A 57,671-nucleotide genomic window follows, 5' to 3' on the forward strand; every position below is an offset into this window, starting at 1 on the left:
TCCCGCCCCCGACGATCAACAGGATATGGCTCATCGCACGACTCGCGTCACGGTAATGCGTCGCCGGTCGCGCGCGGCGGCGACCAGTTCGCGGACCGCATCGGGGGCGAAGACGACGCCGAGGAAGATAAGCGGCGCGACCGCCAGCGCAAAGCTCGGCGCGCCGGTCAGGAGACCGAGCAGGACATAGGCGGCAAGCGTGATCCCCGCCCGCCGGGCCACCGGCTGCCGCCAATGCGCCCAGCCCAGCGCGGCCAGTACCGTCAGCGGCAGCGCGATCGCCATGGGCAGCACCCCGACTCCGCTCGCCGAGGCGATCGCCGCCAGCCACGCACCCGGCGACTGGAACGCGATGGGCGAGGCGATGGCGGGGTCGATCGGGCCGACCATCGCATTCAGCCTATGGGCATGAGCAGCGTAGAGGATCATCGCGACGGCGGTCGCCCCGATCCACCCCGTCGCCTCGCGCTCCGCCCCCGCGCGCCAGGCGAGAAACCCCATCAGCAGCGCATGGAGAAGCGCCACGGGGCTGAGGATCATCGCGGCCAGCCCCAGCGCGACGGCGGTGGGCATGGCGTCGGGCCGCCGCTGCACCAGCGACAGCGCGATGAGCAGCGCGGCCCAGACCTCGGGCACCGACACCATCGTCCGTTCGAGTGCCGGATAGAGTCCGGCGACGAGCAGGATGATCGCCAATGCGCGGGGGCCGCGCCCCTCGATCAGCGGCCAGCAGCGCCGCGCCCAGCCCGCGACGACCGCCAGGCCCAGCAGGACGAGCAGCAACTGACCGACCAGCGGCGGCATCAGCGCCAGCGTCACGGGTAGCGCGGGCAGCGGCACCGCCAGCAGCACGGGGCGCAACGGTCGCCCATTCTCGCGCAGGGCGTCGATCGCGGCCGAGTAGAAGTCCTGGCCATGCCGCACATGGTCGAGGATCGCCGCCGACACCGGTGTCAGGCGGTCGGCCACCGGATCGGCATCGCCGCCGGTCCAGAGCAGCCCCGCGATCAGCACCAGCAGCAGCGCCAGCATCCCGATCGCGACCGATGGCGTCATGCCCGACAACCGCCCCGGCTGGCTCAGCCAGAGCGGCCGCGAGATGCGGCGCGGGGGAACGGGGGGCGCGCTGCCCGGCATGCCTATCCCAGCATCCTACCGAAGCACGGCGATGGTGGCGGCGACCCCGGCGGCGGCCGACAGCATCGAGATCAGCGCATAACGCCAGCCGCCGCCGATCCGCACGACCTCGATCTGCTTGAGGGGCGGCGCAGGCGGCTCGCCACCCGGCGCGGGGTAGCGCGCCTCGATCCGGCGGACCAGTTCGGGCAGGCGGGCCAGCGTCTGCACGTCCTCGATCAGCCGGTCGGCGATCTTCGCCTCGGGACCCAGTTCGGTCCTGATCCATTCGCGCACGAAGGGCGCGGCCGAATCCCACAGGTTGATGTCGGGATCGAGGCTGGTCGCCACGCCCTCGACCATCACCATGGTCTTTTGCAGCAGCAGCAGATGCGGCTGCGTCACCATGTCGAAATCGCGGGTGATCGAGAACAGGCCGTCCAGCATCATGCCGATCGACATGTCCTTGACCGGCAGGCCCCGCATCGGCTCGCCGACCGCCCGCAGCGCGGTGGCGAACTCGGCGACATTATGGTGGGCGGGGACATAGCCCGCCTCGAAATGAATCTCGGCGACGCGCTTATAATTGCCGGTGATCAGGCCATAGAGGATCTCGGCCAGCCATACCCGCGCGCGCCGGTCGATCCGGCCCATGATGCCAAAGTCGATCGCGGCGATCTTGTTGCCGGGCAGGGCGAAGAGATTGCCCTGGTGCATGTCGGCGTGGAAGAAACCTTCCGCGATCGCCTGGCGCAGGAACGCGCGCACCAGGGTCTGCGCCAGATGCGGCAGATCGTAGCCCGCCTCGACCAGCGCCTGTCGGTTGGACAGCTTGATCCCGTCGATCCACTCGACCGTCAGCACCTTGGCGGTGGACCGTGCCCAGTCGATCTGCGGCACCATGAAGTCCGGCTCGGCGGTCATCGCCTCGGCGAGTTCGGAGGCCGAAGCCGCCTCGCGCCGGAAGTTCAGCTCGCGCAGTGTCCAGCGGCGGAAATTCTCGACGGTCAGGCGAGGGCGCAGGCGCGCGGCCTCGCCGCTCATCCCCTCGACCTGCGCGGCGGCCCATTGATAGGTGTCGATGGCGCGGGCAAAATCCTCCTCGACGCCGGGGCGCAGCACCTTGACCGCGACCGTCCGGCCATCGTTCGTCACCGCGCGGTGCACCTGCGCGATCGAGGCGGCCCCCACCGGCACCTCCTCGATCGAGGAGAAGAAGTGCGAGGGCGGACGACCCATGCTCGCCTCCATCGCGGCGCAGATCGTCGCGAAGGGGACGGGGGGCAACTGGTCCTGAAGCCGCAACAGGTCGTGCGCGGCATCGTCGCCGACCAGATCGGGCCGAGTCGCCAGCGTCTGGCCCAGCTTGATCGCCGCCGGGCCGATCGCCTGGAACGCATCGGCATAGGCAGGCTTGGCGGGCACGCGCGCGCCGAAGCGGGCGATACGCGCCAGCCGCCGCACGGGCGCGGGCGTATTGGGATCGCGCTCGATGCCCTTCAACGCGCCATGCCGTGCCAGCGTCCGCCCCCATTTGAGCAGACGCCAGAGATGCACCACCGGCTGGGTCACAGGGCGTTTCCGCCCATGCCTGCCGGCATCAAATCTTCCAGCCCGAATGGATCGCGACCAGGCCGCCCATGATCGGTTCGACCTTGGTCTCGACGAAACCGGCTTCGCGAATCATGCCTTCAAAGGTCGGCATGTCGGGGAAACGACGGATCGATTCGATCAGATAGCGATAGCTGTCCGCATCGCCCGCCAGCATCTGGCCCAGCTTGGGCACCAGCTTGTGCGAATAGGCGTCATACACTTCCGAGAAGCCCGGCCAGACGGTGGTCGAGAATTCCAGGCAGAAGAACCGCCCGCCGCGCCGCAGGACGCGGTGCGCTTCCTTCAGCGCGGCCGGGATGTCGGTGACGTTCCGAATGCCGAACGCGATCGTATAGGCGTCGAAGAACTTGTCGGGGAAGGTCAGCTGTTCGGCATTGGCCTCGGTCCAGACCAGTCCGTCCAGCCCGCGCTCGGCCGCGCGCTTCATGCCGACCTCCAGCATCGCCGGATTGATGTCGGCCACCGTGATGCTGGCGCCCGACTCGGCCAGCCGGAAGGCGATGTCGCCGGTGCCGCCCGCCATGTCGAGGATCTGGTCGCTGGCGCGGGGCTTCACCCGGCGCACGAAGCGGTCCTTCCACAGGCGGTGCATGCCGCCCGACATGGCGTCGTTCATCAGGTCATATTTGGCGGCGACATTCGTAAACACGCTGCCGACACGGGCGACCTTTTCGTCGCGGGGCACATCTTCATAGCCGAAGGAGACGGTATCGCTCATGGGGATGCCCTAGCCCGGCCTTGCTGGCGGGGCAAACGCTACCTAGCTGTTTGCCTAAGGAAACCCAGACAGAGAAAAGATGCCCGAACTTCCCGAGGTCGAAACCACGGTCCGCGGCCTGACCCCGGTGCTGGCGGACGCGCGGCTGATCCTGGTCGAGCCGCGCCGCCCCGACCTGCGCCATCCCTTTCCGGCCGACCTGCGTCAACGGATGACGGGGGCGACCGTCACGTCGCTCGGTCGTCGAGCGAAATACGGCCTGATCGATACCGATCGCGGCGATACCATGGTCTTCCACCTCGGCATGTCGGGGCGCTGGCGGATCGATCCGGGCGAGCCGCAGACGCATGACCATCTGCTGTTAGAGACGGCGGCGGGGCGGCGGCTGGCGCTGAACGATCCCCGGCGATTCGGTTTCGTCGATCTGTGGCCGACCGCCGACCTGGCGAGCTACCCGCCGTTCCTCGCCATGGGGCCGGAGCCGCTGGGGCCGGACTTCACCGCCGCCTATCTGGCCGAGGCGCTGGAAGGGCGGGCGGCGCCGATCAAGGCGATGCTGCTCGACCAGCGGATCGTGGCGGGCCTGGGCAATATCTATGTGTGCGAGGCGCTGCACATGGCGAGAATCACTCCGGGCCGGGCGGGCGGGCAGATATCGAAAGCGCGACTCGCGCGGCTGGTCGAGTCGATCCGCGACGTGCTGGAGGCCGCGATCCTGGCGGGCGGTTCGTCGCTTCGCGATTATGTGCGGCCGGACGGCGAACTGGGCTATTTCTCCAAGGAGTGGCGCGTCTATGGTCGCGAGGGCGAGGCGTGCGAATGCGGCACCATCGTCCGGCGGCGAACCGATTCGGGGCGCTCGACTTTCTGGTGTGCGACCTGCCAGCGTGGTTGACGCCAAGGCCGTCAGCCGGTAAGGGCGGCGGCTTCAAAGCTGGTGCGTCGCGCCGCTATCCCTTTTGATCGAGATTTAGAGGTTTTCATGGCGAACACGCCGCAGGCCAAAAAGCGTATCCGTCGCAACGAGCGTCGCGCCGTCATCAACGGCAACCGCGTCAGCCGCATCCGTACCTTCGTGAAGAAGGTCGAAGCCGCCCTGGCCGCCGGTGACAAGGAAACCGCGACGGTCGCTCTGGCCGCGGCGCAGCCGGAAATGGCCCGTGGCGTCGCCAAGGGCGTGCTGCACAAGAACACCGTCTCGCGCAAGTTCTCGCGCCTGACCAAGCGTATCGCCGCACTGGCCTAAGCCTCTCGGTTTCGCGACGAATGAAACCCGCCGGGGGCGGTCCCCCGGCGGGTTTTTTCGTGCGCTCGCCATCCATTCATTAACGCTTCGCGGAACGTGATCCGTGGGAACAATCCCGCGTTTCGCGCAACGCCAGCTTTGCCCGCGATTCGAGAGATTCGACTTTCGGGGCGATGACGCGCGCCTTGGTTAATATCCAACGATTTCAATTGCTTGTGAGATAGTTGGACGGGTTTCTGCGGGCTTTTGGCTGTCAATCCGGTTTATTTCAGATTTATGGCCGGACATGGTCTTGATCAGACCCCGTCATCCCTCATAATCGGTTTCCCAGCGGCGGTGCTTCGTGCCCCGCGTCATGGACATCGCGAAGTGACAGACCGGGTCGAATCCGTTTGATTCGCCGATGGGCTACGTGTCGCCAAGTGGAATAGGGGCTCGACCGCCCATCATGGGGGTCGGCAGAAGTGGAGTGCGCGGGTGACGAATTGGCAGGCAACGCGACCGACGACGGACCAGGCCCGTGCCTGGGCGCGCGTCCGCGCGAACCTGCGCGAATCGGCAGGCGCCCGGCTGTTCGACCAGTGGCTGAAGCCGATGGAGCTGATCGAGGGTGACGAGCCCGATACGGTCCGTCTGGCGCTCCCCTCGGCCTTTGCGACCAACTGGGTGCGCAGCCACTATGCCGACCGCCTGCACCTGGAATTCAAGGCGGTGCTGCCCGAGGTCCGCTCGGTCGTCATCGAAACGCGTGCGCCCAGCAAGGTCGCGCGGCTGACCAGCGTCGAGACCTTCGATGCCACGCCCGCTTCGCGTGCCGTGGCCGCAGCCCCGGTGCAGCCGGTCGAGGCGGACGAGCAGCCCTCGCTGTTCGGCGGGCCTGCGCCGACTCCGGCCCCTGCGCCGCGTCAGACGCGCGCCAAGGCGGCCGCTGCTGCCCCGGTGGCGGCCGCTCCGGCGCCTGCGCTGCGCGTTCCCGCCGACCGGCCGCCGCTCGACCCACGCCTGACCTTCGATCGGTTCGTGGTCGATTCGTCCAACCGGGTCGCCTTCAACGCCGCGCTGTCGCTGGCCGAGCCTGGCCCGCCGCGTTTCAGCCCGTTGTTCCTCCATGGCGGCACGGGGCAGGGCAAGACTCACCTGATGCACGCCATCGCCCATGCCTTTCTCGAATCGCATCCCGAAGCGGTCGTGCTGTGCATGTCGGCCGAGCGGTTCATGTTCGATTTCGTCGCCGCGATGCGCGCGCGCGACACGCACAGCTTCAAGTCGCGGCTGCGCTCCGCCGATCTGCTGCTGATCGACGATCTTCAGTTCATTGCGGGCAAGGATTCGACCCAGGAAGAATTCTTCCACACGGTCAACGAACTGGTCGGCGCGGGCAAGCGGCTGGTCATCTCGGCCGACCGCTCGCCCCAGTCGCTGGACGGCGTGGAGCCGCGCATCATCGGTCGTCTGGGGGCGGGGCTGGTCGCCGACATCAAGGCGCCCGACCTGACGCTGCGTCGGACGATCCTGAACCGCAAGGTCGCCGATCTTCCCGAAATCCAGGTGCCGACCGATGTGCTGGATCTGCTGGCGTCACGGATTCGCGGCAACATCCGCGAGTTGGAAGGCGCGCTGAATCGCGTGGTCGCCTATGCGCAGCTGACCGGCGACAAGATCGACATGGAGTTCGCCGTCGCCACGCTGGGCGAGGTGCTGCGGGGCGCGCAACGTCGAATCACCATCGATGAAATCCAGAAGCTGGTCAGCCGCCATTTCGAGCTGAAGCCGCTCGACCTGGTGTCGGCGCGCCGGGCGCGCGCGATTGCCCGCCCGCGCCAGATCGCCATGTACCTCGCCAAGCGCCTGACCACCCGCTCGCTACCCGAGATCGGCCGCAAGTTCGGCGGGCGCGATCACTCGACGGTGATCTATGCGGTGCGTAAGATCGAGGAACTGCGCGATACCGACCGCGATATCGACAATGCGGTCCGCGTGCTGATGAAGGAACTGGAGGGCTGAGGCCCTTCGAGCGGGTTGGGGGCGCGGGCTTCGACTTCGCTCAGCCTGAACGGGGTTTTGGATAGAACCCCATTCCCTCCCGCCGTTCAGCCTGAGCGTAGTCGAAGGCCAAGGGAATCTGCCCGCCCCAAGTCCGCCAGCATGCGCAGGAGCGGCGGTGTCCCATGATAGCGGATCACCCGATCCTCCACCTCCGCCAGCACCCGCAATATCCCCGGCCGCACCGCCCGTTGCCAGTGCCAGCAATAAAGCAGAAATTCTCGGTCCAGCCGCTCCGGGCATCCCGGTGCACTGTCGGGGCGCTGTTGCCCATGATAGCGGGCCACGCGCCGCAGGACGCGTGGGATCGTGATCCGGCGGGGTAGGTCGAGAAGGATGATCCGTTCGGCACGGGCGAGCCGGTCGGTGATTGCGGGGCCGTAATGCGCGCTGGAATAATTGCCGTCGATCACCCAGGCGGGCCGGGCAGCAAGGGCGGCCATGTCGGCGATGAAGTCTTCGCGCGGGCGAGCGACCCAGCCGGGGCCATGGAACAAAGCATCGGCGTGCCAGACGGGCAAATCCAACTGCTCGCCCAGCATCCGGGCCAGCGTCGACTTGCCGCTGCCCGGTGGCCCCATCACCATGATCCGGGTGGGGACCTTGGTGACGGGGCCGAGTGTCATCAGATCTGCAAACCCATGGTCCGCTGTACGTCGAGCAGCAGCGGGGCGGCCAGATCGCGCGCCTTTTCCGCACCGCGCTCCAGGATACGACCGACTTCGCCGCGATCATCGAGCAGCCGGGTCAGCCGCTCGCGGATCGGGCCCAGCGTGGCGACCGCCAGATCGGCCAGCTCGGGCTTGAACGCGCCGAAGCCCTGGCCCGCGAACTGCGCCAGCACGTCGGCCGGTTCGCGGTCGGCCATCGCGGCATAGATGGTGATCAGGTTGCGCGCCTCGGCGCGGCCCTCCAGCCCCTCCATCGTGTCTGGCAGGACGTCGGCATCGGTCTTGGCCTTGCGGAACTTCTCGGCGATCTGGTCATCGGTGTCGATCAGCTTGACCAGCGACATTTCCGACGGATTGGACTTGGACATTTTCGACGCGCCGTCACGAAGCGACATGATGCGCGGCGCGGCCTTGCTGATGAACGGTTCGGGCAGGGTGAACAGCTCGCGGCCATAGTCGTTGTTGAACTTGGTCGCGATGTCGCGCGCCAGCTCCAGATGCTGCTTTTGATCTTCGCCCACCGGAACGTGCGTGGCGTTGTAGAGCAGCACGTCGGCCGCCATCAGCACCGGATAGTCGTACAGCCCGACGCTGGCGCCCTCGCGATTCTTGCCCGCCTTGTCCTTGAACTGGGTCATGCGGTTCAGCCAGCCGACGCGCGCGACATTGTTCAGCAGCCAGCCGAGTTCGCTATGCTGGGGCACGCGGGTCTGGTTGAACAGGATCGAGCGTTCGGGGTCGATCCCCGCCGCGATCAGGGTCGCGGTCATCTCGATGGTGTTGGCCGCCATGTCGGCGGGCGCGATCCATTCGGTCAGGCCGTGCAGGTCGGCGATGAAGTACATCGTCTCGCCGCCCTGGGCTTGGATGTCGTCCTGCATCGCCACCCACTGCTTCACGGCACCCAGATAATTGCCGAGATGAAGGTTGCCCGTGGGCTTGATGCCGGAAACGACGCGCATGATGGTCCTCAACTGTTGCGGCGAACGAGCCGCTTGATGTCTCCGAGACGGAAGGCGCCCGTCGCGAAGGTGGCGACCGCATAGACCAGCATCCCCGTCGCGACCAGTATGATGAGCGCGCCCCAGCGCTCGAGGTTGGTGCCGGTCACATAGGGCTGGAACCGTTCGTTGAGCAGCGCCATCGCCCCGCCCATCAGGATCGCGGCGAGCAGCATCCGCCAGCTGCGGCGGCGCAGCTGTGCATCGGCCACGAAATGCCCGCGCCGCGCCAGCGTACGATAGAGCAGCACGACATTGACCGTGGACGCGATGGCGGTCGCCAGCGGCGGCCCCATATGGCCCAGCCACCAGATGAAGATCAGGTTCAGCACCAGATTGACCAGCATCGACCAGGTCGCATAGCGCACCGGCGTCCGGGTGTCGGTGCGGGCGTAATAGCCCGGCGTCAACACCTTCACGAGAATGTAGCTGGGCAGGCCGATCGAGAAGGCGGCGAGCGCCTGCGCGGTATAATAGCTGTTGGTCGCGGTAAACTTGCCATGCTCGAACAGCGCGGCGACGATCGGCTGGCCGCAGACGATCAGCGCGACCGTGGCGGGCAGGGTTAGCAGCAGCGCCAGCTCCATGCCCCGGTTCTGCGTCTCCATCGCCTCGACCTCCTTGCCCGCACCCAGCAGGCGCGAGACGGTGGGCAGGAGGACGGTGCCGAGGCCGATGCCGATCAGCCCGAGCGGCAGCTGGTTCAGCCGGTCGGCGGCATAGATATAGGATACCGACCCCTCAGGCAGGAAGCGGGCGGCCAGCGCGGTCGAGATGACGAGGTTGATCTGCACCGCGCCCGCACCGGCGGCGGCGGGCAGGATCAGCTTCATCAGCCGCTTCACGTCGTCATTGATGACCGGCCGCTTCAGCCGGAGCCGGACACCCGCGCGGCGGCACGCCCACCAGAGCCAGACGAACTGCAATATCCCTGCAACCGTGACCGCGATCGCCTGATTGCGGGCGGTCGCCATCGGTTCGTGGGTGTGGAAGAACAGGAGTGCTACGATCAGCGTCAGGTTGAGCAGGATCGGCGCGGCCGCATTCACCCAGAAGCGGTGCAGCGAATTGAGGATGCCGCCCAGCAGCGACACCAGGCTGATGAACAGCAGATAGGGAAAGGTCAGCCGATTGAGCAGGACGATATAGTCGAACTGCGCCGGCGTGCCCTTGCCGTAACCGAAGGTCTGGACCCAGGTGACGGGCCAGGCGGCCAGCTCGACCAGCGCGGTCATGACGATCAGCACCGGCAGCAGGACCGAGAGCGCATTTTCGGCAAAGGCCAGGCCATGCGCCAGGCCCGAGCCCTCCGCCGCCTTATCCCCTTCTGCCACCTTGCGGTTGAACATCGGGATGAAGGCGGCGGAAAAGGCTCCCTCGGCGAAGAGGGCGCGGAACATGTTGGGCAGGCGAAACGCGATCTGGAACGCGTCGGAGGCGAAGTTCGCGCCCACGAAGCGGAAGAACAGCGAGTCGCGAACCAGACCAAGCACGCGGCTGGCCAGAGTCAGCCCGCCGACCGAGCCCAGCGCCTTGGTCAGGTTCATCTGTCAGTCCGGATCAGGCGTGGCCGGTTTCCGGGGTGTTCGGCTGCGCACCCGCCTGGGCATCGGCCTGCTGCAGGTACAGCTGCGCGAAATCGATCGGCTCCAGCATCAGGGGCGGGAAGCCGCCGTCGCGCACCGCATCGGCCAGCACACGGCGGGCGAAGGGGAAGAGCAGGCGCGGCGCTTCACCCAGCATGAAGGGCTGGATCTGGTCGGCGGGCACGTTGCGGAAACCGAAGAGACCGGCATAGCTGAGGTCGACGATGAAGGCGGTCTTGCCCTCGGACTCGGCGCGAACCTCGATCTTCAGGGTCAGTTCGTGGACTTCCTCGCCGACCTGCGCCGCCGAGATGTTGAACTGCACGTCGATGCCGGGCGCGGTCTGCGCCTGATAGATGGCAGGCGCGTTCGGGTTCTCGAACGACAGATCCTTCACATATTGCGAGATCATACCGGCGGCGGGGCCGGCATCGTCGCCGTTCGGCGCTTCAAAGCCCTGCGGCAAACCCTGTTCGTCCATCGTCGCTACCTTCTTACGTGAGATCAAAGGGGGTAGGGTCTATACTCAATCAGGACAGGGATCGTGATCGCCCGCTGGAAGGCGCTGGCAAGGAGCGCGGCGCGGCAGGTAGCGGCGCTACCTGCAAGCAAGCGACGCCGACCAGCGCCTTCCAGCGGGCGACCGCCAAAGCGGCGGGCCGATTTTGGCCCAGGGCGACGTCGCTCGTCGGTCACGATGCGATTGCATCGCTCCGCTCCTCGCTTCTTGCCCTGAACCAAAATCGGCTCCGTCACGACCCCGTCCTGATTGAGTATAGACCCTTAAGGGACCGAAACGGCATGTTCACGCGTTCGGCCATATAGCCGTTGCGCGTAGCAGCGGGCCGGCACGGTTTCAACCTTGCCCACCTCGTCGGGAGGCCGGGTTTTCATTGTCGGCTCGTACGCCTATATCGGTCACGATAGTGAAAGGCGCCTGTGTTGTTATTCTACGTCGTTCTTCTCGCGATGGTCGCGCTCTTCCTCGCACTGCGGCTGTACAGCGTGCTGGGCAAGCGCACCGGCCATGAACAGCAGCCGCTGGCGCGCAGCGCCGATGACCGGCCGCTGCCCGTCACGCTGCCCCGCGCGACCGAGGCGGCGCAGGCCTCTGTGCCTGTCGCCAACCGCAACATCGATCCGCGCGCCGAACAAGGCCTGCGCGCGGTGATCGCGGGCGAGGCGGGCTTCGACGTGGCGCAGTTTCTGAACGGCGCACAGGCCGCCTATCGCATGACGCTGGAAGCCTTTTGGAAGGGTGACGAGGATGCGCTGGCCGATCTGGTCGAGCGCGACGTGCTGGCCGCCTTTGCCGAGGCGATCGAGCAGCGGCGCGAGGCGGGCCAGACCCTCGACAACCGCCTGATCCGGGTCGAGAGCGCGAAGATCGTCGATGCGCAGGTCGAGGGTCGCGAGGCGCGCATCACCGTCCGCTTGGACGCCGATATCGCCGCCGTCACGCGCGATGCCGAGGGCCATGTCATCGCCGGTTCGTTGAGCGATGCGGTCGAGACGCATGACGTCTGGACCTTCGCCCGGACGCTGAAGAGCGGCGATCCGAACTGGAAGCTCGTCGACACCGACGAAGCCTGATCCGGTCTGACGGGGGAATGATCGCGTTGAGGGGGTATCGCGTCGCGGCCGTGGTCGCGCTTTCGGTGAGCCTGTCGGCCTGTGCCGGGCGGATCGTCCCGCCGGGCACCTCGGCACACTATCCGTCGCGGGGGGAAGCGCAGCCCCAGCCCAAACCGCAACCCCGCCCCCGGCCCGGCGGTTCGTCCGTCCAGCCGAGCGGCCCCAGCGTCTCGCGCGTGGCCGATGGTCCGGTGCGGATCGTGGCCGCGACGCCGATGCCCGCTACCCCGGTCGTGGCGATTCCCGGCGCGGCCTCGGCGGCACAGGCGGGCATTCTGGCCGGACCGCCCGTCGCCGCCCTGCCGATCACCGAACCGCAGGCCGAGGCGGCGCGTGCGGCCTTCCTGCTGTCCTGTCCCGGCCTGATGCGCCGCACCGACGGTAGCGGCCTGACGCAAGGCGCCGACTGGCAAGCGGCCTGCCAGGCCGCCGCCAGCGTACCGCGCGGGGGCGCCCGCGATTTCTTCGCACGCTATTTCGAGGCGGTGCAGGTCGGCGATGGCCGTTCGCTGGCGACCGGCTATTACGAGCCCGAGATTGCGGGTTCGCGCGACCGGCGCTCGGGCTATGAGGTGCCGATCTATGCCCGGCCGCGCGACCTGATCGATGTCGATCTGGGTGCCTTCACGACCGACCTGAAGGGCAAGAAGATACGCGGCAAGGTGCAGGGCACCAACCTCGTCCCTTATGACGACCGGACCGCGATCGAGCAGGGATCGCTGGAGGGGCGTGCGCCGATTCTCGCCTGGGGGGCGGACCCGGTCGAGGTCTTTTTCCTTCAGATTCAGGGTTCGGGGCGGCTGAGGTTGCCCGATGGCGGCATCATGCGGATCGGCTATGATACGCAGAATGGCCGCGACTATACCGGCATCGGCGCGCTGATGAAGTCGCGCGGACTGCTGGGGCCGGGGCAGACCTCGATGCAGGGGATCGTCGCCTGGCTGCACGATCACCCCGAGGAAGGCCGCGCGATCATGCGCGAGAATAAGAGCTTCGTCTTCTTCCGCGAGTTGAACGGCGCGCCGCAGGGGGCGATGGGCTATGCGGTAACGGGGCAGGTCAGCGTGGCGGCGGACCCGAAGTTCGTGCCGCTGGGTGCGCCCGTCTTCCTGTCGATGGACCGGCAGGATGCGACCGGCCTGTGGGTGGCGCAGGACACGGGCGGCGCGATCAAGGGCTCCAACCGCTTCGACACCTTCTGGGGGGCTGGCGATACGGCACGAGCGGTTGCGGGTGGCATGTCGGCACGGGGCACGGCCTTCCTGCTGCTGCCGGTCGGAACGCTGGCACGCGCCGGGATTACGGCTCCTGTCGGGACGGTCGGTGCGATCCCTCAACCCTGACGAGGCGCATCTCTGGGCGCGGGTGATGGAGACCGTGCGCCCGTTGCGCGCCGCCGTCGTGCCCGCCCGGCCCGCGCCGCCCCCACCGACCATGGAGGCGGTGTTCCAGGAAACGCCCGGCGCGCCCAAGGTGCGGGTGAAGGGCCGCGTGCCGCCGTTGCGCCAGCCCGCAGCACCTCCGCCCGCGCCGAAGAAGGGGCCGGGTGAGACGCTGGATGGCGGCTGGGACAAGCGCCTGTCGCGGGGCAGCGTCATGCCCGACAGCTCGCTCGACCTGCATGGCCATACGCTGGCGTCGGCGCATGCGTTGCTCGACCAGGGGCTGGGCCGGGCGATCGCTCGGGGCGACCGGGTGCTGCTGCTGGTGACGGGCAAGCCGCCGCGTCCCGAAAGCGAGCGCCCCCATGCGCGCGGTGCGATCCGTGCGGCGATCAGCGACTGGCTGGGCGCCTCGCGCCATGCCGATTCGATCGCGGCGATCCGGGGTGCCCATCCGCGGCATGGCGGGCAGGGCGCGCTCTACATCGTGTTCAGGCGCCCGCGCGAGCGATGACCCCCGCATAGATGCGGGTCAGCGCGTAGAGGTCGTCGACCGCAACCGCTTCGTCGACCTTGTGCATCGTCGCGTTGAGCAGGCCGAATTCGACCGTCGGGCACAGCTTCGACAGGAAGCGCGCGTCCGAGGTGCCGCCGGTGGTCGACAGCTCCGGCTCGATTCCCGTCTCGGCGCGGATGGCGTCGGCGATCATCGCGGAAAAGGCACCCGGCTGGGTCAGGAACGCCTCGCCCGAAATGCGACCCGTGACCTGGGCGGCGGGGGCGTGGGTGCGCGCGATGGCGGTGATCCGCTCGACCAGCGCCGCGCCGTTCTGTTCGTCGTTGAAGCGGATCGACAGCCGCGCCTGCGCCGCACCCGGAATGACGTTGGTCGCGGGGTTGCCGACATGCAGGTCGGTAATCTCGATATTGGACGGCTGGAACCAGGCATTGCCGGTGTCGAGCGTCACCCCCTCGATTTCGGCCAGCATCGCGACCAGCGGGGTAATCGGATTGTCGGCCAGATGCGGATAGGCGACATGCCCCTGCCGCCCCGGAACGGTGATCCAGATGTTGACCGAGCCGCGCCGCCCGATCTTCATCATGTCGCCCAGCCTCTGCGCCGAGGTCGGCTCGCCGACCAGGCAGAGGTCGGGGGCCACCCCAAGTTCCGCCATCCGATCGATCAACGCGCGGGTGCCGTAGATAGCGGGGCCTTCCTCGTCGCCGGTGATGATCAGCGACAGCGGGATGGTCCGGTCGGCCGGGATCGCGGCGACGAAGGCGGCGACCGCGCCCTTCATATCGACCGCGCCGCGCCCGAAGAGCAGACCGTCGCGCACCTCGCCGGAAAAGGGCGAACCCTGCCAGCCGTCACCGGCGGGCACCACATCGACATGGCCTGCAAAGGCCAGATGCGTGCCCGTTCCGCCGCGCGTGGCCAGCAAATTCTCGACCGGACCGTCGGGTTCCTCGCCGATGGTAAAGCGATCCACGGCGAAGCCCAGCGGCACCAGCGCGGCCTCCAGCACGTCGAACACGGAGCCACGCGCGGGCGTGACGCTGTCGGCCCGGATCAGGGCCTGGGCGAGGGTGAGGGCGTCGGTCATGCCGCGCGGCATAGGCAGCGTGTGCGCGGACGGCAATGACGCGATTGACGACGCTTACGGAGCCGATGCGCCCCGACATCGTTCCAACCCCTGCGTAACAGGAGTGATGTGATGAACGACCCCGATCCCAACGGCCACAAGGCCGGAAAGCGCCTGCTGCTCTGGTTGCTGATCGCGCTGGGGATCGCCGGGGTGCTGCTGTACACCTTCACGTCGCGCGTGGCCGAACCGGCGGCCGACCAGCGGGCACCCTTGAACGAAGTTCCCCCGACCGCGCGGTAAGGCTGGCGGGGGAGGGGCAAGGGAGATCTTCACTCCACCGGTTGTTCGAACCGCTCGATCACCCATTCCTCTTCCTGCGCGCCTGCGATCCAGTCCTGCATGAAGGGGTGGCGCAGCACCGCGTCCATATAGGGCACGGCGAAGCGTGCGACGGGCAGTTGATAGGTGACGATCCGCGTCACCACCGGCGCGAACATGATGTCCGCCGCGCCGAACTGCCCGAACAGGAAATCGCCGTCGCCGCCGAAGCGCGCCCGCGCCTGCGCCCACAGCTCCATCATCCGCTTCAGGTCGACGATCACATCGTCATCGGGCATCCGGGCGGGATAGACCTGGCGGATGTTCATGCTGTGCTTGCGACGAAGCGCCACGAAGCTGGAATGCATCTCCGCCGCCATCGACCGTGCCATGGCGCGCGCCGCATCGTCGGCGGGCCAGAAGCGGTCGCGCCCGACCTTGTCGGCCAGGAAGTCGATGATCGCCAGGCTGTCCCACACGACCGCCTCGCCATCCCACAGGATCGGCACCTTGCCCGAGGACGGTGCGAATTCCGCCCCCTCGCGCCGCTTGTCCCAGTCCGCGTCGTAGAGCGGCACGACCACCTCCTCGAAGGGAAGTCCCGACTGCCGACAGGCGAGCCAGCCGCGCAGGGACCAGGAGGAATAGGCCTTGTTGCCGATGATGAGCTTCATGGACCAAGGGGTAACGGCCCCGCCGGATCGCCGCAACCGAACAAAAAAAGGCCCGCCCGGGGAACCGGACGGGCCTTTCGTTTCCGACGAACGCCGGATCAGAAGCGGGCGGTGGCCGCCACGCGGAAGAAGCGACCGATCAGCCCCGAGAAATAGGGCTGGGTGCCGCCCGCCACCGCCGTGGCGGGGAAGGGGGCCGTCGCGTTGAAGACATTGTCGACGATGAAGCGCAGGTTGAACTGGTCGTTCACCTTCACGCCCACCGTGGTGTTGAACACCACCCAGTCGGTCAGGCCGCTGATGTTGCGGGCATTGGCGGCTTCGTCGAGGTTGAACTTCACCTTGCCAGTATACTGACCCTGGAACAGGATGTTGAAGGTCTTGCCCTCATAGGTCAGGTTCGCCGTGCCCGAATGGCGCGGATAGCCGATCTCGCCCGCCGCATGGTTGATATCGCCGGTACCGACCTGGGTCTCCAGCTTGTCGCGGTAGAAATAGTTTACCGACAGGCCGACCGTGCCCGCATCCGCCAGACCCACGCGGCTGAGCGGCAGGCGATAGGCGATGGTCGATTGCAGACCCGCCATCTCATAGGAGGCGGCGTTGTAATAGCCCTGGCGGATCGTGGTCAGCTGGCCGTCGGCACCCCGGTCGAACAATCCGCAGAACTGGTTCGGATAGCTGGCCGAATCGTAACAGGCATTCAGGATGTCCACGCCATCGAGCGACGTGATCGCGTCCTTCAGCTTGATGTTTACCCAGTCGACCGCGACCGACAGGCCGGGAATGAAGGCGGGTTGCGCGATAGCGCCGACGGTCCAGCTGTTCGCCTTTTCGTTGCGCAGGTCGGGGTTGCCCGCGATCGTCACCGGGATGGTGAAGTTGCTGAAGTTCGAATCGAACGTCGCGGGGTTGATCCCGGCGGCCACGCAGTTGGCGCGGCGCACGGACGGGTTGGGGCCGCCGTCGACGAAGCGAGAATCGCACGGATCGTTACCGGAGTTGAACGCCCGCGAGGTCGGGTTGAACACCTCGGTGATGGCGGGCGAGCGGATCGAGCGGGTGAAGTTGCCCCGGAAGGTCAGCCCCTGGAAGAAGCCGACGCGGCCGCCCGCGGTCCAGGTCACGTCGCCGCCCGACAGCGAGTTGTCGACATAACGCGCCGCGCCGTCGAACTCGAGCGTCTTGAGCCAGCTCAGCTCGTTCTTGCTCGACACGAACGGGACCACGACTTCGCCGAACACCTCGTTGGTGTGGAACTTGCCCCGGATCGGGTCGATGGGGATGGTGCGGCCATATTGCACGCGGCTGCCGTCCGCCTGGGGTTCGCCGAAATAATAGGCGCCGGGATCGAACTGCGTCTTTTCCTCGCGATGCTCGTAACCCAGCGACAGCGACACGTCGTTGCCGAACAGCTGGAAGACGGGGCCGTTGATATTGGCGTTGAACACCAACTGCTCATTGGCCGAACGCGGCGTGGCGACCGTGAAGATGTAATCGCGCGCCGCCTGGCTGGCCTGGCCGACGCCGAAGATGTTGAGCGGGGCGCAAGCGCCGCCGCCGATCGACGGGATGGTCGCATTCACCACGCCCGGGCGGCAGGTGATGTTGCCCGAGGCGTCGCGCACCGCGTCGATGGCGTTGGCGAAATTCTGCTGGATCAGCTCGAAGTTGCGGCCATTGGTGATCGACTTGCCATAGACGGCCGAGGCCTCCCACTTGAAGTCGCGACCCAGCAGCGGCACCGTGCCGTCGAACCCGCCGACGAAGCGGTACGTCTCGACCGTGGCTTCGGCGCGGCCGGTGGTCAGGTCGGCCAGCGCGCGGCCGACATAGAATTGGTTCTGACCGGCGGGCAGATTGGCCGCGATGGTCGCGCGGTCGGTGGCCGACAGATAGGGATTGTCGAGGCTGAGCAGCAGGTTGCCATCGGCCGTCCCGGCATCGTCGAACAGCGCGGTATTGTAGTTGGGCTGATCGATCAGGTTCGTGCCCTTGCTGCGGACATACCATGCCTCGCCGAAGAAGCGGATGCGGTCGCTGAACTGATAGCTGGCCTGGGCGCTGGCGATATAGCGTTCGGAGGTCGTCAGCAGGTTCGACTGGAGCGGCAGGTTGTAGCCGTTGCCGCCGCTGCTGATATAACCCTGACGCATCGGCGTGCCGAGGTCGAGCGGCACCAGTGTGCCGTTCGCGCCGAACTGCAGCAGCTGGCCCGCCGCATTGCGGATGCCCGAGCGGCTGGCGAGGAAGTCGTCCGCGCTGAACGGCACGCCACCGATGGTGAAGGCGCTGTAGCGCTGGTTCGGGTAGAGGACGCGCTGGAACTCGCCCGCGGTGGCGGGCGTGCCGAAGAAATAACCGGCGGCGGTGATGTCGCGGTCGGCGGCGGTCAGGCCGGTGACGCGGTTATACTCGCCCGAGATGGTGATGTTGCCGCGACCATCGGCGAAGTTCTTGCCCGCCAGCAGGCTGAGGCGTTGATCGGGGGCATCGCCCTTTTGCGACACACCCGCTTGGCCCTGGAGCTGAAGCCCGTCGAAGTCGCGCTTCAGGATGATGTTGACGGTGCCCGCGATCGCGTCCGAACCATAGATCGGCGCGCCGCCGATGGCGACGGTCTCGACCCGCTCGACCAGGCTGGTCGGGATGTTGTTCAGGTCGACCTGCGTACCGGCCGATACGGGGCCGAAGATGCTGGCGGTGTTCGACGACACAAAGCGGCGGCCGTTGACCAGCACCAGCGTGCGCTGCGTACCGAGGCCGAAAAAGTCGACAAAGGTCTGGGCCGGGCCGAAGGACGACTGCGCGCCGACGCCGCTATTGCCCGGAGGACCGAAGGCCGGGATTTCGCTCAGCACCTGGCCGACATTGGTATAGCCGCGATTGGCGATCTGCGCCGCACCGACGACCTGGGTCGGTTGCAGCGTCTCGAACTCGGGCCGGGCAATGCGCGAGCCGGTGACGACGACGTCCTGGCCGCCCGCCGCGCTCTGGTCCGCTGCGGTGTCCTGCGCGGTGCTTTCCGGCGCGGTGGCGTTTTCCGGGGCCGTCGGCGGCAGGGTCTGGGCCGCGACCGGGGCCGCAAGGAGGGTGAGCAGCGCAACGGCGCTGACGTCGCGCAGCGCGCGCGAGCGGATATTCCGGGACATGATACGCTTTCCCCAATTTTATCTATTTGTATTCATGGGGCTATTCCTGAGCATGTCAGGACGTCAACAAAAGCGTCATATTTGCTGACATTTGCGCAGCGATGCGACCTTTATACAACAACATCAGTTAGTTGGCGGTAAATCTGCTGGGTACGACAAATGCGCGAGCGACACCTGTGTGTCTTCGCCGCAACCGCATTTGCAAGATGCCAGAACCCGCACGGATTGCGCCGGTTCCTCAACACTTTGGTGAAATTGGGAGACGCGTTTCCGCGCGAATCGAGGAAGGCGGGGACCCGGCGCATGACGCCCGAGTCCCCGCCGCAGCGGCTCAGCCGATGGCTTCGAGCACGGCGGCGCGCAGGTCGGCAATCCCCATGCCGCCCTCGCTGGATGTGGCGAGAATTTCGGGGTGCGCGGCGGCGCGCTTGCGGGCCTCGACCTCGGTGCGGGCGATGACGTCGGCGAGCTCGGTCGCCTTCACCTTGTCCGCCTTGGTCAGGACGATGCGATAGCTGACCGCCGCACGGTCGAGCATCTCCAGGATCTCACGATCCACTTCCTTGATGCCGTGGCGCGAGTCGATCAGCACCAGCGCACGCTTCAGGGCCTGCCGTCCGCGCAGGAAGTCGTTCACCAGGAAGCGCCACTGCTTGACCATGTCCTTGGGCGCCTTGGCAAAGCCATAGCCCGGCATGTCGACGAGGCGCAGCAGCGGGGGCGTGCCGACGTCGAAGAAGTTCAGCTCCTGCGTCCGCCCCGGGGTGTTCGACGTGCGCGCCAGCCCGCTGCGATTGGTCAGCGCGTTGAGCAGCGACGACTTGCCGACGTTCGAGCGCCCCGCGACCGCGACTTCCGGCACGATCGGATCGGGCAGGAATTTCAGCGCAGGCGCGGACTTCAGGAAGGTGACCGGCCCGGCGAACAGCTTGCGCGCCGACTCGACCAGCTCCTCCGAAAAGCCTTTCGGCTCGTCGGAGGGGGCAGGGGTGGGAAGCTCGCTCACTTGGCGACCGGCTGCTTCAGGCCCGGATGGCGGGCGTAGAGCAGGCGCTGCTGCAGGATCGAGATGCAGTTGGTCGTGATCCAGTAGACCTGAAGGCCGACCGCAAACGGCGCCATCACGAACATCAGCACCCAGGGCAGGATCGCGAAGACCTGCTTCTGCGCATCGTCCATCGGCTGCGGGTTCATCTTGAACTGGAAGTACATCGAGATGCCCAGCAGGATCGGCACGACGCCGATCGCGATGAAGTGCGGCGGGACGAAGGGCAGCAGGCCGAACAGGTTGACCGGGGTCAGCGGATCGGGCGCGGACAGGTCCTTGATCCAGGCGACGAACGGCTGGTGCCGCATTTCGATCGTCAGCATCAGCACCTTGTAGAGCGCATAGAAGATCGGAATCTGGATCAGCGTCGGCAGACAGCCCGCCAGCGGATTGACCTTCTCCTGCTTGTAAAGGGCCATGACCTCCTGCTGCATGCGGACCTTGTCGTCCTTAAACCGCTCTTGCAGCGCCTTCATCTTGGGCTGCACCGCCCGCATCGCCGCCATCGAGGCGAACTGACGCTGCGCGATCGGGAACATCAGTGCACGGATGGTGACGGTCAGCAGGATGATCGCGACGCCGAAATTGCCGACCAGGCGGAACAGCCAATCGAGATAATAGAAGATCGGCTTTTCGAGGACACGCAGATAGCCCCAGTCCAGCGCGTAATCGAGCTTCGTCGCGCCTTCCTTGTCGGTATAGCGGTCGAGCAGCGCCACTTCCTTGGCGCCTGCGAAGAAGCGCGTGGTCTGGGTCAGCTGCTTGCCCGGTGCCAGCGTCTGCGGCTGGAGCGTATAGTCGGCCTGATAGGTCTGGCCCGCGCCCGCACGGAACTGGCCGTCGAACGCCTTCGCCTGATCGGGGATCAGCGTCGCCAGCCAATATTTGTCGGTGAAGCCCAGCCAGCCGCCGGTTGTGGTGAAGCGGGTCGGGGCCTTGTCGAGGTCCTTCCAGTTCGGGCCATAATTGGCCGAGCCGTTGTTGACCGACATCGGGCCGACATGGATCGTCCAGGTATCGGGATCCGCCGAGATGCCACGATTGACATAGCCATAGGCCGCGACCGGCACGGCCGCATTGCCGCCATTGGCCACCGTCTGCTGGACGGTGAACATGTAATCCTTGTCGACCGACAGGGTGATCTGGAAGCGCTGGCCGGTGGCGTTGGCGGCGCTCAGCGTGACCGGCTGGCCGGGGCGCAGCACGGGGGCGCTAGCGGTCCAGACGGCATCGGCGGCGGGCGGGTTCAGCCCGTCGGTGCGCCAGCCGAAGCCCGCGAAATAGGCACCCTCGGCACCCGCCGGCGACAGCAGGCGGATCGGCGGCGAGTTCTTGTCGACCGTCTGCTTATAGTCGAGCAGGACGAGGTCATCGATCCGTGCGCCCTTCAGGTTGATCGAACCCTTCAGGCGCGGCGTGTCGATCGCCACGCGCGGGCTTTCGGCCAGCACGACCTTGCGGTCGCGAATCGCGGTCGGCGTCGTGGCGGTCGGGTTGGCCGTGCTGTTGGCCACGGGCACCTGCTTGCCGCCCTCGATCTTGGTCGCGGGCGGATTGCTCGGGAAGAACTTGCTCTGGATGAGCGGCCATCCGAACAGGATCAGCGCCGCGATCACCGCGAACACGACGAAATTCTTGCGGTCTTGGTTCACGTGGAAACCCCGTTAGTGTCAGGGGACCGGGTCGGGTCCGTGCCCGCCCCAGGGATGGCACCGCGCAATGCGCTTGAGCGCCAACCAGCCCCCTTTGACCGCGCCATAGCGGCCAATGGCCTGTATTGCATAGGCCGAACAGGAGGGTTGATAGCGACAAGTGGGCGGCAGGATCAGCGAAGGGCCGAGTTGCCAGCCCCGCGCGATCAGGATCAAGACCCGCGCGAACAGGGTCACGCGGGCTCTTGGGTCGGCGATGCGGGCTGGCGATGCGCGCCGCCGCGAGGGCTGCGCCCCTTGCCACGGCCATGATGCACGCGCGGTTCGCGGGGCTTGTCATGGCCGCCGGTATCGGGCGAGGCGGCGCGGGTCAGCGCCTTGGCCAGCTCGGCGGTGAGCGCCTGATAGTCGCGCTCGATCCCGCCTTGCCGTCCGATCAGGACATGGTCGGCGCCCGCTATGCCCTTTTCCGGCAACAGATCGCGCGCGAGCGCCCGCAACCGGCGTTTCATCCGGTTGCGAACGACCGCGTTTCCGATCTTCTTGGTGACGGTGAAGCCGACGCGAATCGCAGCGTCACCGTCATCCCGCGGGCGAACCTGCAGCACGAAGCCGGGCATCGCCACGCGTCGCCCGCCATTGGCCGCGAGGAAATCGCGGCGGCGGGTCAGCGTCGTGATTACGCCGACAGCTTCTTGCGGCCGCGTGCACGACGCGCGCGGATCACGGCACGGCCGCCCGGCGTGGCCATCCGCGAACGGAAGCCGTGACGGCGAGCGCGCACCAGATTGCTCGGCTGAAAGGTACGCTTCATCGTTCATTCCTTGGATACGTCTGAATAAAAACGGCCGCCACGAGGACGGCCTTGGTGGCAAGCCGCTTACGCAAAGCGGGCTTTCAAGTCAATCCGCTGTGCGCACCTGCCATGCACCTATGCCCCTTGCGGTCGGCCAGCATCCTTTGCAGGAAGCATAAGCGGGCAGGGGAGCGCCCGTACAGGGGGATTTGCATGGCGACGATCGTGTCCACGGTGGCCTATCTGGGGCTGGAGGCGCGTGCCGTCGAGGTGCAGGTGCAACTGATCGCCGGGCTGCCCGCCTTCAATCTGGTCGGGCTGGCCGACAAGGCGGTGGGGGAGAGCAGGGAGCGGGTGCGCGCCGCGATCGCCGCCATGGGCCTCGCTTTGCCGCCCAAGCGGATCGCCGTGAACCTGTCGCCCGCCGACCTGCCCAAGGAAGGGTCGCATTTCGACCTGCCCATCGCGCTCGCGCTGCTGGCGGCGATGGGGGTGGTCGATGCCGAGTTGCTTGCCGATCATGTCGTCGTCGGCGAACTGGCGCTGGACGGCCGGATCGGCCCGTCGCCGGGCGTGCTGCTGGCGGCGATCCATGCCGGATCGGTCGAAAAGGGGCTGATCTGTCCCGCCGCGCAAGGGGCGGAGGCGAGCTGGGCGGGCGGTGGCGCGGTGATCGGGGCACCCGACCTGCTCTCGCTGATCAACCATCTGAAAGGTCATTCCGTCCTGCCGACCGCCGAAGGCGGACTGGTGGAGGAGGGCGTGTCCGGCCCTGACCTGTCGCAGGTGAAGGGGCAGGAAAACGCCCGCCGCGCGCTGGAGATCGCGGCGGCTGGCGGCCATAATTTGCTGATGAGCGGTCCGCCGGGGTCGGGCAAGTCGCTGATGGCCGCCTGCCTGCCGGGCATCCTGCCGCCGCTCGATGCGGCCGAGGCGCTGGAAGTCTCGATGGTCCAGTCGGTGGCCGGGACGCTGGCCGAGGGGCGTCTGACCCGCACGCGACCTTTTCGTGCGCCGCATCATTCGGCCTCGATGGCCGCGCTGACCGGTGGCGGGTTGAAGGCCAGGCCGGGCGAGGTGAGCCTTGCGCATCTGGGCGTCCTCTTCCTCGACGAACTGCCCGAATTCTAGCGTGCCGTGCTCGATTCGCTGCGCCAGCCGCTGGAGACCGGCACGGTCAGCATCGCGCGGGCCAATGCGCATGTGACCTTTCCGGCGCGGGTGCAGCTGATCGCGGCGATGAACCCGTGCCGCTGCGGCCATCTCGGTGACGCCGCGCTGGCCTGCGCCCGCGCGCCGCGCTGTGCGGCGGATTATCAGGCCAAGATTTCCGGGCCGCTGCTCGACCGGATCGATCTGTCCGTCGAGGTCCAGCCGGTTCGCGCCGTCGACCTGTTCGCTCCCGCTGCCGCCGAATCATCCGCGACGGTCGCCGCGCGGGTGGCGGCGGCACGCGCGCGCCAGACCGAACGCTACCGCGATGCCGCCGTGACGATCCGGACCAATGCCGAAGCGGACGGGCCATGGCTGGAACGCTTTGCGACCCCGGACGATGCAGGCCGCGCCCTGCTGGTCGAGGCGGCTGAACGAATGCGCCTGACCGCACGCGGCTATACCCGCGTCCTGCGCGTCGCCCGCACCATTGCCGATCTGGCGGGGGCGGAGCCGGTCGGGCGTATCCATGTTGCCGAAGCGCTAAGCTATCGCCAGCGGCCGCCGGTGAATTGATGGCGGGCAAGGCCGCGCGCTGGATCGCCGCTATATTGCTGATGGCCTTCGGGCCACCGCTGACGTGGTTGGCCATCCTCTGGTCCGATCCCGTAGGGTCTGGAATTGGCGCGCCCGCGTTCCTCTATGCTCTTGCGGCGTTGGCATCCGTACCTGGGCTGATCGGCCTTTGGATGCTGCCTTGGCGTACCCGAACCAAGGCCCTGATCCTACCGCTTTACCTGACCGCGATTGTCCTGGTCCTGCTCTACACGCTCGTGCTCTTCGTATGCGTGGCGCTTCATGATTGCCCCTGATCCCGACAATCGGCGCTTGCACCGCGCATCACCCTCGTCTAGCAGCGCCTCTTCGCTGCCCCTGTGGCGAAATTGGTAGACGCATTCGACTCAAAATCGAACGCCGCAAGGCATGCTGGTTCGAGTCCGGCCAGGGGCACCATCTTACCGAGCGTAAGATGTCGATATTGCGATGAGCTTATATGTTCGACTGGCAAGCGAACCATCTTTCGCTCCCTCACTGACCCAGACCGCTTCGGAAAGCGGCGAATGACGGTGATCGTCAGATCGCTAACGGCCATTCGTGATCTACGGTCGCTTGATATTCCACGACGGCGTTAAAGGGCATTCGGCAAGTAGACGTTGATTTGCTGCCTGATCCTGGTCGGATCGACGACCTCATGGCTCGTTGCGAAGAGCTGTTGGCACATTGACGCGGCGAAATAGATGGGCGGGGCCAAGCAGGCCCTTTGCGACCTTTTGTTCGATAGCACATTCGCACCCCTAGCAGTTTAATCCGAAGCCAGTCGAACAGAGACGGGCTCCTTCGAGCCTGTGCATGTTATCCTGAAGCAGCAACGCAGCATGTGGATAGTCGTTTGAAAACACAGCCATAATGCCAGGCCATCGGACGAGCGATGAGCAACATTGACAATTCGCCATCTGTTCTGTATATGTTCCGAGAAAGGGTGGGGCGATATTGCAGAGGCGTCTAAGAATAGGGAGGCACGTGCTTTTTCATGGTGGCTGCGAACGGGTAGGCTGCCGCAAGCGCTGGGGCCTGACGGTCTTGAGCTCAAATTCAACCCTTGGCACGATTCGGCGAACGGCCGGTTTACCTCTGCGGGGGCAGGGCGCCAGGGAGCCGCAGGTGCTGGCGATGCGATTCCCGAGGCAGGTGGTCGCGCCTTGGGCCGAACGGGACGCACGGCTCTGGGCGCTGGGAGAGAAAGCGGCAAGTCGCAGCGTATAGCCCTGCCAAAGGTGGGACTGTCGCCGCAAGGATCGGCGACGGGAGAAGCCAAGAAGCCTGAACGGCCTGGTCTATCGAGTGCGAAAACGAAACCTGTCGGAAGCGCGCGATCCCGTGGGCATCCGAATCCCGTTGCCGAGTTTGTCGGTGGCGTCGGTGAAGGGCTTTACGACGTCGGGAGGGGAGCGGTCGCGGATATCCGGGCCGTACTGACGACGAACCCGGTGGTGACCGTTCGCGACGCTGCCAGCGGCATTGCGAATAGGATCGATGCCGCGATCGCTGCGGAGGATATTCCTGCTCGGGTCCAGGTTTCGCGGGCGGCCGCCGCCGTCTCCCATGCCACTGCACGGGATATTGGCCGTGCCTCAGCGACGGTTGCGGGAAATGTCGCACTTGCGGCGGCGCCTGGTGCCGGACTCTCGAAGGTTGCGGCGGTCCGCCGACTTCGCATGATGAGGCCGCGTCCGACATTCGACCCTCCGCAGATCGGCTGGGTGAAAGAAACGATCAAGTCGGACAAGCCGTGGAAATCATATAACGACTCTGCTGCTGGCGCGCGATCCGGTCATGCGCCGACATTGACGCGAACCATGTCAGACGGGTCGAGGCGGCCCGTAAAATTCGATGGCGTCCAAGGCGATTACGTGATTGATCGCAAGTGGAGCGTAAGAAACATGGCGAATGCACGGGCGCAGGTCCTGCGGCAGTCGGAGGTATTGGCGCAAAATCGTCTGATCGGGCTTTGGGAGGTTCCGACGCCGGTTCAGAAGGTCAAGGCGCTCAAATTGCTCCGAAGGATGAACGTTACCAACATTCATGTAAAGGTCGTCAAGCCATGATCGCTGAGCAAGTCGCGCATATCATAGCGGAATATGTCCTTTTCGTCGAACTCACTTCCGAAGACGATCTTGATCCGTATATCGGGGAGAAGATGATGGGAATGCTCGGATGGCAACTCGAGAACATGGACAAAGGCTTTCTCCGCGAGTTGGTCGATGCATTTGCTGTCATTGCCGAAGGATATGGCGAGGAAGCGCGGCAGTTGGTGCGCGACATACCCTATGGCTTCTACCTCGAAGAGGCGCTGGCGGCGGACGATCCGGAGCGGTTGGCAGAACTCGATGCCCTGCGCGAAGCGAGGAATTGAGGCACGGGATCAAGGAATGAAATACGGGCGACGAGGCGCGCACGCATCTGATATAGCCTCGGCCGTGCGGAGCCGACGACGGCAATCAAGGAAGACGGTTCGGCAATCCGGGAGCCTGTCTTCGTTTGAAGGGGCCCGCCAAATCCCGGTATGATCAGAGAATAGTCTCAGATATCGTTGCGCAACTTGCGTCGATTTATGTCGGACTATAACCCGGTTATAGCAGGACGCCGGGCGAACTCATGATCCGGCAGTGGAGCGGGGGTTTCATCATGCGCCAATTGCACCGATCGCGCAGCCTGTATTTGTTGCGGGCCATGGTGCTCGTCGGTGCGGTGGCACTGGGCAGCAAGGCGCTGATCTCGGCGCCGCGCGAGACGGCTCTGTCGGGCGATGTCGTCCCGGCGCATGATCCGGTGCTGATCCGCGAAGGCGATCGTTATTACGTCTATTCGACGGGGCAACGTGACCGGCGGCCATTGGTGGCGCGGACTTCGCGCGATTTGCGGCATTGGACCCCGTTGCCGTCGCCTTTGCCCGATCTGCCGGACTGGGCCAGGACAGCGGTGCCCGGCGCGCGGGAGATGTGGGCCCCCGACATCGCGCGGGTCGGCGGTCGATATCGGCTATATTACTCGGTTTCCCGCTTCGGCACGCAGCATTCGGCGATCGGGTTGGCGACGGCCACGACGTTGGACCCGGACGCGCCCGGCTATGGCTGGCGGGACGAGGGGCTGGTCATCGCCTCGCGCGAGGGTGATCCGTATAATGCGATCGACCCGGCATTTGTGCGTGATCGCCAGGGCGGCGAATGGCTGAGTTTTGGAAGTTTCTGGGGCGGAATCCAACTGATCCGGCTCGATCCGCGAAGCGGCAAGCCTGTTATGGGCGCCAAGCCTCAGATGATCGCGCGGCGCGACATGGACGACAAGACCAATGCGATCGAAGCCCCCTTCATCATCGATCATGGCGGCTGGTATTGGCTGATCGTGTCGTTCGACTTTTGTTGTCGGGGTACCAAGAGCAGTTATCATCTGCGCATCGGGCGCGCGCGGTCGATCCAGGGTCCCTATCTGGACCGTTCGGGCCGGGCGATGCGCGAAGGTGGCGGGACGGTGCTTCTCCAGGCCGATGCGGCGGGACACGATCGCTTTCGGGGACCGGGGCATGCGGGTGTGATGCGGGATCGCGATGGGCACCATTATCTGGTGCACCATGCCTATGACGCGGCCGCCGGGGGCGTGGCGACATTGCGGATCGCCCGGCTTCGCTGGAACGCGGCGGGATGGCCGGTCGTGGAGAAAGGGGCGTCCTGACCATGTCGTTGATTCGCCGGGTGACGATCCCATGCCCGATTTTGATACAATAGGTCGCGGTCGTTTCCGGCGGCCGGACCGCCATGCGCGATGAGGGCCGGTACGCCGACCTAAAGACGGACAAGTGAGGCGTCGTCCGACGGGTACTCGGGCAGGTTCCTACCCCACTGAATTATCACCGAAATAATCCATTGAAAGCGCTAACATCCTCAAAGGCTTGCCACAATGGGTGTGGCCGGAAATCCACTATCTGAAGTGCGTATAAAATTTTTGTAACCTTCGGCTTGACGCGGTTTGGCGTTAGTCAGACAAATCATCCCGTCACCGGCACCGAAAATTCGGGCCAATATGAGGGGAAGTCTGATGAAGCGTCACGTCCTTTTGCTGTCCGTCACGCCATGGGCGTTGCTGGCGGCGCCCGCCATGGCCCAGACGTCGACCGACGCGCAGACGACCCAAGCCGCCGATCCGAACGCCCCGGTCGAGACGCAGACCGCCGTCGGCATTCGTCAGGACGTCGCCGAAGTGCCGGACCGCAGCCCGGTCCAGTCCTCGACCACCGGCTTGACCGACGCACCGACCGATCCGCGCGACATCGTCGTCACCGGCTACCGCGCCAGCCTGGGCTCGGCGCAGGCGATCAAGCGCAATTCGGACGCGATCCTCGACGCGATCGTCGCGCAGGACATCGGCAAGTTGCCCGACAATACGGCGGCCGAGTCGCTGGCGCGCGTGACCGGCATTCAGGTCAGCCGCTACAGCGACGAAGTAACGCAGGTGCTGGTCCGCGGTCTGCCCGACGTGGCGACGACCTTTAACGGCCGCGACATCTTCACCGCAGAGAACCGCCGCGCCGCGCTTCAGGACTTCCCCGCCGGTGCGTTGGCCGGTCTGGAGGTGTACAAGTCGGGCACTGCGGACCTGCTGGAACCGGGCCTGGCGGGCCTGATCAACGTACGTTCGCGCCGGCCCTTCGATTTCGAAAAGGGCTTCACGGTCGCGGGCGGCATTCGCGGCACCTATAACGACCAGTCGAAAAAGTTCGACCCGCTGGGCAACCTGCTCATCAGCCAGCGCGCCGACACCGCGATCGGCGAGATCGGCTGGTTGGTCAACGCCGCCTATACCCAGGCGCAGTATCGCAACGCGGTCCGCTGGGCCGATGGCTATGTCACCAATCCCAGTTCGACTTCGACGATCAGCCCGTCCTCGGTCGGCCGTGGCTGGGCGATCCCGGTCAATGTCGGCGTTTACAACGACAGCGGCAAGCGCTGGCGCCCGGCGGTCAATGCCAATGTCCAGTGGCGCCCGGCGCACAACCTCGAAATCTACTATGACTTCCTCTATCAGAGCTATCGCGGCGAAACCGCCAATGACTGGCTGCGCGTGCCGCTGGTCGATGGCAGCCCCAGCTTCACCAATGTGGTGCTGCGCGAAGGCGAACCGCGTCAGGTCGAGAGCCTGACCAAGGTCGGCGGCATCCGTCCCGAGGCCTATCGCAGCACGAACAAGGCCTATACCGACACCTATCAGGTTGCGGTCGGCGGCAAGTGGGACCTGGGACCTGCGCATTTCTCGACCGATCTGGCCTATACGACGTCGCAATATGGCAGCAACGAGTGGAGCTTCGACTCGGCCTTCGCCAATTCACCGACAACGGATGTCCGCTTCTTCGTCGATGGCGGTTCTTCCTTCAGCCTGCCGGGCTTCGATGCCTCCAATCCCGCCAATTATATCTGGCGCGGCTATTTCGAAAGCATCTACCGCGTGCAGGGCAAGGGTTGGCAGTGGCGTGGCGACCTGGACTTCGACACCAACCTGTCGCTGTTCCCCAAGCTGCAGATCGGTGTCCGCTGGACCGATCGTGACGCTTCGCTCAAGCGCGGCAATCGCTATGCCTATACCGAATGGCTCGGCATTCCGCTGGCCCAAACCCCGACCGGAAGCCTGGCGCTGACCCAGAACGCCTTCCGCGGCAATCAGGGCTTCACCAGCTGGCTGATGCCGTCGCGCGAAGGCATTGCGGGCAATGCAGCGCAGCTCCGCCAGTTTTCAATCGACGCGCTGCAGCGGATCATCGCGGGCAATCCGACCGATCAGGGCTATCGCGATGCGCTGAACCGCTGGCAGTCGCCGACGGTGCAGCTCGATCCGTTCGCGGAATTCTATGCCACCGAACAGACCTATGCCTTTTATGGCCAGACCAAATATGAATTCGATATCGGCTCGGTCCGCTTCGACGGCCTGATCGGCACGCGCGTCGTCAATACGGTCGGTCGCTATACCGGTCTGTCGAACGTGACGTTCAACGGCGTGACCCGCGCCGAAGTGCGTAGCGTCAAGGCGAACTATGTCGACATTCTGCCGAACGTCAGCTTGCGCGTGCGGCCCAGCGATAAGCTGCAGGTCCGGTTGGGCTTTACGATCACCCGGACCAAGCCTGAATTCGGCCAGCTGAACCCGGCCATCTACATCACGCAGAATACGGCGACCCCGGTTTCCAACCCGGTGCTCGATACGCGTTTCGCGCCAGGGCTTCAAGGCCGCCCGGATGCCTATGGTAACGGCGGCAACCCCGATCTTCAGCCGCTGACGTCGAAAAACTACGATGCGACGGTAGAATATTATTTCTCGCCGACCGCCTCGATCACCGGCGCGGTGTTCTACCGCGATCTGAAGGGCTTCATCAGCAACTACGTCAACCGGACCCTCGACCCGGTTTACGGCCTGCTGGAAATCAACCGCCCCGAAAATGCCGGGCGCGGCAAGATCAAGGGCTTCGAGCTGGGGGCGCAGACCTTCCTCGATTTCCTCCCTGGCCTGTGGAGCGGCATTGGCATTCAGGCCAACACCACCTATTTGATCGGCGACCAGCAATATCCGGCCAACGTGTTCCGCAGCGTCGGCGGCACGACCGAGGCGCCGTTCGTCCGAATTCCGGGGTTGTCGCGTTGGACCTACAACGTGGCGCTGTTCTACGAAAAGGGCGACGTATCGACCAGGTTGTCGCTGAACAACCGCGATGCGTTCCTGAACAACAATTTCGTCAACGCGCAGGGCGTGTATAACGGTGAGGGTACGACCCGCATCCAGCGGCTCGACTTCTCCTTCAACTACAACATCATGAAGGAGGTCACCGTCACCTTCGACGCGGCGAACATCCTGGCTCAGCCGTTCAACAATTATGCGCAATATGGCGATGGCCTGCGCTACCCACGCGATATCCGCGACGAAGGGCGCTATTACGGCCTGGGTCTGCGCTTCCGCTTCTGACCGGATCGGGGTGGGTTGCGGCCCACCCCGCGATTATCCCCAACGGTGCCTTGCAGGGCAGGGATGGCATCACGCCGTCTCTGCCCTTTTTCTATGGACGCCGGATACCGCGCGCGGAAAACCCCGCCGGTCCTGCGACCGGCGGGGTTTCCTGTTCGTCCGGTGTTCGGATCAGACCAGCGCGTTGCGCCGGATCAGTTCCTTATACCACTGCGCGCTCAGCTTGGGGGTGCGCTTCTGGGTCGCATAGTCGACATGGTGCAGGCCGAAGCGCAGGCCATAGCCGTCGGCCCATTCGAAATTGTCCATCAGGCTCCAGAGGAAATAGCCTTTGAGCGGATAGCCTTCGGCCGCCGCACGGCGGAACTGGCCCAGATAGTTGCGCAGATACATGATCCGGTCGCCGTCATCGACCAAGCCCTTGTCGTTCAGCTTGTCGTCGGCCGAGGTGCCGTTCTCCGAGATGTAGATCGCCTTGGGGTTCCACATCTCGCTGACCGCACGCACGCCCCAATAGGCGGCCTCGGGGCCGACATAGAGCCAGGGAGAGGCCATGCGCGGCGAGTTGGGCAGGTGGGGCAGCGGGGTATAGCCGCGCGGGTCCTCCGGGTTCGCCTTCACGAAGGTCGGCGTGTAGATGTTCAGCGCCACGAAATCGAGCGGGCTGGCGATCGCGGCCATGTCGCCCGCCTGCACCTTGGGCGCATCGGCCCCGGCGCTCTTCAGATAGGCGTCGGTATATTTGCCCTCCATCACGGCGGTCAGGAACATGGCGTTCTCTTCGCGCATCGCCTTCTTGGTCGCCTCGATATGCTCGGGCGTCTCGATGACGGGGACGAAGATGCTGGCATTGTCGGCAATGCCGACCTCCGTGCCCGCCTTGGCATTGGCGCGTATCGCCTGGACGCCTAGGCCGTGCGCCAGGCAGCCATGGTGGCGGACCTGGTTCACCTGACCCTGGGGCAGTTTCAGGCCTGGCGCATGGATGCCGACCATGTGCCCGAGATCGGTGAAGCAGCGCAGCTCGTTGACCGTCATGAAGCGATGGACGCGGTCGGACAGCTTGCCCGCCATGAAGCCCGCATAGTCGGCGAACGCCTTGGCCGTGTCGCGATTCTGCCAGCCGCCGGGCAGCGCCTGCGGCAGGTCCCAGTGGAACATGGTGACGTTGGGCTGGATGCCCGCCGCCAGCAGCGCGTCGATCACGCGGTTATAATAGTCGAGGCCCTTCTGGTTGAACTTGCCGCGACCCTCAGGGAAGATGCGCGACCAGGCGATCGACATGCGATACGCCTTCACGCCCAGGTTCTTCAGGAGCGCGATGTCCTCGTTATAACGGTGATAGCTGTCGCAGGCGACATCGCCCGTATCGTTGTTCGCGACCTTGCCGGGGGTGTGCGAGAACACGTCCCAGTTGGTCGGGCCGCGCCCGTCTTCCTTGACCGCCCCCTCGATCTGGTAGGAGGCGGTGGCGCAACCCCAGAGGAAATCCTTGGGAAAGCTCAGGTCCGACGCCGTGGCGGCCGCCGCGCGTGTGGCGGCCAGCGTGCCGCCGCCGGTGGCGAGAGCGGCACCGCCCATCGCCATGCCGGTCTTCATGAAATTACGACGGTCCATATTCTGTCCTCTTCTGTAGCTCTTTGTGACGATGTTCGGGTGAATGAAGGCTGTCGCCGCCGTCAGGGGCGGGCGGGCAGGGGTCGGGTCAGATCGGTCGCCAGCCAGACGAGCGGCGCGTTCCAGTTGATCGCGACCTCGTTGTGCGCATAGGCGCGGGCGTCGTCGATCCAGCAGCGTGTGCCGATGCACTTGCCCTTCAGCGGTGCGGAGGCCGGTTCGGGAAAGACGGTGCTGTTCGCCCCGCCGCTCAGCACGCCCGGCGGCGGGCCGGGCAGTCTGGCGTCGAACTGATGCGCCCAGAAACGGTGGTGCGGGTTCTGCATCGGCTTCCACCCGAAACCGCTGACATAGCTCTGGTCGAGCGGATTGCGGCCCAGCACATAGTCCATCGCATCGACCGCGCCGTCGCGGTAGCGCGCCTCACCGGTGAAACGCGCCGCCAGCGCCAGCACCTGCCCGCGCCCGAGCAGCACGCTGTTCGATCCCCAGCGATAGGCGGTCGACGCATAGGGGATGTGATAGCCCGACCGCGCTTCCTCGGCGAGGAAATGGTCGGCCAGCGCGACCAGCTTGGCCCGCGCCGCCGTACGTTCGGCGGGCTGGACACCCGTCGCGGTCGCCAGCGTGATCGTGCCCAGCGCGGCGACGCTGCCCCAACTCGCCTCGCCGGTCAGCGGGGCGGCGTGGAGCGGCATCTTGCGCAGCGATTCCGCCAGTTCGGGCATGCCGGTGGCGGCGTAAAGCTCGGCGGTCGCCCAATAGAGTTCGTCGGACAGCTCGCCATCGCCATAACCGCCGCTGCCGTCGAACGCTTGCGCGGCATAGACGTCCGGGTTGCGCAGCGCCGACCGGTACGCCTTGCCCGCCGCGACCAGGCAGCGCCGGGCGAAGTCGTCGTCGATCCCCCGCCAGATGCGCGAACATTGCGCGGCGGTGGCGGCGAGGTTCAGCGTGGCCGCCGTGCTGGGCGGGAACAGCAGCCGTTCCTCATGATCGTCGGCGGGCGGGGTGGGAATCGTCGTCCAGTGGCGGTCGGCGATCTTGTGATGCGCCATGCCGCCCGCATCCACCGGCGTCAGCCGCAACGGGCCGCGACCCTGCCGCCCGAGCGGCAGCGTCATGGTCTGGCCGTCGGGCACCTGCATCGCCAACAGGAAGCGCATTTCGAAGCGCGTCTCGTCGAGCAGGTCGTTGATGCCGTTCCCCGTCTCGGGCAGTGCGGCGCTGCCATCGGGGAAGGGGGGCGCGGCGGCATCCACCTCATAGAGATTTTGCAGCATCCACAGCGCGATGCCGCCATTGACGACATATTTGCCCTGATCGCCCGCATCATACCAGCCGCCGGTCACGTCCAGCGTATAGGGACAGCCCGGCCAGTCGGTGCCCGCCTGATCAAGCCCCTTGAAGCAGGTGACGACCTCTTTGGTGTGGCCTGCCGCGCGAGCCCATGCGGTGCCCCCGGCGAACCGCGCATCGATCGCCACCCCGGCACGCTGCTGGTAGAAGAAATTGAGCGAGGCGCGCGACAGCGGGCGATAGACATCGGCCGCGATAGTGAAGGCATGGCTGGTGCGGCCATCGACCTTCAGGCAATAGGTGCCGGGCGTGCGGAACGTGCCGAAGTCGATCTGCTGCACCGTATCGCCCGAGGCGGCGTCGGGGCCGAAGACCGTCGCCTGCCCGCGCGCGACCGTGCGGCCCTTTTCGTTGAGCAACTCCCAAGGCAAGGGCGCGCCGTCCTTGGCAATGATCGCGCGCTTGGCGGTGTCGAGGCGGAAGCCGATCTGGTTGAGATGCGGCCCCGGCGCTTCCCCCGCGCCGGTCGCCGCCAATGCCAGCAGCGGAAGGATCACGCGCATCACAGCAGCGGGCCCTTGGCCTGCACCGTGCCGCTCGTCCGCGCGAAGTCGAACCCGTCCTGCCCGCCACGCGTCGCCGTCATGGCGGGGGCCAGCGGGGAGGGGGCGGTCATGCGCAGGAAATCGCCATGGCTGGGCATCCGTGCGGCGGTATCGGCATAACCTGCGCGCATCTGCTCCAGCGCCTGGGCGACCAGATCCTCGTCCAGCGCATCGGCGGCGGGTTCCCAGCTTTGGGGCACCAACCCCTGGCCCAGGCAGACCGCGACCCAGCTGGGGTTGCTGAACAGGTCATAGCCTTCGCGGAACAGCCGCCCCTTGCCCGACCACAGCGCCATCTTGCGCGCCAAGCTGTCGGGCACCTCCATGGTGCGCACCCGGTTCCAGAAGGGTGTGTCGTCGCGCCGCGTCGCCTTGTAATGCAGGATGATGAAGTCGCGCACATCCTCATACAGGTCGTGCATCTGGCGGTTGAACTCGTCGCGCTCGGCGGGGTCGAAACGCGTGTCGGGGAACAGCGCCACCAAACGCTGGATCGCGGCCTGGACCAGATGGATGCTGGTCGATTCCAGCGGCTCCAAGAACCCGCTCGACAGGCCCAGCGCCACGACGTTGCGGTTCCAGCTCTGCCGCCGCCGCCCGGCGGTGAAGCGCAGATGGCGGGGATCGCCCAGCAACTCGCCCTCCAGGCTGCCCAGCAACTGCGCCTCGGCCGCCTCGGAATCGAGATAGTCGCTGCAATAGACCAGGCCATTGCCCATCCGGTGCTGGAGAGGAATGCGCCACTGCCACCCGGCATCGCGCGCGGTGGCGCGGGTGAAGGGATCGGGCTCGGCCGGATTGGGCAGCGCGCATGGCGCCGCGACCGCGCGGTCGCAGGGCAACCACTGGGCATAGCTTTCATAGCCGGTGCCCAGCGCCTCCTCGATCAACAGGCCGCGAAAGCCCGAACAGTCGACGAACAGATCGCCCTCGATCCGCCGCCCATCGGCCAGCGTCACCGCCTCGACATAACCGTCGTCAGGCCGCAGGTTGACCGCGTCGATCCGCCCCTCGATCCGCGTCACCCCGCCGCGTTCGGCATAGCCGCGCAGATAGCGCGCATAGAGCGAGGCATCGAAATGGAAGGCGTAGAACAGTTCGCGGATCGGTGAGCGGGCATCGGGCTTGGCGCGACCGAACTTGCCCGCCTTCGCCGCCACCGCGCTCATCGACCATTCGGCAATGTCGGGCAGGGCGCGACGGCTGCGTTCGCGCAAATAAAGCTGGTGGAAATGCACGCCCTGCAAATCCTGCGCATGGCGGCCGAACGGGTGGATATAGCGTTCGCCCTTTTCGCCCCAGTCGACGAACTCGATGCCCAGCTTGAACGTGCCCGCCGTCTTGGCGAGGAAGTCGTTCTCGTCCAGACCGAGCATCTGGTTGAAGGTGATGATCGGCGGGATCGTCGCCTCGCCGACACCGACCGTGCCGATCTCCTCGGACTCGACCAGCGTGACATGGGTATAGCCGTTGTTCAGCAGCCGGGCGAAGGCGGCGGCGGCCATCCATCCGGCGGTGCCGCCGCCGACGATGACGACCCGGCGGATCAAATGGTCGGAATGGGGAATCATCGGGTAAGGCGCCTCATCTGGGCCGCGCGCCACTGCGCATGGGCCGGAACATGGGGAAGGGCGGCGGCGATCGCGTCGGTCATCCGCGCCATGGCGGCATTCACTTGCGGCGCAGGGACGCCGTGGACCAGCGGGTCGATACGACGGGGAAGATATCCTTGCCCGAGCAGGATCGCGGCCCAGCTGTCGCGGGTGAAGGTTTCTTCCTCGTAAAAGGGCAGGCGCCCGCGCTCGCCGAACTGGCCGAGCGTATGGGCCAGCGACGCAGGGAGTTCGGCCTGCGCCACGGCCTGCCACATCGGCTCGGGGCGGCGGGCGGTGCGGTAATGCGCGCCCAGGAAGTCGCGCACCCGCTCCGCCTCGGCCAGGGTCTGGCGGTTGAAGTCGGCGGCCTCGACCTCGGCCATGGCGGTGTCGGGCAGCATGGTGACGAGCCGGTCGATCGCGCTCAGCGCCAGATGCAGATTGCACCATTCCAGCGGCTCGACCTGCGTCGCCGCGTCGCCGATCGCAATGCAGTTGCCGCGCCATGCCCGGGCCCGGGTGCCGGGGCGGATGACGATGGGGGCGTCGGCCACGGCCCCGTCACGTGCCAGCATCGCGGCGGCCTCGGCATCGGACAGATGCGCGCTGCCATAGGCCATGCCGACCTGCTCGCCGCTCGACCAGCGCCAGCCCGCGGCATGGGCAGTCGCGGGCGTCAGCACCGGCGCCCCTTCGCCCGACACCTGCCTGCCCAGCAGCAAGCGGTCGCAGGGCAGCCAGTCGCGCCAATCCTGCCACGCATCGTCGATGCTGCCACGCAGCAGCGCGGCGGGGCCGGTCGCGTCGATATAGAGATGCGCGGTCAGCGGCGCGCCATGCTGCACTGCGATAGCGGTCACATGGCCGGTCGCATCGACCTGCACCCGAGCGATCGAATTGGTGACCTCATGGACCCCGACATGCAGGGCGAAGGCACGCATCATCGCCACCTGGCGGGGGAGGTCGAGCGTCAGGCCATAGTCGTGCCCGGCAAAGGGCGTGCCCGGCGACGGCGGCACGAAGCCACCCGCTCGCGCCAGCTGCGCCGCCGGGCAATAGGCGTCGAACGGGGCCGCGCGGCCGTCGCGCGCGGCGCGGACCCAATGGAGGTGAAACGCCGCCGGACCGATGGCGTGGCCATAGCCGCCATAGGCATGGACATAGTCGGGCAGCCCCTCCGCCCAGCCGGAAAAGCGCGTGCCCAGCCGATAGCCCGCGCCGGTCCGCGTCACCCCGTCATCCTCGCTGATGCCCAGATCGGCATGGAAACCGGGCAGCGAGGGCAGGGTGCAGGCGATCCGATCGGCGAGTGCGTCATGGGCGGACGGAGTGGCGAGCAGCGTGACGTCCAGGAACGGTGCGCGGCGCTTCAGCGCGGCGGCGGCGCTCCAGGCGGTCAGGCCGCTGCCCGCGACCAGCACATGGCGGATCGGCGCGCTCATGACGCCACCATCGGGCAATAGCGTTCCAGAAAGGCGCGGTGGTCGGGCCGCATGGCGACTTCGGCAGCGATCTCGCTGCGAAGCGATTCAACGGCCTGAACCAGATCGCCGGTCCCCGCCACATCGGCACGCGGGTCCCAGCCTTCGGGAACGATGCCCTGGCCCAGATACACCGCGATCCAGCTGGCATCCAGAAATACGCCCTCGCGATACTTCACCACCCGGCCGCGACGGCGCCACAGCTCCAGCTTTTCGCCCAGGCTGTCGGGGATCGCCATGGTGCGGACATAGTTCCAGAAGGGCGAATCGTCGCGCGACGTGGCGTGGTAGTGCAGGATCAAAAAGTCCCGGATCCGGTCATATTCCAGATCGATAACCCGGTTGAATTCGTCGCGGTCGGACGCATCCATCTGGCGGCCGGGGAACAGCTCGATCAGTGCGGTGATCGCCTGTTGCACCAGATAGATGCTGGTCGATTCGAGCGGCTCCAGGAAACCGCTGGCCAGCCCGATGGCGACGCAATTGCCGACCCAGCTTCGCCGCCGCCGCCCCGCCTTGAATCGCAGCAGGCGCGGCTCGGCGAGCTTCTCGCCCTCCACGGCCTCTTCCAGTGCGCGGGCGGCATCGCCGTCGCTGATGAAGTCGCTGGCATAGACATAGCCATTGCCGGTGCGATGCTGAAGCGGGATGCGCCAGCGCCAGCCCGCAGGCATGGCGATCGCGCTGGTATAGGGGGTGACGGCGGTCTCGGTCCGGCACGGCATGGCGACGGCGCGGTCGGTCGGCAGCCATTTCGACCAGTCCTCGAACGGCTCGTCCAGCGTCTGGCCCAGCAGCAGCGAGCGGAAGCCCGAGCAGTCGATGAACAGGTCGCCTTCCACCCGCTCGCCGTCCGCCAGCGTGACCGAACGGATCAGCCCGCTCTCGCCGTCACGCTCGACATCGACGACCATGCCCTCGGTCCGCACCGCACCCGCTTCCTCGGCCAGGCTGCGCAGATAGGGGGCGAACAGCAGCGCATCGAACTGATAGGCATAGCCGAAAGTGGAACTCAGGCCGCCCCGGCCCTGATCGGGATGCTCGAACCGCGCCTCGCGCGCCAGGGTACAGGCATAGGAAAGCCGGTCGAGCGGCGGCAGATCCTGTCCCTCGCGCGCCAGCCGCGACCAGTAATGATGGAAATCGATCGCCCCCGCGCCGCGTCCGAACGTGCCGAAGGGGTGGATATAGCTGTCGCCGATCCGGCCCCAATCGCGAAACTCGATGCCCAGTTTGAAGGTGGCCCGGGTGCGCGCCATGAACTCCGCCTCGGGGATCCCCAGGCGTTCGTTGAAGGAGCGGATATGGGGCAGGGTCGCCTCGCCGACGCCGACGACACCGATCGCCTCGGACTCGATCAGGCGGACCGTGCATTGTCCCGAAAGAAGACGAGTCAGGGCCGCGCCGGCCATCCAGCCCGCCGTACCGCCGCCCACAATGACGACCCGCACCACGTCGTTTGTCACTTTCGTCATCCACCCCCGACCCGGTGATTCCCGGGCCAATTTCTCATTTCATGCCGTGCGCCCGGTCCTGCCGCAATCCACCGACAGGGCGAGCGTGGCAGGAATGTCGCACCTTGTCCCGGATCGGACGTTCTTTAAGTTAAACATCTTGTCGAAATGTTGCTGGTAGCGCAATCACGAGTCTGTGAAACGTGTCGAAAGGCACGATCGCGACCGAACCAAGCGACGCCATGGGGCGCGCGACAAGGGGGGGATGACCATCATGCGCAGCGCTGCGCCGCTCACTGCCAATGCCAATCGTTTTAATCGGCTCCTGCTCGGCGCTTCGGCCGGTGCCTTGTGCATCGCCGCGCTGACCACGCCCGCCTTTGCGCAGACGACCACCGATCCCGACCAGAGCGCCAGCTCGCCGACCGGCGCGGTCGCGGGCCAGGGTACGGCCGGCTCGGCCACGCCGCGCACCAGCGCCAGCGTCGAGACCCCCGGCGCGCAGCCGCCCGCGGGCGATGAGGCCGGTACGGGCAATGACGTCGTCGTCACCGGCATCCGCCAGAGCCTGGCGAATGCGCAGTCGATCAAGCGCAACTCCGACACCGTCGTCGACGCGATCACCGCGTCCGATATCGGCGCGCTGCCCGACCGTTCGGTCACCGAAGCGCTCCAGCGCGTGCCCGGCGTGTCGATCAGCCGCTTCGCCGCCGCCAACGATCCCGACCACTTCTCGGTCGAGGGCTCGGGCGTCGCGGTGCGCGGCCTGACCTTCGTCCGCTCCGAGTTCAACGGGCGCGACACCTTCTCGGCCGGTATCGGCGGCCAGGCGATCAACTTCTCGGACGTCCCCGCCGAACTGCTCGGCTCGGTCGAGGTGTACAAGAACGCCACCGCCGAACTGATCGAGGGCGGCCTGGCCGGTACGGTCAACCTGAACACCCGCAAGCCCTTCGACAACAAGGGTTTCCACCTCGGCTTCACCGCCGAGGGCAATTATGGCGACTTCAAGAAGAAGTGGTCGCCGACCGGCTCGCTGTTCGTCAGCGATACCTGGGACACGGGCATCGGCCGTTTCGGCCTGCTCGGCAACGTGTCGTACTCGCGCGTGCAGAGCCGCGCGGACAGCATCCGCATCACCAACATCCAGACCCGTGACAATACGCTGGCGTTGCAGGCCAACTCGACGACCGCCACCACCTGCCGCAACCCGCTGCCCGGCACGGTCGACCAGACCACGCTGCCCGCCAGCGGTTCGGCCTGCGGCACGGCGAGCACGGCTGGGGCCGACGGCTTCCTCGACCCGGCTTCGCTGCGCTACGCGCCGATCGGCGGTCAGTTTGCGACGCAGGAGTTCGACCGCAAGCGTGACGGCATCGCACTGGCGGGCCAATGGCAGAGCACCGACGAGCGCACGGTCCTGACCGCGCAGTTCCTGCGCACGCATACGGTCAACAATACCTCGGAGCGCACCTTCGAGACCGCGCCCGACCTGTCGGAATACAACACCTATCCGGTGGGTTGCGTTCAGAACAATGCCGGGCCCGGCGGTACGACCGAGGCGCAGTGCCCGACCGGCACGACCAAGAACTATGTCTATGATGCCAACGGGCTGTTCCAGTCCGGTTACATCACGGCACCGGGCAATGGCTATCGTTCGGCCTGCAGCGGCCAGGCAAGCTGCTGGGTCCCGACCGGCGGCACGCAGCAATCGTTGGCGCGGGGCATGACTCGTGACGAAAACACCGTCACTGACTTCGGCGTCAACCTGAAGACGCAGTTGAACGATCATCTGTCGGTCAATCTGGATGGCGACTATACCCGCGCCAAGAAGACCAGCACCGATTTCCGCGTGTTCGGTTCGACCTTTGCTGACTCCGAGCTCGACCTGAGCGGCAACCTCCCGGTGGTTACGCCGCACAAGCCGTCGACGCTTCAGGCGAGTTGGGCGACGCCCAATCCGACGCTGAACCAGCAGAACGACGCGCAGTATTTCGCCAACCGCAACGCCCAGTTCTGGCGTGCGGCAATGGACCACCTGGAAGACAGCGTCGGCCGCGAATACGCGTTCAAGGCGGATGTCGACTATAAGTTCGATGATGGCAGCTTCTTCACTCACGCCAAGTTCGGCGCGCGGTATGCAGATCGCTCGTCGCAGGTTCGGTACAGCACCTATAATTGGGGGGCGCTCAGTGAAGTGTGGGGCGCTAATGCGAACCCGGTGTCGTTTGCAGACCAATCTGCCAACACCAGCTTCTATTCCTTCCCCAATTTCTTCCGTGGGGCGGCTAACGGTCCGTCGGGCGCCTATTATTACAATGGCGACCTGACCGGCGGCTATCAGCAGTCGGCTGCCTTCTTCAACTCGATCGGTCAGGCCTGGCAGCAACGCGTCCGTGATGGATCGCGTACGGCCGCGATCAATGCGGCGTTGGCAGCAGGCCAAACCCAGGCCCAGGCGAATGCCGCTGGCGATGCAGCGTACAATGCTGCTCCGCCGTCGGTCTTCAATTCGCTCGCGCAGCGTGCGGGTGTCGTCGCGGGCACGCCGTATCTGCCGTCGGAAATCCAAGACGTTTCGCAGCAGGACAAGAACCTGTACGGCCAGCTCAATTTCGCGACGCCAGGCAATTTGTTCGGCAATGTGCGAATGAGCGGTAACGTCGGTCTGCGTTACGTGCTGACCGACCTGACGTCTGCCGGTTCGATTGGTGCGCCTACGCAGCAGCAGACGGGTACGGATGGAACGTTCGCATCGCGCTGCTCCACCACCCCGGTTACGCGTCCTGACGGTTCGGTCGTGGTGCCGACCCTGTCCGGCGTGTGCCGTCTGGGCCCGACGGGTTATGCTGCCATCCAGCAGTTCTCGACGGGCATCACCGCCCCTGACACGGCGCGGCACCAGTATCACTACTTCCTGCCCAGCGCGAACCTGAAGTTCGGCATCGGGCGCGACGTGGTGCTGCGTCTGGCGGCGTCGAAGGTCATGACCCGTCCGGACTTTGCGAATATTCGCAACTTCCTGCAGCTGGGCTTCGACGCCAATAGCGGCCAGATCACGGCGACGGCGGGCAATCCGTACCTCAAGCCCGCGACCGCGTGGCAGTTCGACGCGACCGTCGAATGGTACTTCGCCCGCGTCGGTCAGCTGTCGGTCGACGTCTTCTACAAGTCGGTGAAGGACTTCTTCTACCAGTCGGTCACCACCCGCAACATCACCAGCAACGGGGTCACCCAGGCGGTGCTGGTGCGTGGGCCGTCCAACTATGACGGCACCGGCAAGATCAAGGGCGCCGAGGTTGCCTATCAGCAGACCTTCGACTTCCTGCCCGGTCTGCTCAGCGGGTTCGGTGCCAGCGGCAGCTACACCTATATCGACAGCTCGGGCCTGCCCAACTCGTTCCTGAACGGTGGCGCGCCTGCCAGCACGTCGAACATCAAGCCGGGCAACATCCCGCTTGAAGGTTTGTCGAAGCACACGGTCAACGCGGCGCTGTTCTACGAAAAGGGCCCGATCTCGCTGCGTGCGGCGTATAACTGGCGTTCCAAGTATCTGCTGACCCCGGCGGACGTGATCTTCCCGTATACCTCCATCTACCAGGATGCGGGCGGGCAGCTGGACGCCTCGGCGTTCATCAACCTGAACAAGTATCTGAAGATCGGCGTGCAGGGCGTGAACCTGGCCAATCAGGTCGTCCGGACCGAGCAGGCCTATATCAGCGGCTCGACCGCCACTGCGCCACGCTCGTACATCGTCAACGACCGCCGCTTCTCGTTCGCGCTTCGCGGCACCTTCTGATCGGGTTTGCCGGCCGGACTCTTCGGGGTTCGGCCGGGATGGCCGACCGAAAAACCGCCCGCTTCCATTTTGGAGGCGGGCGGTTTTTTTACGTCAGGAAGATTGCCGCCCGCCGGTCAGCCCGAGCGAAGCATGGGATCGGAACTGGCGGGGCGATCAGGGACCGCCCCGGCGCCTCGTTCAGTTACGCGGCAGCTTCGACCGGTCGAACCCCGGCCCCAGGTCGATCAGGAACGCCGGTCCTACCTCGATCACCTGCTTGGCCCCGGCCAACTGCACCGAGATGTTCGCCTTGCCCGCCGCATAGGCCTGGGTCGCCACGCCCGAGACATAATAGCGCTTCCAGCTCGGCCCGACCTGCACCGGCTCGGTCGCGATCGGAGTATAGGGCGCCTCGGAGCCCCCCGCGCCGACGGGGATCGTCACCGGCGCGGCGTCGGTGGCACCCGGCGCGCGCAGGAAGACCATGACCAGCATCGTGTCGCCCGCCGCGATCGGCTTGATCGTGGGATAGGCCGCACCGCTGTCCCAGGGATTGGCACCCGCCTTGCTGACCTTGATCTGCACGGCATTGCCGCCGGGAACCTCGGGGGCGGGGACCTGCCTGGCGGTCTGGTTGGGGCCATAGGGGGCCCAGCCGATGCCCGGCGCGTTGACCGCCTTGTCGAAGATACTGGGCTGAGCCGCCGCGCCGGGGGCCGCCTGCGCGGCCGCTCCCGCTGGCAAGGCCGCGATCAGCAGCGCCACACATCCGATCATGATCCTTCTCCTCCTCTTTCGGCCGGTTTATCCGGTCCGTCCACAAAAACGATTGTATCCGATGGGTTAGGAAAAGCCCGACCCCCTGGGGGAGCCGGGCCCGATCTTACTGTCCGACGATCTTGACCAAAGGATCGACCGACTGGCCCGTGGGCAGGCGACCGCTGGCGGTCAGGCGGCGGGCGCTATCGTCCCAGCGCAATGTCGCGTTGCGCCCGCCCGTCTTGCGCCAGGCGTTGGTGGTGCCGTCATCGTCATAGAGCGTGAAGCTGGCATCGCGGCCCGGATAGACGCGGATGCTCTCCAGGTTTTGCGCGGTCGCGGTGCTGGGCACGGCCACGCCCATCGGCACGATCGAGCCCGCCCGGACGAACAGCGGGATATGGTCGATCGGGGCCGCCGCCTCGATCCACTGGCCGCCGGTGTAATGCTTGTCGGTCCACCAGTCATACCAGTCCGTGCCCGAGGGCAGATAGACGCGGCGCGACGTCTGCCCCTGTTCGGTGACGGGCGCGACCAGGAAGGCGGGGCCGAACATATATTCGTCGCCCAGATCCTTCACCGCCGGATCGTTGGGGAAGTCCATGAACAGCGCGCGCATGAAGGGCGCGCCGGTCTGGCTGGTCTGCCGCCCCAGCGCATAGAGATAGGGCATCAGCGCGTAACGCAGCCGCAGCGTGTTCGCGAGGATCGGCTCGGCAGCGGTGCCATAGTCCCACAGTGCGGTGCCCGGCCGCTGGCCATGGATGCGCAGCGTGGGCGTGAAGGCGTTATACTGGAACCAGCGGACGAACAGCTCCGGATAGTCGCGGTAGGACGGCGCCATCGCGGTCGCGCCCGCCGGGTCGACCAGCACCGGGTGTTGCGCGTCCGGCCCGTTGGGCCATTGCCAGCCGCCCGTATCGCTGGACCAGTATGCGATGCCGCTGGCCGTCATGCCCAGGCCTGCGGGCACCTGCCGACGCAGCGCTTCCCAGTTGGACTGCACGTCCGACGACCAGAACAGGCAGCCATTGGCCTGCGTGCCCAGATAGGCGGCGCGGCACAGGATCATGTTGCGCTTGTCCGGCCGGTCGCGCGCCGATCCTTCGGCGACGCTGGAGGTGTGGAGCAGCGGATAGACGTTGCGATAGCGGTCGCCCGACCCGATGGCATAGAAATGCCCCTCGGGCACCAGATCCGGCTCGGTCTCGTCCAGCCAGGCATAGTCGAAGCCCTGGGAAAAGATGTTGTCGCGGATCTTGCCCCAGAACCAGGCGCGTGCCTCCGGATTGGTGCTGTCGATCAGCGCGCCCGCGCGGTCGGAGCGGATCGGCAGGCCGTCGACCGGATTACCGTCCTTGTCCTTCATCAGCCAGCCCTTGGCGGCCAGCGTGTCGAACCAGCGGCTCTCGCGCTCGAAACGCGGCCAGATGCTGATGATGCTCTGCATCCCCATCGACTTGAGATGCGCGTTCATGCCCGCCGGATCGGGGAAGGCGGTGCGGTCGATGTCGAGCTGCCCCATCCGCGTCCAGTAGAACCAGTCGAGCACCATGATGTCGAGCGGCAGGCCGCGCTTGCGATAGCCATCGGCGATCTCGGTCAGCTGGCCTTGCGTCTCGTAGCGCGCCTTGCTCTGGATCAGGCCGAAGGCGGCCTTGGGCGGCAGCGGCGTCGCACCGGTCAGGCGGGCGTAACCGGCGTACAGCTCGTCGGTGGTCTTGCCCGCGATCACGAAGAAGGACACCCGCTCGCCGACATTCGAGGCGAATTTGGTCGCGTTCAACAGCCCCGGCGAGACGATCGTGGCGGACGGATTGTCCCACAGGATCGCATAGCCCTTGTCCGTCACCATGAACGGCACGCAGACTGACTCGCCGCCGGGGCGGTCATAATCATGGCGGCAGTCGATGGTCCGGCCGCGGAGGTCGAGCACGCCGTCCTGATATTGGCCCAGACCGTAATAATGGGTGTCGGGCGTGTCGGAAAAGCTGGCGCCGACGCGGAAGGTCTTTTCGTCCGAGACGGTGTGCGGTGCCTTCTCCCAGCCGTTCATCCGGGTCAGCGGCTTGCCGTCTGCACCGGCAAAGCTGATCGCGACAGGCGGCAGCGAGGGCGCGAAATAGCGCTCCATCTGGCTGGGCGGCTTGGGCCAGGGCTGGGCGGCGACCGTCACGGTCATGCCGGGCGAGGCGAACACGTCGCCGCTGGCATCGGCACGGTGCGACCAGCCGTTCGCGTCGCTCTTCGCAATCAGGCCATAGCCGGGCTTGGCCTCCGCCTCGGCGCGGTCGGTGGCGATGGTGACGCGGACGATGCCGGGGGCATAGGGCTCGACCGAGACGAGCGCGCCGTTACGCTCGACGGTCGCGATCGGATCGGCCGCCAGGGCGACAGGCGCGACTCCCGCGAGCAGCGCGGATGCGGCGCAGGCCCACCGCCAACGATCGCCGGACACCGTGGCGCGCGCTTTGCCCCGCATGAAACATCCCCCCAATAACGAAAATCATTTGTGTGATCGCTACCCTATCCCTGCTCCATCGGGCGGGGAAGAGGAAATGGAGGTCAGGCGCGGAACGGGTCGCTGACCGTCGCACGGCCGGGCCGGTCATGGCGTCCGGCCAGTCGCAGGCGATAAAGCGGGTCGCCTGCGCGGGTCAGCGTCACATCGTACCAGCCGAGATCGGCGTCGAGCGACCAGCGGTGGCGACCGGGCCCCAGCGGGCGGGGTGAGGGCGGCGCCTTGCCGGGTTCGAGGCGGAGGATCGACAGGTCGTCCAGACCGGGCGGGACGGTCAGGATCAGGCCATCGTCGCCGACGACGTGCTGCACATCGGCCATTCCATCACGCCCGGCAAAATGACGGTGGAAGCCGTTCGGGCCGAGCACCCACAGGTCGTGGGCGGTCGGCCAGACATCCTCGATCTGCGTGCCTGCGGCCAGCACATAGCGGCGCGGCACCCGGTCGAGCGCATGCCGGTCATAGACATGGAAGACCGCCCCCGCGCCCTCCGCCCGGAAGCGCAGCCGGACACCCGCCGGATCGGCGATCCGTCGCACATCGAGGCGATAGGGCAGGGGACGGGCGCGGCGGATACCGGGTTCCTGGGCAGGCGCGCCGGGCGAGGCGGGGGCTTGCGGGCTGACCTGCCCCTTGATCGCGGCGGCGCGCACCGCCTGCTCGCGCGGATCGGGCAGGCTGGGCGTCGCGGTATCGCTTCCGGCAAAGTCGAACGCGCTGGTCAGGTCGCCGCACACCGCGCGCCGCCAGGGCGCGATATTGGGTTCGTGAAAGCCGAAGCGTGTCTCCAGGAAGCGGATGACGCTGCTGTGGTCGAACGCTTCCGAATTGACCCAGCCGCCCCGGCTCCAGGGCGAGACGACGTACATGGGCACGCGCGGACCCAAGCCATAGGGGCGGCCGCGATAGGCGGGCTTGTCGACATCCGCGTCTCCGGTCGAGGCCACGTCATGATAGGCCCCCGCCAGATCGACCGTCGACCCGCCCAGCGCTTTGCCATCGGGCCCGCGCGACGGCGGGGCGGGCGGCGGGACATGGTCGAAAAAGCCGTCATTCTCGTCGAACATCACGAACAGCGCGGTGCGCGCCCACACCTTCGGATCGGCGGTCAGCGCGTCGAGCAGTTCGGCGGTGTAGGCCGCGCCTTGCGCCGGACTGGAGGGGTTGGGATGCTCCGACCCGGCGGCGGTGGCGATGACATAGGACACCTGTGGCAAGCGCCCGGCCAGCACATCGGCCTTCAACGCGTCCAGCCCGCGCGTGGTCAGCGCCCGGTCCTTCAGCGCCGGATCGCCGCGCCCATGATACGCCTTGCGATAGGCGTGAAAGCCGACCAGCGGATTGTCGGTAAAATTGTCCGCCATGTCCTGATAGATGCGCCAGTCGATGCCCGCCGCCTGCATCCGTTCCGGCACGGTGGTCCAGCGATAAGGATCGGCCGCACCGCCATTCTCGACGAAGCTGTCATGCGAATTGCCGATCGCCGGGCCGCTCGCCTGGCCCGACGGATCGTTGGTGCCGGTCCACAGGAACAGCCGGTTGGTATTGGTCCCCGTCTGCACCGCGCAGTGATAGGCGTCGCAAATCGTGAACGCCTCGGCCAGCGCGAACTGGAAGGGCAGGTCGGCACGGGCATAATGACCCATGGCGCGCTGGTGCTTGGCTTCTGGCCAGTGCGCCATGCGGCCCTCGTCCCAGGCGGCCTGCGCATCGGGCCAGGTGTGCGGCGTGCCCTCCATGCGCATCAGGGCGAATTCTTTGTCGGTGTCGAGGTGGAAGGGCGAGACGAGGCGGGGGCCGCCCTCGGCCTTGCGGTCCAGCTGCTGCCAGACGGTGCGGGGCTCGCCGTCCGACGACGCCACCGGGATGGGAAAGCGGTCTCCGAACCCACGCACGCCGCGCATCGTGCCGAAATAATGATCGAAGCCGCGATTTTCCTGCATCAGGATGACGACATGCTCGACGTCGCGGATCGTGCCGGTCCGCCGGTCGGGTGCGATGGCGGCGGCGCGGGCGATCGCGGGGGGCAGGGCGGCGGCACCGGTCAGGGCGGCACCGGCGGCGAGGAGGGAGCGGCGGGAGATGGTGACCATGTCCCGCCATGGCCGAGATCGTTGACGTTTTGGTGACGCCATTTCTGTTCCTCCCCTGCAAGGGGAGGGGGACCGCCGCGAAGCGGTGGTGGAGGGGGCGTGCCGCTCGGCAAGTCCTTTGTGGATGCCCCCCTCCGTCAGGGCTTCGCCCTGCCACCTCCCCGTGCCGGGGAGGATCATCGCCAACTATATGCCATCTATATGCGAAACCGGGGGATCGCCCTCGAATTGCTACGCCCCTCGGGCCTAATTGCTCGGCCCTGGAGGTCGCCCACTCATCCCGGCGGCCTGTCCATAGGGGCATATATGAAGACCATCACCTTTTGCGCCGCCACGGCGCTGTTCGTGCTTCCGGCCGCCGCATCGGCGCAGACCGCCGAGACCGCACCGCCGTCGCCCGTCACCATCAGCGGTTCGGCCGCCATCGCGTCGGACTATCGCCTGCGCGGCATCTCGCAGTCGGACGAGCATATGGCGGTGCAGGCGGGCATCACGGTGACCCATGAGAGCGGCATCTATGTCGGCACCTGGGCGTCGAACCTGGCGGGGTGGGGCACGTTCGGCGGCGCGAACATGGAACTGGACCTGATCGGCGGGTACAAGACGAAGATCAGCCCGACCGGCACGCTGGACGTCGGGCTGACCTGGTACATGTATCCGGGCGGCGCGAACAAGACCGACTATGCCGAACCCTTCGCCAAGCTGTCGGGCACGACCGGCCCGGTCTCGCTGACCGCCGGTGTCGCCTATGCGCCCAAGCAGCAGGCGATCGGCAAGTGGTATAACAACGGCGCCAGCGCAGCGGCGGGCGTCTATGACCGTCCCGGCGCCAAGAGCGACAATCTCTATGTCTGGGGCGACGGCGCGGCGGCGATCACCGGCACGCCGTTCACCGCCAAGGCGCATATCGGCCATAGCTGGGGCATGGACGGCCTCGGCCCCAACGCCACCGCCCCGACGCCGACCGGCGATTATTGGGACTGGTCGCTAGGCGCGGACACGAGCTGGCATAACCTGACGCTGGGCCTGGCCTGGGTCGACACCGACATTTCCGACCGCAATGCCGCCTATCTGCGGCCGAGCTTCAGCAAGGGCCAGGACGGCACCGGCAATATCGCGGGCAGCACCTTCCTCGCCACCCTCACCGCCGGTTTCTGAGGAGCATCGCACATGGACGATCTGATCTGGTTGCTGGTCATGGCCGGGCTGGTGGCGGCGACGCTCGCCTATGCCCGCCTGTGCGACCATGCGTGAGGAGGGCTGAGCCATGACCCTCGACCTCTGGCTGACGGCGCTGACCGCGCTCGGCCTTCTCGTCTATCTGGTGGCGGTGCTGATCCGCCCCGAACGCTTCTGAAGGAGGCGGCATCATGACGCTTCAAGGATGGGCCCTGATATTGGGCTTCGTCGCGATCCTGCTCGCGCTGACCAAGCCGGTCGGCGCGTGGCTGTTCGCGCTCTATGAGGGGCGGCGCACGCCCCTGCATGTCGTGCTCGGCCCCGTCGAGCGCGGTTTGTACAAGACGGCGGGCATCGACCCGAACGCGCAGCAGGGTTGGCGCCGCTATGCGCTGCACATGCTGATCTTCAACGTCGCGTTGATGGTCTTCACCTATGCGGTGCTGCGCCTGCAATTCTACCTGCCGGGCAATCCGCAGGGGCTGGCCGGGCTGACCCCGCATCTGGCGTTCAACACCGCGATCAGCTTCACCACCAACACCAACTGGCAGAGCTATGGCGGCGAGTCGACCATGTCGAACCTGTCCCAGATGCTCGGCCTGACCATCCACAACTTCCTGTCGGCGGCGACCGGCATCGCGCTCGCCTTTGCGTTGTTCCGGGGTTTCGCGGGACGCGAGACGAAGCATCTCGGCAATTTCTGGGCCGATGTGACGCGCATTACGCTCTATCTGCTGCTGCCGATCTGCGTCGTCTATACCCTGTTCCTGATCGCCAGCGGCGTGCCGCAGACCATGGCGGGTGTCGTTAACATCGACACGCTGGAGGGCGTGCGCCAGTCGATCCTGCTTGGCCCGGTCGCCAGCCAGGAAGCGATCAAGATGCTTGGCACCAATGGTGGCGGCTTCTTCAATGCCAATTCGGCGCATCCGTTCGAGAACCCGACCGCGCTCGTCAACTTCGTCCAGATGCTGTCGATCTTCGTCATCGGCTTCGGCCTGACCTGGTGCTTCGGCAAGGCGGTCGGCAATACGCGTCAGGGCTGGGCGATCCTGTCGGCGATGATCCTGCTGTTCCTGGGCGGAGTGGCCGTCTGTTACTGGGCGGAAGCGGCGGGCAACCCCGTGCTGCACCAGCTGGGCGTCGCGGGCGGCAATATGGAGGGCAAGGAGGTACGCTTCGGCGTCGCTGCTTCCGCCCTGTTCGCGGCCGTCACCACGGCGGCATCGTGCGGCGCGGTCAATGCGATGCATGACAGCTTCACCGCGCTGGGCGGCATGATCCCGCTGTTCAACATGCAGTTAGGCGAGGTTGTGATCGGCGGCGTGGGTGCGGGCATCTACGGCTTCCTGCTGTTCGCCATCCTGGCCGTGTTCGTCGCTGGCCTGATGGTCGGCCGCACGCCGGAATATGTCGGCAAGAAGATCGAGAGCCGCGAGGTGAAACTTGCCGTCCTCGCCATCGCCGTCCTGCCGCTGTTCATCCTGGGCCTGACGGCTTTGTCGTGCGTCACCCAGCAAGGTCTGGCGGGGCTGCTCAACAAGGGGCCACATGGTTTCGGCGAGATCCTCTATGCCTTCACCAGCGCGGTGGCGAACAACGGTTCGGCCTTTAGCGGCCTGACCGCCGCGACCCCCTGGTATGACGGCCTGTTGGGCGTCGCCATGTGGGTGGGCCGCTTCTTCATCATCGTGCCGATGCTCGCCATCGCCGGAAGCCTCGCCGCCAAGAAGCATGTTCCCGCCTCGGCCGGGTCCTTCCCGACCACGGGCGTGCTGTGGGTCGGTCTGCTCGTCGGCATCGTGCTGGTGCTGGGCGGCCTGACCTTCCTGCCGAGCCTCGCCCTCGGTCCCATCGCCGATCATCTTGCGATGATCCGCGGTCAACTCTTCTGATCGGGAGCGCCATTCATGGCCAATTCCCCTACCAAGAGCCTGTTCACCGCCGAGCTGGTGCTCCCGGCGATCAAGGCCTCGTTCGTCAAACTCAATCCCCGCGAGTTGATCCGCAACCCGGTGATGTTCGTGACCGCCGTGGTCGCCGCGCTGCTGACCGTCCTGCTCGTCGTCGGGCATGACGGGCTGACCACCGGCTTCAAGCTCCAACTGGTCGTCTGGCTGTGGCTGACCGTGTTGTTCGGCACCTTTGCCGAAGCCCTGGCGGAAGGTCGCGGCAAGGCGCAGGCGGCCTCGCTTCGCGCCGCCAAGGCCGAACTGACCGCCAAGCGGTTGAAGGGTGCGGGTCAGGATTGGGAGAATATTCCCGCCAGCGCGCTGAAGATCGGCGACGTGGTGCTGGTCGAAACCGGCGACCTGATCCCCTCGGACGGCGAAGTCGTGGCGGGTGTGGCGAGCGTCAATGAAGCCGCGATCACCGGCGAGAGCGCGCCGGTGATCCGCGAGGCGGGCGGCGACCGTTCGGCGGTGACGGCGGGTACGCGCGTCATTTCGGATGAAATCCGCGTCAAGGTGACGGTCAATCCGGGCCAGGGTTTCCTCGACCGCATGATCGCGCTGGTCGAGGGGGCCGAGCGTCAGAAGACCCCGAACGAGGTGGCGCTGACCATATTGCTCGTCGGTCTGACCATCATCTTCCTGATCGCGGTCGGCACCATTCCGGGCTTCGCGTCCTTCGCGGGCGGCAGTATCCCGGTGGCGATCCTGGCGGCGCTGCTGATCACCCTGATCCCGACGACCATCGCCGCGCTCCTGTCGGCGATCGGTATCGCGGGCATGGACCGTCTGGTCCGCTTCAACGTGCTCGCCAAGTCGGGTCGTGCGGTCGAGGCGGCGGGTGACGTCGATGTGCTGCTGCTCGACAAGACGGGCACCATCACCATCGGCGACCGTCAGGCGAGCGAGTTCCGCGCCGTCGGCGGCTCGGATGTCGATGCGCTGGCCGAAGCGGCGCTGATGGCCAGCCTGGCCGACGAAACCCCCGAGGGTCGTTCGATCGTCGTGTTGGCGCGCGATCAGTTCAAGGTGTCGATCGCCAGCCTGCCCGCCGATGCGGAGATCATCCCCTTCACCGCCCAGACCCGTATCTCGGGCGTGAGGATCGGCAATCGGCTGATCCAGAAGGGTGCGGTCGACTCGATCCTGCGCGCCCATCCGGGCGTGGGTGAGACGGCGGCGGCGACGCAGCTGCGTCGCATCACCGACGAGATCGCGCGGGCGGGCGGCACGCCGCTGGCGGTGGCGGAAAATGGCCGGTTGCTCGGCGCCATCTTCCTGAAGGACGTGGTCAAGGCGGGCATCCGCGAGCGCTTCGGCGAACTGCGTCGCATGGGCATCCGCACGGTAATGATCACCGGCGACAACCCCCTGACCGCCGCCGCGATCGCCGCCGAGGCGGGCGTGGACGACTTCCTCGCCCAGGCGACGCCGGAGGACAAGCTGGCGCTGATCCGTCAGGAACAGCAGGGCGGCAAGCTGGTCGCGATGTGCGGCGACGGCACCAACGATGCGCCCGCGCTGGCGCAGGCGGATGTCGGCGTCGCGATGAACACCGGCACCCAGGCCGCGCGCGAGGCGGGCAACATGGTCGATCTGGACAGCGATCCGACCAAGCTGATCGAGGTCGTCGGCCTCGGCAAGCAGTTGCTGATGACGCGCGGCGCGCTGACGACCTTCTCGGTCGCCAATGACGTGGCGAAGTATTTCGCGATCATCCCGGCGATGTTCGTGGCGCTCTATCCCGGCCTGGGCGTGCTGAACGTTATGGGTCTGGCGACGCCGCAATCGGCGATCCTGAGCGCGATCATCTTCAACGCGCTCATCATCCCGCTGCTCGTGCCGCTGGCGCTGAAGGGCGTCGCCTACAAGCCGATGGGGGCGGGGCCGCTGCTCGCCCGCAACCTCGCCGTCTATGGCCTGGGCGGTCTGATCGCGCCGTTCGTCGGCATCAAGATCATCGACCTTGTGGTCGGTGGCCTCGGCCTCGCATAAGGAAGCATTGTCATGGGTAAGGATTTCACTTCCGCCTTGCGGCCCGCGATCGTCATGACGATCTTGTTCGCCGCTCTCCTGGGGATCGCCTATCCGCTAGCGATGACCGGGATCGGTCAGGCGATCTTCCCGCATCAGGCGAATGGCAGTTTGGTGCAGGTCGGCGGCCGGGTGATCGGCTCCGAGGTCGTGGGACAGGCGTTCGTCAGCGAGCGCTATTTCCAGACGCGCCCCTCTGCGGCGGGCAAGGGCTATGACGGGCTGGCCTCGTCCGGCTCGAACCTCGGGCCTACGTCGAAGGCACTGGCCGACCGGGTGAAGGCCGATGTCGCCAAGCGTCGCGCCGAAGGCGTGATGGGGGCGATACCCGCCGACCTCGTCACCACCAGCGGTTCGGGCCTCGATCCCGATCTGTCGCCCGAAGCCGCGCTGGCACAGGCTGCCCGTATCGCCCGCGTCCGGGGTCTGGGTGTCGAGCAGGTTCGCGCGCTGGTCGTTGCAAAGACCGAGGGCTCGGTACTGGGTGACCCGCATGTCAACGTCCTCGCCCTCAATCGCGCGCTGGACGCTGCTTCCAAGCGATGACGGCAGGCGAGCCGCGCCCCGATCCCGATGCCCTGCTGCGCGCCGCCGAGCGCGAGGGGCGCGGCCGCCTGAAAATCTTCCTCGGGGCGGCACCCGGCGTCGGCAAGACGTTCGAGATGCTGTCCGAGGGCGCCGCCCGCCGTCGCGACGGTGTCGATGTCGTCGTCGCGGTCGTCGAAACCCACGGCCGCGTCGAGACCGAGGCGCTGGTCCGGGGGCAGGAGGTCATGCCGCGCCGTGCCGTCCCCTATGAGGGGCGGACGCTGCACGAGATGGACATCGACGCGGTCCTGGCGCGCGCGCCGCGTCTCGCACTGGTCGACGAACTGGCGCACACCAATGCGCCGGGCAGCCGCCATCCCAAACGCTATCAGGATGTCGAGGAGCTGCTGGCGGCCGGGATCGACGTCTATTCGACGGTCAATATCCAGCACGTCGAGAGCCTGAACGACGTCGTCGCCAGCTTCACCCGCGTCCGCGTGCGCGAGACGGTGCCCGACCGCATATTGGAGGCCGCCGAGATCGAGGTGGTCGACATTCCCCCCGACGAACTGATCGAGCGGTTGAAGGCGGGCAAGGTCTATCTGCCGCAGGAAGCGACGCGCGCGCTGTCGCATTTCTTCTCCAAGTCCAACCTGTCGGCCTTGCGCGAACTGGCGCTGCGAAGGGCGGCGCAGGCGGTCGATGCGCAGATGCTCGACCATGTCCGGTCGCTGGGCGTCGGCGGGCAATGGGCGGCGGGCGAGCGGCTGGTCGTCGCGGTCAGCGAACTGCCCGGTGCCGACGAACTGGTCCGCGCCGCCAAGCGCGCCGCCGACGCGCTCCGCGCGCCCTGGACCGCCTTGTTCATCGACACGCCGCGCACCGCGACCCTGGGCGAGGCGCAGCATCGGCGGCTGGCCGCGACCATGACCCTGGCGACACAGCTGGGCGCGGCGGTCGCCACCGTGCCCGCGCCCAGCGTCGTCGAGGGTATCCGCGCCTTCCTGACCGATGCCCGCGCCACGCAGCTGGTCGTCGGCAAGGCCAAGCGCTCGCGCTTGTTCGAGCTGCGCCATGGCTCGGTCGTCGACCGGCTGGTGCGCGAGACGCCCGGCGTCACCGTCCATGTCCTGCCGGTCGGCGAAGTCCCGGTCGAGCGCGAGCGGGCTAAAAGGCGCGGGCAATGGGGATCGCCCACCGGCTATGCGCTGACGCTGGCGGGGGTGACGGGCGTCACCGGGCTGGCGAGCGCGCTGTTCCACATCCTGAACCTCGGCAATGTCGCTTTGCTCTATCTGTTGCCGGTCATGGCGGCGGCGAGCCTCTATGGCCTGCGCACGGGTCTGTTCGCGGGATTGGCATCGAGCCTGGCCTATAACTTCTTCTTCCTGCCCCCCGTAGGCACGCTGAGCGTCAGCAATCCCGAAAACGTCATCTCGATCTTCGTCCTGCTGGGCGTCGCCGTCGCGACCAGCCAGCTGACCTCGCGCGTGCGGGCGCAGGCCGACCTCGCGGCGAGCAGCGCACGCGACAATGCGACGCTGGCTGGCTTCCTCCACCGGCTGAGTGGTCTGGCCGACCCGGCCGAGGCCTCGCGTGTCATCTGTGAAGACATCGCCAGGCTGTTCGAGGTGCAGGCGGTGCTGCTCACCCCGTCGCCCGCCGGACTGGCGGTACAGGCGGCGACCAAGCCCGATTACCGGCTGGAGACGATGGAGATGGCCGCTGCCCACTGGGCATTCGATACCGGCACGCCTGCGGGCAAGGGATCGGCGACGCTGGCCGCGTCCGAATGGTTGTTTCAGCCGTTGAAAGCGGGCAACCGGACGCTCGCCGTGCTGGGTCTGGCGCGCGAGGCGGGGGGCGAGCCGGTGCGCGCCGACCGGCTGCCGCTGCTGACCGGATTGATCGACCAGGCCGCGCTGATCCTCGAACGGCTGCGGCTGGAGGCGGAGGTGCGCGACGTCGATGCGGTGCGTACTCGCGACCGGCTCCGGGCGGCCCTGTTGTCTTCGGTCAGCCATGATCTGCGCACGCCGCTGACCGCCGTGATGGCCGCCGCCGCGCAACTACGGCAGGGCGCGACGCCCGAGCTGATTTCGACCATCGAGGGCGAGGCGGCGCGGCTCAATCGCTTCGTCGCCAACCTGCTCGACATGGCGCGGGTCGAGGCGGGGGCGCTCAAGTTGAAGATCGAGGCGATCGACCTGAGCGATGCGGTGACCGGCGCGGCGCATGACGCCCGCCGCGCGCTGGAGGGGCATTCGGTACGCCTCGACGTGCCGCCCGACCTGCCATTGGTCCGTGCCGATCCGCAGCTGCTGCATCATTGCCTGCTCAACCTGCTCGACAATGCCGGGCGCTATGGCGATCCGGGGACCGAGATCGTGATCGAGGGGCGGCACCGCCACGGCACCTTGCGCCTGTCGGTGCTCGACCATGGCCCCGGCCTGCCGCCCGGTCGTGAAGCGGAAGTGTTCGAGACGTTCCGGCGGCTGGAAGGCTCGGACCGGGTGGCGGGCGGCACGGGTCTCGGCCTCGCCATCGTCAAGGCCTTTGCCGAGGCCATGGGTCTGGGCGTAGAGGCGGGCAACCGCGAGGATGGCGAGGGCGCGGCCTTCGCGCTCTGCTTCCCGCGCAACCATATCATGCGCGAGGGTGCGCCGGAGGGAATGGCCTGATGCTCGCGACGATCCTGGTGGTGGACGACGAAGTCGCGATCCGTCGCCTGCTGCGCAACACGCTGGAGCAGGCGGGGCATCTGGTGGTCGAAGCGCGCGACGGGCGCGAGGCGCTGGCGCGCGCGGCGGCGGACCATCCCGATGCGGTGCTGCTCGACCTGGGGCTGCCCGACCGTGACGGGCTGAGCCTAATCCCGCTGTTGCGCGGGGCGGAGCGGGTGATCCTGGTCGTCTCGGCGCGCGAGGCGACCGAGGAAAAGGTCGCCGCGCTCGATCTGGGGGCGGACGATTATGTCACCAAGCCGTTCGACACGGACGAATTGCTGGCGCGGTTGCGCGTGGCGTTGCGGCACCGACGTGCGGCGGAGGCGGCACCCAGCGTGGTGCGGACCGGCGATCTGGCGATCGATCTCGACCGGCGCGTCGTGACGCGAGGTGGCGAGGAACAGCATCTGACCCGCAAGGAATATGACGTGCTGGCCGTGCTGGCGCGCCATCCCGGTCGGGTGGTGACGCATGACAAGATCATCGACGCCGCCTGGGGCGGGGACGAGGACCCGCGTATCGATTACCTGCGCATCGTCGTGCGCAACCTGCGCCAGAAGCTGGAGGCGCCACAGCCGGTCGGGAGTGTCATCGCGAACGAACTGGGTGTGGGGTATCGGTTGCGGGTGGAGGGGTGAAAATTCCTCCCCTGGAAGGGGAGGTGGCGCGCGTAGCGCGTCGGAGGGGTGTAACCCTCTCGATAGCGCGACACCCCTCCGTCAGGGCTTCGCCCTGCCACCTCCCCTTACAGGGGAGGAATTACGTCAGCCCACCTTCTCCCCCGTCCGCAGGGTCAGCACCTCGACCCCGGTCTTCGTCACCGCGACCGTATGCTCGAACTGCGCCGACAGCTTTCCGTCATCGGTCACCACCGTCCAGCCGTCATCGCTGGTCGATACCTTGCGCGTGCCCTGGTTGATCATCGGCTCGATGGTGAAGGTCATGCCTTCGCGCAGAGGCACGCCCGTGCCCGGACGCCCGAAATGCATCACATCCGGCGCCTCGTGCATCTCGCGCCCGATGCCGTGGCCGCAATAGTCGCGCACCACCGAATAGCCGTTCGCCTTGGCATGTTTCTCGATCGCCGCGCC

45 protein-coding genes, 1 tRNA gene and 1 pseudogene (2 of these 47 cut by a window edge) are annotated in these 57,671 nt (G+C 66.5%); 22 read left to right on the forward strand and 25 right to left on the reverse strand.

Annotated elements, in window-relative coordinates:
* The 4 genes in view from coaBC to ACQR50_RS04450 are tightly spaced (at most 28 nt apart) and all read right to left on the reverse strand, a layout consistent with a single transcriptional unit that may run on beyond the window.
* On the reverse strand, positions 1-34 hold the start of the coding sequence (gene coaBC / locus ACQR50_RS04435; protein ID WP_428969947.1) for a bifunctional phosphopantothenoylcysteine decarboxylase/phosphopantothenate--cysteine ligase CoaBC. 1,154 nt of this gene lie to the left of the window's left edge; 34 of the gene's 1,188 nt are visible here — the first part of the coding sequence; it begins with the start codon at positions 32-34; its stop codon lies beyond the left edge, outside the window.
* Positions 31-1,137 (reverse strand): hypothetical protein, encoded by a 1,107-nt coding sequence (locus tag ACQR50_RS04440; protein WP_428969948.1) that lies wholly within the window; start codon positions 1,135-1,137, stop codon positions 31-33. Before ACQR50_RS04440 ends, coaBC begins: the two co-directional genes overlap by 4 nt.
* Before the next feature lie 15 nt (positions 1,138-1,152).
* Positions 1,153-2,688 carry a 2-polyprenylphenol 6-hydroxylase gene (gene ubiB, locus ACQR50_RS04445; RefSeq protein WP_428969949.1) on the reverse strand — a complete coding sequence of 512 codons (1,536 nt, stop codon included), beginning with the start codon at positions 2,686-2,688 and terminating at the stop codon, positions 1,153-1,155.
* Positions 2,689-2,716: 28 nt separating this feature from the next.
* Complete coding sequence (locus ACQR50_RS04450; RefSeq protein ID WP_184105210.1) at positions 2,717-3,448, reverse strand: class I SAM-dependent methyltransferase; 732 nt, start codon at positions 3,446-3,448, stop codon at positions 2,717-2,719.
* A gap of 79 nt (positions 3,449-3,527) precedes the next feature.
* Here ACQR50_RS04450 and mutM point away from each other — a divergent pair, with 79 nt between their 5' ends.
* The 3 genes from mutM to dnaA all read left to right on the forward strand — a co-directional run bounded on the left by mutM (position 3,528) and on the right by dnaA (position 6,698).
* Positions 3,528-4,343 (forward strand): bifunctional DNA-formamidopyrimidine glycosylase/DNA-(apurinic or apyrimidinic site) lyase, encoded by an 816-nt coding sequence (mutM, locus tag ACQR50_RS04455; protein WP_428969950.1) that lies wholly within the window; start codon positions 3,528-3,530, stop codon positions 4,341-4,343.
* A gap of 87 nt (positions 4,344-4,430) precedes the next feature.
* Positions 4,431-4,694: a 30S ribosomal protein S20 gene (rpsT, locus tag ACQR50_RS04460; RefSeq protein ID WP_042490304.1), complete on the forward strand. Its 264-nt coding sequence runs from the start codon at positions 4,431-4,433 to the stop codon at positions 4,692-4,694.
* Between the two features lie 477 nt (positions 4,695-5,171).
* Positions 5,172-6,698 carry a chromosomal replication initiator protein DnaA gene (gene dnaA, locus ACQR50_RS04465; RefSeq protein ID WP_428969951.1) on the forward strand — a complete coding sequence of 509 codons (1,527 nt, stop codon included), beginning with the start codon at positions 5,172-5,174 and terminating at the stop codon, positions 6,696-6,698.
* An 86-nt stretch (positions 6,699-6,784) separates the two neighbouring features.
* Here dnaA and ACQR50_RS04470 read toward each other — a convergent pair whose 3' ends face one another.
* Genes ACQR50_RS04470 through secB form a run of 4 tightly spaced genes read right to left on the reverse strand, consistent with a single transcriptional unit; the run spans position 6,785 to position 10,476 of the window.
* Positions 6,785-7,363, reverse strand: a complete 579-nt coding sequence (locus ACQR50_RS04470) for a hypothetical protein (protein ID WP_428969952.1) — start codon at positions 7,361-7,363, stop codon at positions 6,785-6,787.
* On the reverse strand, positions 7,363-8,370 hold the full coding sequence (gene trpS / locus ACQR50_RS04475) for a tryptophan--tRNA ligase (RefSeq protein WP_428969953.1): 1,008 nt from the start codon (positions 8,368-8,370) through the stop codon (positions 7,363-7,365). Before trpS ends, ACQR50_RS04470 begins: the two co-directional genes overlap by 1 nt.
* An 8-nt stretch (positions 8,371-8,378) precedes the next feature.
* On the reverse strand, positions 8,379-9,956 hold the full coding sequence (murJ, locus tag ACQR50_RS04480) for a murein biosynthesis integral membrane protein MurJ (RefSeq protein WP_428969954.1): 1,578 nt from the start codon (positions 9,954-9,956) through the stop codon (positions 8,379-8,381).
* 13 nt (positions 9,957-9,969) lie between these two features.
* Complete coding sequence (secB, locus tag ACQR50_RS04485) at positions 9,970-10,476, reverse strand: protein-export chaperone SecB (protein ID WP_042490310.1); 507 nt, start codon at positions 10,474-10,476, stop codon at positions 9,970-9,972.
* A gap of 488 nt (positions 10,477-10,964) precedes the next feature.
* Here secB and ACQR50_RS04490 point away from each other — a divergent pair, with 488 nt between their 5' ends.
* Genes ACQR50_RS04490 through ACQR50_RS04500 form a run of 3 tightly spaced genes read left to right on the forward strand, consistent with a single transcriptional unit; the run spans position 10,965 to position 13,526 of the window.
* A complete protein-coding gene (locus ACQR50_RS04490) occupies positions 10,965-11,588 on the forward strand; it encodes a Tim44/TimA family putative adaptor protein (protein WP_428969955.1) in 624 nt (207 codons plus the stop codon).
* Positions 11,589-11,605: 17 nt separating this feature from the next.
* The gene (locus ACQR50_RS04495) at positions 11,606-12,973 is read left to right on the forward strand and encodes an MltA domain-containing protein (RefSeq protein ID WP_428969956.1); all 1,368 of its coding nucleotides are present in this window, start codon (positions 11,606-11,608) and stop codon (positions 12,971-12,973) included.
* A gap of 25 nt (positions 12,974-12,998) precedes the next feature.
* Positions 12,999-13,526: a Smr/MutS family protein gene (locus tag ACQR50_RS04500; RefSeq protein ID WP_428970640.1), complete on the forward strand. Its 528-nt coding sequence runs from the start codon at positions 12,999-13,001 to the stop codon at positions 13,524-13,526.
* Here the strand turns inward: ACQR50_RS04500 and dapE are convergent.
* The gene (gene dapE, locus ACQR50_RS04505) at positions 13,504-14,619 is read right to left on the reverse strand and encodes a succinyl-diaminopimelate desuccinylase (RefSeq protein ID WP_428969957.1); all 1,116 of its coding nucleotides are present in this window, start codon (positions 14,617-14,619) and stop codon (positions 13,504-13,506) included. The genes ACQR50_RS04500 and dapE overlap by 23 nt on opposite strands.
* A gap of 111 nt (positions 14,620-14,730) precedes the next feature.
* On the opposite strand from dapE, the gene ACQR50_RS04510 reads away from it, so the two are divergent.
* On the forward strand, positions 14,731-14,901 hold the full coding sequence (locus ACQR50_RS04510; protein WP_428969958.1) for a hypothetical protein: 171 nt from the start codon (positions 14,731-14,733) through the stop codon (positions 14,899-14,901).
* A gap of 29 nt (positions 14,902-14,930) precedes the next feature.
* On the opposite strand, the gene ACQR50_RS04515 is transcribed toward ACQR50_RS04510, so the two are convergent.
* From ACQR50_RS04515 to rpmH, 7 genes are all read right to left on the reverse strand, one after another.
* Positions 14,931-15,593 carry a glutathione S-transferase family protein gene (locus ACQR50_RS04515; protein WP_428969959.1) on the reverse strand — a complete coding sequence of 221 codons (663 nt, stop codon included), beginning with the start codon at positions 15,591-15,593 and terminating at the stop codon, positions 14,931-14,933.
* A gap of 98 nt (positions 15,594-15,691) precedes the next feature.
* Positions 15,692-18,745: a TonB-dependent receptor plug domain-containing protein gene (locus tag ACQR50_RS04520; protein WP_428969960.1), complete on the reverse strand. Its 3,054-nt coding sequence runs from the start codon at positions 18,743-18,745 to the stop codon at positions 15,692-15,694.
* Between the two features lie 331 nt (positions 18,746-19,076).
* Positions 19,077-19,751: a ribosome biogenesis GTP-binding protein YihA/YsxC gene (gene yihA / locus ACQR50_RS04525; protein ID WP_428969961.1), complete on the reverse strand. Its 675-nt coding sequence runs from the start codon at positions 19,749-19,751 to the stop codon at positions 19,077-19,079.
* Positions 19,748-21,445, reverse strand: a complete 1,698-nt coding sequence (gene yidC, locus ACQR50_RS04530; protein WP_056429889.1) for a membrane protein insertase YidC — start codon at positions 21,443-21,445, stop codon at positions 19,748-19,750. Before yidC ends, yihA begins: the two co-directional genes overlap by 4 nt.
* Positions 21,446-21,463: 18 nt before the next feature.
* Positions 21,464-21,676 carry a membrane protein insertion efficiency factor YidD gene (yidD, locus tag ACQR50_RS04535; protein ID WP_428970641.1) on the reverse strand — a complete coding sequence of 71 codons (213 nt, stop codon included), beginning with the start codon at positions 21,674-21,676 and terminating at the stop codon, positions 21,464-21,466.
* Between the two features lie 2 nt (positions 21,677-21,678).
* Positions 21,679-22,065: a ribonuclease P protein component gene (gene rnpA, locus ACQR50_RS04540; RefSeq protein ID WP_428970642.1), complete on the reverse strand. Its 387-nt coding sequence runs from the start codon at positions 22,063-22,065 to the stop codon at positions 21,679-21,681.
* A 59-nt stretch (positions 22,066-22,124) separates the two neighbouring features.
* A complete protein-coding gene (gene rpmH, locus ACQR50_RS04545; protein WP_042490346.1) occupies positions 22,125-22,259 on the reverse strand; it encodes a 50S ribosomal protein L34 in 135 nt (44 codons plus the stop codon).
* A 195-nt stretch (positions 22,260-22,454) separates the two neighbouring features.
* On the opposite strand from rpmH, the pseudogene ACQR50_RS04550 reads away from it, so the two are divergent.
* The 7 genes and pseudogenes from ACQR50_RS04550 to ACQR50_RS04580 all read left to right on the forward strand — a co-directional run bounded on the left by ACQR50_RS04550 (position 22,455) and on the right by ACQR50_RS04580 (position 30,956).
* Positions 22,455-23,969 (forward strand): annotated as a pseudogene (locus tag ACQR50_RS04550) (YifB family Mg chelatase-like AAA ATPase).
* Positions 23,969-24,265 carry a hypothetical protein gene (locus tag ACQR50_RS04555; protein ID WP_428969962.1) on the forward strand — a complete coding sequence of 99 codons (297 nt, stop codon included), beginning with the start codon at positions 23,969-23,971 and terminating at the stop codon, positions 24,263-24,265. The pseudogene ACQR50_RS04550 and the gene ACQR50_RS04555 overlap by 1 nt, the downstream one beginning before the upstream one ends.
* A 57-nt stretch (positions 24,266-24,322) precedes the next feature.
* Positions 24,323-24,407 (forward strand) — tRNA-Leu (locus tag ACQR50_RS04560).
* A 1,037-nt stretch (positions 24,408-25,444) separates the two neighbouring features.
* Positions 25,445-26,059, forward strand: a complete 615-nt coding sequence (locus ACQR50_RS04565) for a hypothetical protein (protein ID WP_428969963.1) — start codon at positions 25,445-25,447, stop codon at positions 26,057-26,059.
* On the forward strand, positions 26,056-26,367 hold the full coding sequence (locus ACQR50_RS04570) for a hypothetical protein (protein ID WP_428969964.1): 312 nt from the start codon (positions 26,056-26,058) through the stop codon (positions 26,365-26,367). Before ACQR50_RS04565 ends, ACQR50_RS04570 begins: the two co-directional genes overlap by 4 nt.
* Before the next feature lie 272 nt (positions 26,368-26,639).
* Complete coding sequence (locus ACQR50_RS04575; protein ID WP_428969965.1) at positions 26,640-27,683, forward strand: arabinan endo-1,5-alpha-L-arabinosidase; 1,044 nt, start codon at positions 26,640-26,642, stop codon at positions 27,681-27,683.
* 363 nt (positions 27,684-28,046) lie between these two features.
* Positions 28,047-30,956 (forward strand): TonB-dependent receptor, encoded by a 2,910-nt coding sequence (locus ACQR50_RS04580; protein ID WP_428969966.1) that lies wholly within the window; start codon positions 28,047-28,049, stop codon positions 30,954-30,956.
* Positions 30,957-31,127: 171 nt separating this feature from the next.
* Here ACQR50_RS04580 and ACQR50_RS04585 read toward each other — a convergent pair whose 3' ends face one another.
* The 5 genes from ACQR50_RS04585 to ACQR50_RS04605 form a co-directional block, all read right to left on the reverse strand.
* On the reverse strand, positions 31,128-32,573 hold the full coding sequence (locus ACQR50_RS04585) for a GH1 family beta-glucosidase (protein WP_428969967.1): 1,446 nt from the start codon (positions 32,571-32,573) through the stop codon (positions 31,128-31,130).
* 62 nt (positions 32,574-32,635) lie between these two features.
* Complete coding sequence (locus ACQR50_RS04590; protein WP_428969968.1) at positions 32,636-34,435, reverse strand: glycoside hydrolase family 9 protein; 1,800 nt, start codon at positions 34,433-34,435, stop codon at positions 32,636-32,638.
* A complete protein-coding gene (locus ACQR50_RS04595; RefSeq protein ID WP_428969969.1) occupies positions 34,435-36,048 on the reverse strand; it encodes a tryptophan halogenase family protein in 1,614 nt (537 codons plus the stop codon). Before ACQR50_RS04595 ends, ACQR50_RS04590 begins: the two co-directional genes overlap by 1 nt.
* Positions 36,045-37,514 (reverse strand): tryptophan halogenase family protein, encoded by a 1,470-nt coding sequence (locus ACQR50_RS04600; RefSeq protein WP_428969970.1) that lies wholly within the window; start codon positions 37,512-37,514, stop codon positions 36,045-36,047. Before ACQR50_RS04600 ends, ACQR50_RS04595 begins: the two co-directional genes overlap by 4 nt.
* Entirely contained in the window at positions 37,511-39,028 is a 1,518-nt protein-coding gene (locus tag ACQR50_RS04605; RefSeq protein ID WP_428969971.1) for a tryptophan halogenase family protein, read from the reverse strand. Before ACQR50_RS04605 ends, ACQR50_RS04600 begins: the two co-directional genes overlap by 4 nt.
* Positions 39,029-39,281: 253 nt before the next feature.
* On the opposite strand from ACQR50_RS04605, the gene ACQR50_RS04610 reads away from it, so the two are divergent.
* A complete protein-coding gene (locus tag ACQR50_RS04610) occupies positions 39,282-42,806 on the forward strand; it encodes a TonB-dependent receptor (protein WP_428969972.1) in 3,525 nt (1,174 codons plus the stop codon).
* 180 nt (positions 42,807-42,986) lie between these two features.
* On the opposite strand, the gene ACQR50_RS04615 is transcribed toward ACQR50_RS04610, so the two are convergent.
* From ACQR50_RS04615 to ACQR50_RS04625, 3 genes are all read right to left on the reverse strand, one after another.
* Positions 42,987-43,565: a hypothetical protein gene (locus tag ACQR50_RS04615; RefSeq protein ID WP_428969973.1), complete on the reverse strand. Its 579-nt coding sequence runs from the start codon at positions 43,563-43,565 to the stop codon at positions 42,987-42,989.
* Positions 43,566-43,671: 106 nt separating this feature from the next.
* On the reverse strand, positions 43,672-46,029 hold the full coding sequence (locus ACQR50_RS04620; protein ID WP_428969974.1) for a TIM-barrel domain-containing protein: 2,358 nt from the start codon (positions 46,027-46,029) through the stop codon (positions 43,672-43,674).
* Positions 46,030-46,112: 83 nt separating this feature from the next.
* The gene (locus ACQR50_RS04625) at positions 46,113-48,161 is read right to left on the reverse strand and encodes a phosphocholine-specific phospholipase C (RefSeq protein ID WP_428969975.1); all 2,049 of its coding nucleotides are present in this window, start codon (positions 48,159-48,161) and stop codon (positions 46,113-46,115) included.
* A 306-nt stretch (positions 48,162-48,467) separates the two neighbouring features.
* Between ACQR50_RS04625 and ACQR50_RS04630 the strand changes: the two genes are divergently transcribed.
* The 7 genes from ACQR50_RS04630 to ACQR50_RS04660 all read left to right on the forward strand — a co-directional run bounded on the left by ACQR50_RS04630 (position 48,468) and on the right by ACQR50_RS04660 (position 57,218).
* Complete coding sequence (locus ACQR50_RS04630; protein ID WP_428969976.1) at positions 48,468-49,319, forward strand: TorF family putative porin; 852 nt, start codon at positions 48,468-48,470, stop codon at positions 49,317-49,319.
* A gap of 109 nt (positions 49,320-49,428) precedes the next feature.
* Positions 49,429-49,518 (forward strand): K(+)-transporting ATPase subunit F, encoded by a 90-nt coding sequence (gene kdpF / locus ACQR50_RS04635; RefSeq protein WP_307104195.1) that lies wholly within the window; start codon positions 49,429-49,431, stop codon positions 49,516-49,518.
* A gap of 13 nt (positions 49,519-49,531) precedes the next feature.
* A complete protein-coding gene (gene kdpA, locus ACQR50_RS04640) occupies positions 49,532-51,235 on the forward strand; it encodes a potassium-transporting ATPase subunit KdpA (RefSeq protein WP_428969977.1) in 1,704 nt (567 codons plus the stop codon).
* 15 nt (positions 51,236-51,250) lie between these two features.
* Entirely contained in the window at positions 51,251-53,287 is a 2,037-nt protein-coding gene (kdpB, locus tag ACQR50_RS04645; protein WP_428969978.1) for a potassium-transporting ATPase subunit KdpB, read from the forward strand.
* A 12-nt stretch (positions 53,288-53,299) separates the two neighbouring features.
* A complete protein-coding gene (gene kdpC, locus ACQR50_RS04650) occupies positions 53,300-53,872 on the forward strand; it encodes a potassium-transporting ATPase subunit KdpC (protein ID WP_428969979.1) in 573 nt (190 codons plus the stop codon).
* Complete coding sequence (locus tag ACQR50_RS04655) at positions 53,869-56,535, forward strand: DUF4118 domain-containing protein (protein WP_428969980.1); 2,667 nt, start codon at positions 53,869-53,871, stop codon at positions 56,533-56,535. Before kdpC ends, ACQR50_RS04655 begins: the two co-directional genes overlap by 4 nt.
* Positions 56,535-57,218: a response regulator transcription factor gene (locus ACQR50_RS04660; protein ID WP_428969981.1), complete on the forward strand. Its 684-nt coding sequence runs from the start codon at positions 56,535-56,537 to the stop codon at positions 57,216-57,218. Before ACQR50_RS04655 ends, ACQR50_RS04660 begins: the two co-directional genes overlap by 1 nt.
* A gap of 126 nt (positions 57,219-57,344) precedes the next feature.
* Here the strand turns inward: ACQR50_RS04660 and map are convergent, their stop codons facing one another.
* Positions 57,345-57,671, reverse strand: partial view of a type I methionyl aminopeptidase gene (map, locus tag ACQR50_RS04665; protein ID WP_428969982.1) — the end only. 438 nt of this gene lie beyond the right edge of the window; only the last 327 of its 765 coding nucleotides appear in the window; the start codon falls outside the window, past its right edge; it ends in the stop codon at positions 57,345-57,347.

The sequence above is a fragment of the Sphingomonas sp. Xoc002 genome (assembly GCF_050408055.1).
GTDB classification, from domain to species: Bacteria; Pseudomonadota; Alphaproteobacteria; order Sphingomonadales; family Sphingomonadaceae; genus Sphingomonas; species Sphingomonas yabuuchiae.

What these genes read in the sequence shown, in the direction of transcription:
- kdpA (WP_428969977.1), top strand. Translation starts at nt 49,532, where the DNA reads ATGACGCTTCAAGGATGGGCCCTGATATTGGGCTTCGTCGCGATCCTG.
- rpmH (WP_042490346.1), bottom strand. Translation starts at nt 22,259, where the DNA reads ATGAAGCGTACCTTTCAGCCGAGCAATCTGGTGCGCGCTCGCCGTCAC.
- ACQR50_RS04440 (WP_428969948.1), bottom strand. Translation starts at nt 1,137, where the DNA reads ATGCCGGGCAGCGCGCCCCCCGTTCCCCCGCGCCGCATCTCGCGGCCG.
- ACQR50_RS04555 (WP_428969962.1), top strand. Translation starts at nt 23,969, where the DNA reads ATGGCGGGCAAGGCCGCGCGCTGGATCGCCGCTATATTGCTGATGGCC.
- ACQR50_RS04450 (WP_184105210.1), bottom strand. Translation starts at nt 3,448, where the DNA reads ATGAGCGATACCGTCTCCTTCGGCTATGAAGATGTGCCCCGCGACGAA.
- ACQR50_RS04580 (WP_428969966.1), top strand. Translation starts at nt 28,047, where the DNA reads ATGAAGCGTCACGTCCTTTTGCTGTCCGTCACGCCATGGGCGTTGCTG.
- mutM (WP_428969950.1), top strand. Translation starts at nt 3,528, where the DNA reads ATGCCCGAACTTCCCGAGGTCGAAACCACGGTCCGCGGCCTGACCCCG.
- ACQR50_RS04495 (WP_428969956.1), top strand. Translation starts at nt 11,606, where the DNA reads ATGATCGCGTTGAGGGGGTATCGCGTCGCGGCCGTGGTCGCGCTTTCG.
- ACQR50_RS04570 (WP_428969964.1), top strand. Translation starts at nt 26,056, where the DNA reads ATGATCGCTGAGCAAGTCGCGCATATCATAGCGGAATATGTCCTTTTC.
- ACQR50_RS04625 (WP_428969975.1), bottom strand. Translation starts at nt 48,161, where the DNA reads ATGGTCACCATCTCCCGCCGCTCCCTCCTCGCCGCCGGTGCCGCCCTG.
- ACQR50_RS04590 (WP_428969968.1), bottom strand. Translation starts at nt 34,435, where the DNA reads ATGCGCGTGATCCTTCCGCTGCTGGCATTGGCGGCGACCGGCGCGGGG.
- ACQR50_RS04620 (WP_428969974.1), bottom strand. Translation starts at nt 46,029, where the DNA reads ATGCGGGGCAAAGCGCGCGCCACGGTGTCCGGCGATCGTTGGCGGTGG.
- kdpC (WP_428969979.1), top strand. Translation starts at nt 53,300, where the DNA reads ATGGGTAAGGATTTCACTTCCGCCTTGCGGCCCGCGATCGTCATGACG.
- ACQR50_RS04605 (WP_428969971.1), bottom strand. Translation starts at nt 39,028, where the DNA reads ATGACGAAAGTGACAAACGACGTGGTGCGGGTCGTCATTGTGGGCGGC.
- ACQR50_RS04490 (WP_428969955.1), top strand. Translation starts at nt 10,965, where the DNA reads ATGGTCGCGCTCTTCCTCGCACTGCGGCTGTACAGCGTGCTGGGCAAG.
- secB (WP_042490310.1), bottom strand. Translation starts at nt 10,476, where the DNA reads ATGGACGAACAGGGTTTGCCGCAGGGCTTTGAAGCGCCGAACGGCGAC.
- ACQR50_RS04575 (WP_428969965.1), top strand. Translation starts at nt 26,640, where the DNA reads ATGCGCCAATTGCACCGATCGCGCAGCCTGTATTTGTTGCGGGCCATG.
- ACQR50_RS04600 (WP_428969970.1), bottom strand. Translation starts at nt 37,514, where the DNA reads ATGAGCGCGCCGATCCGCCATGTGCTGGTCGCGGGCAGCGGCCTGACC.
- rnpA (WP_428970642.1), bottom strand. Translation starts at nt 22,065, where the DNA reads ATGCCCGGCTTCGTGCTGCAGGTTCGCCCGCGGGATGACGGTGACGCT.
- ACQR50_RS04585 (WP_428969967.1), bottom strand. Translation starts at nt 32,573, where the DNA reads ATGGACCGTCGTAATTTCATGAAGACCGGCATGGCGATGGGCGGTGCC.
- murJ (WP_428969954.1), bottom strand. Translation starts at nt 9,956, where the DNA reads ATGAACCTGACCAAGGCGCTGGGCTCGGTCGGCGGGCTGACTCTGGCC.
- ACQR50_RS04500 (WP_428970640.1), top strand. Translation starts at nt 12,999, where the DNA reads ATGGAGACCGTGCGCCCGTTGCGCGCCGCCGTCGTGCCCGCCCGGCCC.
- ACQR50_RS04520 (WP_428969960.1), bottom strand. Translation starts at nt 18,745, where the DNA reads ATGTCCCGGAATATCCGCTCGCGCGCGCTGCGCGACGTCAGCGCCGTT.
- kdpB (WP_428969978.1), top strand. Translation starts at nt 51,251, where the DNA reads ATGGCCAATTCCCCTACCAAGAGCCTGTTCACCGCCGAGCTGGTGCTC.
- kdpF (WP_307104195.1), top strand. Translation starts at nt 49,429, where the DNA reads ATGACCCTCGACCTCTGGCTGACGGCGCTGACCGCGCTCGGCCTTCTC.
- ACQR50_RS04510 (WP_428969958.1), top strand. Translation starts at nt 14,731, where the DNA reads ATGAACGACCCCGATCCCAACGGCCACAAGGCCGGAAAGCGCCTGCTG.
- ACQR50_RS04630 (WP_428969976.1), top strand. Translation starts at nt 48,468, where the DNA reads ATGAAGACCATCACCTTTTGCGCCGCCACGGCGCTGTTCGTGCTTCCG.
- ACQR50_RS04655 (WP_428969980.1), top strand. Translation starts at nt 53,869, where the DNA reads ATGACGGCAGGCGAGCCGCGCCCCGATCCCGATGCCCTGCTGCGCGCC.
- dapE (WP_428969957.1), bottom strand. Translation starts at nt 14,619, where the DNA reads ATGACCGACGCCCTCACCCTCGCCCAGGCCCTGATCCGGGCCGACAGC.
- rpsT (WP_042490304.1), top strand. Translation starts at nt 4,431, where the DNA reads ATGGCGAACACGCCGCAGGCCAAAAAGCGTATCCGTCGCAACGAGCGT.
- ACQR50_RS04660 (WP_428969981.1), top strand. Translation starts at nt 56,535, where the DNA reads ATGCTCGCGACGATCCTGGTGGTGGACGACGAAGTCGCGATCCGTCGC.
- ACQR50_RS04515 (WP_428969959.1), bottom strand. Translation starts at nt 15,593, where the DNA reads ATGAAGCTCATCATCGGCAACAAGGCCTATTCCTCCTGGTCCCTGCGC.
- ACQR50_RS04470 (WP_428969952.1), bottom strand. Translation starts at nt 7,363, where the DNA reads ATGACACTCGGCCCCGTCACCAAGGTCCCCACCCGGATCATGGTGATG.
- trpS (WP_428969953.1), bottom strand. Translation starts at nt 8,370, where the DNA reads ATGCGCGTCGTTTCCGGCATCAAGCCCACGGGCAACCTTCATCTCGGC.
- ACQR50_RS04595 (WP_428969969.1), bottom strand. Translation starts at nt 36,048, where the DNA reads ATGATTCCCCATTCCGACCATTTGATCCGCCGGGTCGTCATCGTCGGC.
- ACQR50_RS04610 (WP_428969972.1), top strand. Translation starts at nt 39,282, where the DNA reads ATGCGCAGCGCTGCGCCGCTCACTGCCAATGCCAATCGTTTTAATCGG.
- ACQR50_RS04615 (WP_428969973.1), bottom strand. Translation starts at nt 43,565, where the DNA reads ATGATCGGATGTGTGGCGCTGCTGATCGCGGCCTTGCCAGCGGGAGCG.